62 protein-coding genes, 1 tRNA gene, 1 rRNA gene and 1 other RNA gene (2 of these 65 only partly in view) are annotated in these 57,052 nt (G+C 43.1%); 63 read left to right on the forward strand and 2 right to left on the reverse strand.

Annotation, left to right across the window (positions count from 1 at the left end; all coding sequences use genetic code 11):
• Positions 1-778 (forward strand): 16S ribosomal RNA (locus SALPA_RS30580) (it extends 288 nt beyond the left edge of the window).
• 131 nt (positions 779-909) lie between these two features.
• Positions 910-985: transfer RNA gene (locus SALPA_RS24220), tRNA-Ala, on the forward strand.
• 183 nt (positions 986-1,168) lie between these two features.
• Here SALPA_RS24220 and SALPA_RS24225 read toward each other — a convergent pair.
• Complete coding sequence (locus tag SALPA_RS24225; protein ID WP_145100097.1) at positions 1,169-2,161, reverse strand: beta-ketoacyl-ACP synthase III; 993 nt, start codon at positions 2,159-2,161, stop codon at positions 1,169-1,171.
• A 387-nt stretch (positions 2,162-2,548) separates the two neighbouring features.
• Between SALPA_RS24225 and SALPA_RS24230 the strand changes: the two genes are divergently transcribed.
• The 34 genes from SALPA_RS24230 to SALPA_RS24390 all read left to right on the forward strand — a co-directional run bounded on the left by SALPA_RS24230 (position 2,549) and on the right by SALPA_RS24390 (position 35,620).
• On the forward strand, positions 2,549-3,301 hold the full coding sequence (locus tag SALPA_RS24230) for a DUF364 domain-containing protein (RefSeq protein ID WP_222428109.1): 753 nt from the start codon (positions 2,549-2,551) through the stop codon (positions 3,299-3,301).
• 162 nt (positions 3,302-3,463) lie between these two features.
• A complete protein-coding gene (locus SALPA_RS24235) occupies positions 3,464-4,204 on the forward strand; it encodes a YebC/PmpR family DNA-binding transcriptional regulator (protein WP_145100102.1) in 741 nt (246 codons plus the stop codon).
• Positions 4,205-4,423: 219 nt separating this feature from the next.
• Positions 4,424-4,588 carry an aspartyl-phosphate phosphatase Spo0E family protein gene (locus tag SALPA_RS33340; RefSeq protein ID WP_145100104.1) on the forward strand — a complete coding sequence of 55 codons (165 nt, stop codon included), beginning with the start codon at positions 4,424-4,426 and terminating at the stop codon, positions 4,586-4,588.
• Positions 4,573-4,749, forward strand: a complete 177-nt coding sequence (locus SALPA_RS30585; protein ID WP_222428110.1) for a hypothetical protein — start codon at positions 4,573-4,575, stop codon at positions 4,747-4,749. Before SALPA_RS33340 ends, SALPA_RS30585 begins: the two co-directional genes overlap by 16 nt.
• A gap of 390 nt (positions 4,750-5,139) precedes the next feature.
• Entirely contained in the window at positions 5,140-6,411 is a 1,272-nt protein-coding gene (locus SALPA_RS24245; RefSeq protein ID WP_145100107.1) for a hypothetical protein, read from the forward strand.
• Positions 6,412-6,858: 447 nt separating this feature from the next.
• Positions 6,859-8,052 (forward strand): IS256 family transposase, encoded by a 1,194-nt coding sequence (locus tag SALPA_RS24250; protein WP_145088854.1) that lies wholly within the window; start codon positions 6,859-6,861, stop codon positions 8,050-8,052.
• 143 nt (positions 8,053-8,195) lie between these two features.
• On the forward strand, positions 8,196-9,005 hold the full coding sequence (locus SALPA_RS24255) for a hypothetical protein (RefSeq protein WP_145100110.1): 810 nt from the start codon (positions 8,196-8,198) through the stop codon (positions 9,003-9,005).
• Positions 9,006-9,106: 101 nt separating this feature from the next.
• A complete protein-coding gene (locus SALPA_RS24260; RefSeq protein ID WP_145100113.1) occupies positions 9,107-9,718 on the forward strand; it encodes a BofC C-terminal domain-containing protein in 612 nt (203 codons plus the stop codon).
• Between the two features lie 88 nt (positions 9,719-9,806).
• Complete coding sequence (gene ruvC, locus SALPA_RS24265; RefSeq protein ID WP_145100117.1) at positions 9,807-10,313, forward strand: crossover junction endodeoxyribonuclease RuvC; 507 nt, start codon at positions 9,807-9,809, stop codon at positions 10,311-10,313.
• Positions 10,297-10,920 carry a Holliday junction branch migration protein RuvA gene (ruvA, locus tag SALPA_RS24270; protein ID WP_145100120.1) on the forward strand — a complete coding sequence of 208 codons (624 nt, stop codon included), beginning with the start codon at positions 10,297-10,299 and terminating at the stop codon, positions 10,918-10,920. The genes ruvC and ruvA overlap by 17 nt, the downstream gene beginning before the upstream one ends.
• 18 nt (positions 10,921-10,938) lie before the next feature.
• Positions 10,939-11,961, forward strand: a complete 1,023-nt coding sequence (gene ruvB / locus SALPA_RS24275) for a Holliday junction branch migration DNA helicase RuvB (RefSeq protein WP_145100123.1) — start codon at positions 10,939-10,941, stop codon at positions 11,959-11,961.
• A 12-nt stretch (positions 11,962-11,973) separates the two neighbouring features.
• A complete protein-coding gene (locus SALPA_RS24280) occupies positions 11,974-12,528 on the forward strand; it encodes an epoxyqueuosine reductase QueH (protein ID WP_145100125.1) in 555 nt (184 codons plus the stop codon).
• Between the two features lie 35 nt (positions 12,529-12,563).
• Positions 12,564-12,752: a DUF2905 domain-containing protein gene (locus SALPA_RS24285; protein WP_255451452.1), complete on the forward strand. Its 189-nt coding sequence runs from the start codon at positions 12,564-12,566 to the stop codon at positions 12,750-12,752.
• A 39-nt stretch (positions 12,753-12,791) separates the two neighbouring features.
• Positions 12,792-14,099 carry a SpoIID/LytB domain-containing protein gene (locus SALPA_RS24290; protein ID WP_145100131.1) on the forward strand — a complete coding sequence of 436 codons (1,308 nt, stop codon included), beginning with the start codon at positions 12,792-12,794 and terminating at the stop codon, positions 14,097-14,099.
• Between the two features lie 22 nt (positions 14,100-14,121).
• Positions 14,122-15,141 carry a tRNA preQ1(34) S-adenosylmethionine ribosyltransferase-isomerase QueA gene (gene queA / locus SALPA_RS24295; RefSeq protein WP_145100134.1) on the forward strand — a complete coding sequence of 340 codons (1,020 nt, stop codon included), beginning with the start codon at positions 14,122-14,124 and terminating at the stop codon, positions 15,139-15,141.
• Positions 15,142-15,173: 32 nt separating this feature from the next.
• A complete protein-coding gene (gene tgt / locus SALPA_RS24300; RefSeq protein WP_145100137.1) occupies positions 15,174-16,283 on the forward strand; it encodes a tRNA guanosine(34) transglycosylase Tgt in 1,110 nt (369 codons plus the stop codon).
• 61 nt (positions 16,284-16,344) lie between these two features.
• Positions 16,345-16,641, forward strand: coding sequence for a preprotein translocase subunit YajC (yajC, locus tag SALPA_RS24305; protein WP_145100140.1), 297 nt, complete (start codon positions 16,345-16,347; stop codon positions 16,639-16,641).
• A 102-nt stretch (positions 16,642-16,743) separates the two neighbouring features.
• A complete protein-coding gene (locus tag SALPA_RS24310; protein WP_145100143.1) occupies positions 16,744-17,325 on the forward strand; it encodes a 5-formyltetrahydrofolate cyclo-ligase in 582 nt (193 codons plus the stop codon).
• 102 nt (positions 17,326-17,427) lie between these two features.
• Positions 17,428-18,111, forward strand: a complete 684-nt coding sequence (locus tag SALPA_RS24315; protein ID WP_145100146.1) for an HD domain-containing protein — start codon at positions 17,428-17,430, stop codon at positions 18,109-18,111.
• A gap of 52 nt (positions 18,112-18,163) precedes the next feature.
• Complete coding sequence (gene secD / locus SALPA_RS24320) at positions 18,164-19,369, forward strand: protein translocase subunit SecD (RefSeq protein WP_370516720.1); 1,206 nt, start codon at positions 18,164-18,166, stop codon at positions 19,367-19,369.
• A 13-nt stretch (positions 19,370-19,382) separates the two neighbouring features.
• Entirely contained in the window at positions 19,383-20,291 is a 909-nt protein-coding gene (gene secF / locus SALPA_RS24325) for a protein translocase subunit SecF (RefSeq protein WP_145100149.1), read from the forward strand.
• Between the two features lie 107 nt (positions 20,292-20,398).
• A complete protein-coding gene (locus tag SALPA_RS24330; RefSeq protein WP_145100152.1) occupies positions 20,399-21,427 on the forward strand; it encodes a hypothetical protein in 1,029 nt (342 codons plus the stop codon).
• Positions 21,428-21,524: 97 nt separating this feature from the next.
• Complete coding sequence (locus SALPA_RS24335; RefSeq protein ID WP_145100155.1) at positions 21,525-21,938, forward strand: DUF456 family protein; 414 nt, start codon at positions 21,525-21,527, stop codon at positions 21,936-21,938.
• 343 nt (positions 21,939-22,281) lie between these two features.
• Positions 22,282-24,333, forward strand: coding sequence for a single-stranded-DNA-specific exonuclease RecJ (gene recJ, locus SALPA_RS24340; protein ID WP_145100158.1), 2,052 nt, complete (start codon positions 22,282-22,284; stop codon positions 24,331-24,333).
• 35 nt (positions 24,334-24,368) lie between these two features.
• The gene (locus SALPA_RS24345) at positions 24,369-26,597 is read left to right on the forward strand and encodes a bifunctional (p)ppGpp synthetase/guanosine-3',5'-bis(diphosphate) 3'-pyrophosphohydrolase (RefSeq protein WP_145100161.1); all 2,229 of its coding nucleotides are present in this window, start codon (positions 24,369-24,371) and stop codon (positions 26,595-26,597) included.
• Positions 26,597-27,046 (forward strand): D-aminoacyl-tRNA deacylase, encoded by a 450-nt coding sequence (dtd, locus tag SALPA_RS24350; RefSeq protein WP_145100164.1) that lies wholly within the window; start codon positions 26,597-26,599, stop codon positions 27,044-27,046. Before SALPA_RS24345 ends, dtd begins: the two co-directional genes overlap by 1 nt.
• Positions 27,047-27,061: 15 nt before the next feature.
• On the forward strand, positions 27,062-27,682 hold the full coding sequence (locus SALPA_RS24355) for an MBL fold metallo-hydrolase (RefSeq protein ID WP_145100167.1): 621 nt from the start codon (positions 27,062-27,064) through the stop codon (positions 27,680-27,682).
• A gap of 13 nt (positions 27,683-27,695) precedes the next feature.
• Complete coding sequence (locus SALPA_RS24360) at positions 27,696-28,748, forward strand: AI-2E family transporter (RefSeq protein ID WP_145100170.1); 1,053 nt, start codon at positions 27,696-27,698, stop codon at positions 28,746-28,748.
• 5 nt (positions 28,749-28,753) lie between these two features.
• Positions 28,754-29,203, forward strand: coding sequence for a Fur family transcriptional regulator (locus SALPA_RS24365; RefSeq protein WP_145100173.1), 450 nt, complete (start codon positions 28,754-28,756; stop codon positions 29,201-29,203).
• Positions 29,163-30,782, forward strand: coding sequence for a coproporphyrinogen dehydrogenase HemZ (gene hemZ, locus SALPA_RS24370; RefSeq protein WP_255451332.1), 1,620 nt, complete (start codon positions 29,163-29,165; stop codon positions 30,780-30,782). The genes SALPA_RS24365 and hemZ overlap by 41 nt, the downstream gene beginning before the upstream one ends.
• A gap of 2 nt (positions 30,783-30,784) precedes the next feature.
• A complete protein-coding gene (gene hisS / locus SALPA_RS24375; RefSeq protein WP_145100176.1) occupies positions 30,785-32,050 on the forward strand; it encodes a histidine--tRNA ligase in 1,266 nt (421 codons plus the stop codon).
• Positions 32,050-33,900: an aspartate--tRNA ligase gene (aspS, locus tag SALPA_RS24380; RefSeq protein WP_145100179.1), complete on the forward strand. Its 1,851-nt coding sequence runs from the start codon at positions 32,050-32,052 to the stop codon at positions 33,898-33,900. The genes hisS and aspS overlap by 1 nt, the downstream gene beginning before the upstream one ends.
• 71 nt (positions 33,901-33,971) lie before the next feature.
• Positions 33,972-34,149: non-coding RNA, 6S RNA (ssrS, locus tag SALPA_RS24385), on the forward strand.
• A 151-nt stretch (positions 34,150-34,300) separates the two neighbouring features.
• A complete protein-coding gene (locus SALPA_RS24390) occupies positions 34,301-35,620 on the forward strand; it encodes a replication-associated recombination protein A (RefSeq protein WP_370516721.1) in 1,320 nt (439 codons plus the stop codon).
• Between the two features lie 69 nt (positions 35,621-35,689).
• On the opposite strand, the gene SALPA_RS24395 is transcribed toward SALPA_RS24390, so the two are convergent.
• A complete protein-coding gene (locus SALPA_RS24395; protein WP_145100181.1) occupies positions 35,690-36,307 on the reverse strand; it encodes an acetate uptake transporter family protein in 618 nt (205 codons plus the stop codon).
• Positions 36,308-36,522: 215 nt separating this feature from the next.
• Between SALPA_RS24395 and SALPA_RS24400 the strand changes: the two genes are divergently transcribed.
• The 27 genes from SALPA_RS24400 to spoIIIAE all read left to right on the forward strand — a co-directional run.
• Positions 36,523-36,963 (forward strand): Rrf2 family transcriptional regulator, encoded by a 441-nt coding sequence (locus tag SALPA_RS24400; protein ID WP_145100184.1) that lies wholly within the window; start codon positions 36,523-36,525, stop codon positions 36,961-36,963.
• Between the two features lies 1 nt (position 36,964).
• Positions 36,965-38,173 carry a cysteine desulfurase NifS gene (nifS, locus tag SALPA_RS24405; RefSeq protein ID WP_145100187.1) on the forward strand — a complete coding sequence of 403 codons (1,209 nt, stop codon included), beginning with the start codon at positions 36,965-36,967 and terminating at the stop codon, positions 38,171-38,173.
• Positions 38,174-38,198: 25 nt separating this feature from the next.
• On the forward strand, positions 38,199-38,570 hold the full coding sequence (gene nifU, locus SALPA_RS24410; RefSeq protein WP_145100190.1) for a Fe-S cluster assembly scaffold protein NifU: 372 nt from the start codon (positions 38,199-38,201) through the stop codon (positions 38,568-38,570).
• 7 nt (positions 38,571-38,577) lie between these two features.
• Complete coding sequence (mnmA, locus tag SALPA_RS24415) at positions 38,578-39,672, forward strand: tRNA 2-thiouridine(34) synthase MnmA (protein ID WP_145102236.1); 1,095 nt, start codon at positions 38,578-38,580, stop codon at positions 39,670-39,672.
• Between the two features lie 94 nt (positions 39,673-39,766).
• Positions 39,767-40,279 carry a PRC-barrel domain-containing protein gene (locus SALPA_RS24420; RefSeq protein WP_186451219.1) on the forward strand — a complete coding sequence of 171 codons (513 nt, stop codon included), beginning with the start codon at positions 39,767-39,769 and terminating at the stop codon, positions 40,277-40,279.
• A gap of 10 nt (positions 40,280-40,289) precedes the next feature.
• On the forward strand, positions 40,290-40,487 hold the full coding sequence (locus SALPA_RS24425; RefSeq protein WP_145100197.1) for a hypothetical protein: 198 nt from the start codon (positions 40,290-40,292) through the stop codon (positions 40,485-40,487).
• A gap of 1 nt (position 40,488) precedes the next feature.
• Positions 40,489-40,689 carry a hypothetical protein gene (locus SALPA_RS24430; RefSeq protein ID WP_144034004.1) on the forward strand — a complete coding sequence of 67 codons (201 nt, stop codon included), beginning with the start codon at positions 40,489-40,491 and terminating at the stop codon, positions 40,687-40,689.
• 57 nt (positions 40,690-40,746) lie between these two features.
• The gene (locus tag SALPA_RS24435; protein WP_145100200.1) at positions 40,747-41,772 is read left to right on the forward strand and encodes an AI-2E family transporter; all 1,026 of its coding nucleotides are present in this window, start codon (positions 40,747-40,749) and stop codon (positions 41,770-41,772) included.
• 93 nt (positions 41,773-41,865) lie between these two features.
• On the forward strand, positions 41,866-44,484 hold the full coding sequence (alaS, locus tag SALPA_RS24440; protein WP_145100202.1) for an alanine--tRNA ligase: 2,619 nt from the start codon (positions 41,866-41,868) through the stop codon (positions 44,482-44,484).
• 125 nt (positions 44,485-44,609) lie between these two features.
• The gene (locus SALPA_RS24445; protein ID WP_145100205.1) at positions 44,610-44,867 is read left to right on the forward strand and encodes an IreB family regulatory phosphoprotein; all 258 of its coding nucleotides are present in this window, start codon (positions 44,610-44,612) and stop codon (positions 44,865-44,867) included.
• A 1-nt stretch (position 44,868) separates the two neighbouring features.
• A complete protein-coding gene (locus tag SALPA_RS30590) occupies positions 44,869-45,036 on the forward strand; it encodes a hypothetical protein (RefSeq protein WP_222428111.1) in 168 nt (55 codons plus the stop codon).
• A gap of 15 nt (positions 45,037-45,051) precedes the next feature.
• Positions 45,052-45,471 (forward strand): Holliday junction resolvase RuvX, encoded by a 420-nt coding sequence (ruvX, locus tag SALPA_RS24455; protein ID WP_145100208.1) that lies wholly within the window; start codon positions 45,052-45,054, stop codon positions 45,469-45,471.
• 82 nt (positions 45,472-45,553) lie between these two features.
• Complete coding sequence (locus tag SALPA_RS24460) at positions 45,554-45,895, forward strand: DUF1292 domain-containing protein (RefSeq protein ID WP_145100211.1); 342 nt, start codon at positions 45,554-45,556, stop codon at positions 45,893-45,895.
• A gap of 114 nt (positions 45,896-46,009) precedes the next feature.
• A complete protein-coding gene (mltG, locus tag SALPA_RS24465) occupies positions 46,010-47,026 on the forward strand; it encodes an endolytic transglycosylase MltG (protein WP_145100213.1) in 1,017 nt (338 codons plus the stop codon).
• The gene (locus SALPA_RS24470; RefSeq protein ID WP_255451333.1) at positions 47,023-47,637 is read left to right on the forward strand and encodes an O-methyltransferase; all 615 of its coding nucleotides are present in this window, start codon (positions 47,023-47,025) and stop codon (positions 47,635-47,637) included. The genes mltG and SALPA_RS24470 overlap by 4 nt, the downstream gene beginning before the upstream one ends.
• Positions 47,634-48,887, forward strand: coding sequence for a U32 family peptidase (locus tag SALPA_RS24475; protein ID WP_370516722.1), 1,254 nt, complete (start codon positions 47,634-47,636; stop codon positions 48,885-48,887). Before SALPA_RS24470 ends, SALPA_RS24475 begins: the two co-directional genes overlap by 4 nt.
• Entirely contained in the window at positions 48,868-49,092 is a 225-nt protein-coding gene (locus tag SALPA_RS24480) for a DUF4911 domain-containing protein (RefSeq protein ID WP_145100216.1), read from the forward strand. Before SALPA_RS24475 ends, SALPA_RS24480 begins: the two co-directional genes overlap by 20 nt.
• Before the next feature lie 56 nt (positions 49,093-49,148).
• A complete protein-coding gene (locus SALPA_RS24485; protein WP_145100220.1) occupies positions 49,149-50,819 on the forward strand; it encodes a penicillin-binding protein 2 in 1,671 nt (556 codons plus the stop codon).
• Positions 50,820-50,966: 147 nt separating this feature from the next.
• Positions 50,967-51,425 carry a type II 3-dehydroquinate dehydratase gene (gene aroQ, locus SALPA_RS24490; protein ID WP_145100223.1) on the forward strand — a complete coding sequence of 153 codons (459 nt, stop codon included), beginning with the start codon at positions 50,967-50,969 and terminating at the stop codon, positions 51,423-51,425.
• Positions 51,422-52,489 (forward strand): Xaa-Pro peptidase family protein, encoded by a 1,068-nt coding sequence (locus SALPA_RS24495; protein WP_186451220.1) that lies wholly within the window; start codon positions 51,422-51,424, stop codon positions 52,487-52,489. The genes aroQ and SALPA_RS24495 overlap by 4 nt, the downstream gene beginning before the upstream one ends.
• Before the next feature lie 26 nt (positions 52,490-52,515).
• Entirely contained in the window at positions 52,516-53,073 is a 558-nt protein-coding gene (gene efp, locus SALPA_RS24500) for an elongation factor P (protein ID WP_021170048.1), read from the forward strand.
• A gap of 114 nt (positions 53,074-53,187) precedes the next feature.
• Positions 53,188-53,667: a CD1247 N-terminal domain-containing protein gene (locus tag SALPA_RS24505; RefSeq protein WP_145100226.1), complete on the forward strand. Its 480-nt coding sequence runs from the start codon at positions 53,188-53,190 to the stop codon at positions 53,665-53,667.
• A 204-nt stretch (positions 53,668-53,871) separates the two neighbouring features.
• Positions 53,872-54,876 carry a stage III sporulation protein AA gene (gene spoIIIAA, locus SALPA_RS24510; protein WP_145100229.1) on the forward strand — a complete coding sequence of 335 codons (1,005 nt, stop codon included), beginning with the start codon at positions 53,872-53,874 and terminating at the stop codon, positions 54,874-54,876.
• On the forward strand, positions 54,867-55,385 hold the full coding sequence (gene spoIIIAB / locus SALPA_RS24515) for a stage III sporulation protein SpoIIIAB (RefSeq protein ID WP_145100232.1): 519 nt from the start codon (positions 54,867-54,869) through the stop codon (positions 55,383-55,385). The genes spoIIIAA and spoIIIAB overlap by 10 nt, the downstream gene beginning before the upstream one ends.
• A 90-nt stretch (positions 55,386-55,475) precedes the next feature.
• Complete coding sequence (gene spoIIIAC / locus SALPA_RS24520; RefSeq protein WP_021170052.1) at positions 55,476-55,673, forward strand: stage III sporulation protein AC; 198 nt, start codon at positions 55,476-55,478, stop codon at positions 55,671-55,673.
• 14 nt (positions 55,674-55,687) lie between these two features.
• Complete coding sequence (gene spoIIIAD, locus SALPA_RS24525) at positions 55,688-56,074, forward strand: stage III sporulation protein AD (protein ID WP_021170053.1); 387 nt, start codon at positions 55,688-55,690, stop codon at positions 56,072-56,074.
• 12 nt (positions 56,075-56,086) lie between these two features.
• Positions 56,087-57,052: the 5' portion of a stage III sporulation protein AE gene (gene spoIIIAE / locus SALPA_RS24530; RefSeq protein WP_145100235.1), read on the forward strand. Its footprint extends 192 nt past the window's final position; only the first 966 of its 1,158 coding nucleotides appear in the window; its start codon is at positions 56,087-56,089; its stop codon lies off the right edge, out of view.

Below are 57,052 nucleotides of genomic sequence, written 5' to 3' on the forward strand. Positions count from 1 at the left end.
GGGGAGCGAACGGGATTAGATACCCCGGTAGTCCTGGCCGTAAACGATGGGTACTAGGTGTAGAGGGTATCGACCCCTTCTGTGCCGCAAGCAAACGCAATAAGTACCCCGCCTGGGGAGTACGGCCGCAAGGTTGAAACTCAAAGGAATTGACGGGGGCCCGCACAAGCGGTGGAGTATGTGGTTTAATTCGACGCAACGCGAAGAACCTTACCAGGACTTGACATTGAGTGAAAAGCTAAGAGATTAGTTCCTATCCTTCGGGATACACGAAAACAGGTGGTGCATGGCTGTCGTCAGCTCGTGTCGTGAGATGTTGGGTTAAGTCCCGCAACGAGCGCAACCCTTATCCTTTGTTGCCAGCGCGTAAAGGCGGGAACTCAAGGGAGACTGCCGCAGACAATGCGGAGGAAGGCGGGGATGACGTCAAGTCATCATGCCCCTTATGTCCTGGGCTACACACGTACTACAATGGGCTTAAACAAAGCGAAGCAAGCCCGCGAGGGTAAGCCAAACGCATAAACAAGCTCTCAGTTCGGATCGGAGGCTGCAACTCGCCTCCGTGAAGTCGGAATCGCTAGTAATCGCAGGTCAGCATACTGCGGTGAATACGTTCCCGGGCCTTGTACACACCGCCCGTCACACCACGAAAGTTGACAACACCCGAAGCCGGTGGGGTAACCAGCAATGGAACTAGCCGTCTAAGGTGGGGCCGATGATTGGGGTGAAGTCGTAACAAGGTAGCCGTATCGGAAGGTGCGGCTGGATCACCTCCTTTCTAGGGAGAACCGTTCGAGGTAACACTCGAACTACTTCCAGGTCGGTACATTTGGCAGATGAACACTCTTACATTGTTTGGTTTTGAGGGAATGCAAAAGAGAATATTACTTATTTTTGAAATAGTAATGTGGGGGTATAGCTCAGCTGGGAGAGCGCTTGGCTCGCATTCAAGAGGTCAGCGGTTCGATCCCGCTTATCTCCACCACAAAATAAAAGGGTTTGCAGAGATGCAAGCCCTTTTATTTTGCAATTATGAATTAGCTTATAAATATTTTTTTAAAAGCGTCAATGACTTTAAGACGGGAAACCCGCTATAGTCATTGACGCTTTTTATTTTCACACCATATAAGCGTTGTAGATAAGCTACCGTGTTATAGCTTCCGCTAATTTAAATACTCCACTTTATAACACTGCTTGCCCAAGTTAAGCCGGCCCCAAATCCGACGACTACGACAATATCATCTTTTTTGATAGTGCCACTTCTAAATGCTTCATCTAATCCTATCGGGATAGAAGCAGATGATGTATTAGCGTATTTAGCAACACTAACTGCCACTTTGTCCATAGAAACTCCAAGACGTTTTGCGGCCGATTCTATAATACGGATATTTGCTTGATGGGGGACAACATAGGAAATATCCGCAGGAGACAAGTTAGCGTTAGCTAGTGCTTTTAGTGCCGACGCACCCATAATTTTTACTGCAAACTTATAGACTTCAGGTCCATTCATTTGCAAGAAGTGCTGCCGATTAGTTACTGTTTCTGCTGAGGCTGGTATCCGGGAACCACCTGCTGGTACGTTAAGAAAACCAGCTCCAGATCCATCCGCACCTAGATCTACACCAAGAATGCCGTATCCAGGAGGAGTTTTTGCTACCACGGCAGCACCCGCTCCGTCGCCAAATAAAACACAAGTATTACGATCAGTCCAGTCGAGTATTTTGGAGAGGTTTTCGGCACCGATTACTAATATCTTTTCATATAAACCGGATTTAATAAATTGACTCGCAGTAACTAAGCCATAAACAAAACCGGAGCAAGCGGCCGATAAATCAAAAGCGGCGGCTTTGGTAGCTTTTAGATTAGCTTGTACAAGGCAAGCAACTGATGGAAACAACATATCCGGTGTTATGGTAGCGACAATGATTAAATCAAGCTCATCAGCAGAGATACCAGCATTATCCAACGCCCGCTTGGCGGCTTCTGTGGCTAAATCAGATGTAGCTTGGCCTTCTAAAGTAATTCTTCTTTCTCTAATTCCTGTACGTTCAATAATCCATTTATCAGATGTATCAACTTTTTGCTCTAATTCTTGATTTGTCATAATTCTGGTAGGTACATATGAGCCAGTCCCTATAATACCAACACTTATTTCATTCAATATAGTGTCCTCCTAAATATTTTTAACCATAATAAGATTATACTACTTATTACTATGATCAGGCAATAAAATATAAATAACAAAACTTAGGAACAAGGGATAGAACTCTCACCTACAGTTATAGAGGCGGAAGTCTTAATTCGAAATATTCTTCCCAGATAGCAGGATTCTCCTTTTCGCTGCAGAATTTACTATTCAAGTAAAACATAATATAACGCTATTGAATAGTAAATTACTTTTCGTATTGTTAGTTAACGTTCGTTTCTCGCCCGTTAAGTGAAACCAATTGAGTAGAATGTGCCTGAATATAAATTTGTTCCCTAATCAGTTTGCCTGTTTTATCAGCCTTTATCCATATTGTACTAACATAAAGGAGGAGAAACTATATTGTTGACTGTACAAAAACGTCTGATCGATTTCCTATTGCCTCATGTGGAACACGTAACAATTAGCGATGTACGCATCGGACTGGGGTACACAGCCATAAAGATTAGCAGTGGTCATGGAGGGGTGGCATGGACCCCGAATTCGTTGGCACCCTCCTGTACCTATTTTGAAAGCGCCGGAACCCTTATCGGGCGTCCGGTAAAAGAATTACTTACAATGCTCGGCAACGAGGTGTCCGACTTGACGCGGGCGGTCGGTCTAGCAACGGCAAATGCTGTGCTTGCCTCGCTGCCGTCCCCCCCGACCTTGAAGGAAGAAGTCATCTCATCGCTTCATATTACTCACACTGACCGGGTAGCAATGGTTGGATATTTCGGTCCGGTAATAGCTCAATTGCGCAAGACCGGATGTCAGCTTGACATTCTGGAACTGAATGATAAACACAGCGACACGCTTCCCCCTGAAAAAGCTGGCGACGCCCTGCTCGCTTGTACCGTAGCCATCATTACCGGTACGACGCTTATCAATGGAACCTTCGACGGCCTGATTGCCGGACTGGGAGAGCCTCGTGCGGCCGTGGTGCTAGGCCCTTCTTCACCCCTGTGTGGCAACGTCTTCCAGGATACAAAAATCACCCACGTCGCTGGATCACGGGTACGCGATACTGATGCCATACTACGCATTGTTTCGGAAGGCGGCGGCACTATGCTTATGAAGCGGTATCTGGATTTCGAGACAGTGTTAACCAGATAAAACGTCTAGGTAGCTCTACCAAATAGCCGAACCTGCAAGGTAGTTCACTTTGCAGGTTTTTACTATTACTATTTCTGAGTTAATTTTCAAATTGCTCTTTGCCAATTACTTTCTATTATGTTACAATATTGGCGATTGACTTAGCTGAGAGGAGTATTTTACATGTCAGGACATTCAAAATGGGCGAATATCAAGCATAAAAAAGGTAAGGTAGATGCCATACGCGGCAAAGTTACTACCAAAGTCAGTCGCGAGATTACTATTGCAGTAAGAATGGGCGGCTCTGATCCATCCGGGAATATGCGTTTAAAATTGGCATTGCAAAAAGCCAGAGAAAATAATATACCTAAAGAGAATATCCAGCGGGCTATTCAAAAAGGCGCAGGCGCGATTGATGGTAATAGTTATGAAGAAATAAATTACGAAGGATATGGACCTGGCGGGGTTGCTATTATGGTTGAGGCCATGACCGACAATCGTAACCGGACTGCTGCTGATGTACGGCATTTGTTTTCAAAATATGGTGGTAATCTGGGAGAAACCGGCTGTGTTTCCTGGATGTTTAAGCAAAAAGGGCTATTTGTTGTTGAACAAGATGGACTTGACGAAGAAGAACTCATGCTTATGACACTTGATTCTGGTGCAGAAGATTTTGAAGCAACTGAAGGTGAGTTTGAAATAACCAGCCAACCAGATGCTTTTGAACAGGTTCAGGAAGCATTAGAGAAAAACAATATAAAAACTGTGGTTTCCCGGATTACGATGGTACCGGAGACTACCACCAGCCTGGAGGGCGATGAGTCAGTAAAAATGATGAAGCTCATTGAAGCCTTGGAAGATCTCGATGATATTCAGGAAGTTTACACCAACTTCGACATGCCTGAAGAAGACGAAGAAGAGTAAGCAATTCAAGAATTTGCAGGCATTTGAAAATTACGTACAAGTAAAACGATGTATCAACTTAATTTAGGCATAAGAAATACCGTCAGGCTTAGTGCCTGGCGGTTTCTTTATTATATATTTTGGTTGAAAATAGTTCTTCTCGGAAGGAAATTTACAATATTATGTCGAATATGCAAAATATAGATAATAGCTCTTTGAAAAGTTTAGGAGGGGAATGTATTGAACAGAAGGTTAGTATCAATTTGTAAAAGGATTGAAAAACTACGCTCTAAAATGCATGACAATGCCCTTGTTTTGGGGGTATCCCATCCGAAAGTACTTAAAGCAAGTCAACTGCTAGATATGCAAATTAATTTATATATGAAATTGTGCAAGAGTATATAAAGAGCCAAAAGGCTCTTTTTGTTTTTATTGATGTCCCAGTTAAACAAAGGAAAAGTGATGAGGAGTTAGCCCAAGAAGTTAAGGGACTATTGAATGGGCAACCGATTGGAATTTTGCAAAGTTTGGATATTGAGCAACGTAACGAAATTGTGCCCCCATAAGGTGGTAACCCCCCCGGCCTTTGCCGGAAAAAGCGTTCCGTAGGAGAAAAGCCGGGCGGTATTCCGTTAAAAAATCCGTACTGTTTGAGCGTAGCGAGTTTACGGATTTTAGGAATATCGTCCGACTTTTCAGCTTTTGAGGCTTAGGGCCTAGACCTTTTGTTACTTTGGGGCAATGCCAAAAGTAAAACCCCTCACCTTGTATTCCATTAACTCAACGTAAGATAAAGGACCTTGATAGCGGTTTTTCTTATAGAAGCTGTGCAGGTTAGAAAAACATTGTTTGGGAAAACTAAGAAAAACAGCATCACATTAAAAGGTATGCTGCTTTACTTTTACAACTATTTTTTCCATGTTATAATAAGATAAATGTCTGTGGGAGGTAATGTAATGAGTGAAAGTAAATATGCAATAGAAGAAATATTTAGACCTACCTCATTTCCACAGTATACATATATTGATCGGGAAATTTCAACTGATGATACCTATGAATTAAGACTAAAGAAGGCGCTTAGAAGCCCTGGACGATTGATATCCATTACTGGATCGTCGAAATCCGGTAAAACGGTTTTATGTCATAAAGTCATTGAAAAAAACAGCATTATTGATTTGAGTGGAGCGCAAATTCAATCGCAGGCGGATTTTTGGAATCAAATTGCTGAAAAAATCCGTTTGCCGCTAGAAGTACAGGTTACGCAGACGGTAGCAAATAAAGTGAGTATAAATGCTAGAACCGGCGCATCAGGTAAGGTGCCTTTTGTGGCATCAGCTGATATAAGCGGTCAGGCTGGTTATGATCACTCTACAGGGCAAAATATTGCTGAAAAAGAAATTCGCAGTAATACGGCCATTGTGGAATACTTAATTGCCAATCATAAGGTCTTGGTTTTGGATGATTTTCATTATCTTGCCAATGACCTGCAAATGTATATTGCACGCATCTTAAAGACTGAGTTGTTCAACGGTTTGAAAGCTATTATTATTTCACTGCCACACAGAGCCGATGATGCAATTCGCCATAATCCGGATTTGATTGGCAGAACATCTTTTATTGAAATTGCGCCGTGGTCAATGGGGGAGTTGACCGAAATTGGTCGCAAGGGTTTCGCTTTATTAAGATATGAAATTGATGAACAAGACTTAAATCTATTGGCACAAGAAAGCATAGCATCACCGCAGCTCATGCAGGAAAACTGTTTTAATTTAGCAGATCGAATAGCGGTTGTCGAAACCAATGCTGTAACTACTGAATTAGTTCATAAAGCATTTCATGATACTGTGATTAATTATTCTCATTATGATGCTATTTTGCAGAAAGTTCTTTGTGGACCGGCACAAGGCCGGGAGAAAAGGATGCAATATACCTTTAAGGATAAAACCCAGGCGGACATCTATCATCTGTTTTTAAAAGGTATCAGTATTGACCCTCCTGTACTATCCATGCATATGGATGATATTAAAGCAAGGTTTGCAACAATTATTGATGAATCTGAAAAATTACCTACATCATTGGTGACTTCCAATACGATAATGCATGTGGAAAGAATTATGCATGAAACGGCGCCTAAACTAGACTCGATAGAATGGCGTGAACAAGTGTTATATATATTAGACCCGTTTTTGCTGTTCTATTTACGGTGGAATAACAGTTTGAGTTTTTGACAGCATACTAACTAACGATAGCAAAATTCAACTCGAAATCAAGTGTCCTGCCAAAGAGAATATGAAAAAAGGTGTATCAAGAGGTTATAGCTCTTTGGTATGCCTTATTATTTTGAGTTTATTTTTGACCTCTAACGTGTGTTTTTGTAAGAGCGGGTAAAATGGGTTAGTCACAACCGACAAGGTTAATTACATACATGGCAGGGGTATGTTTTCCCTGTCCAAAGCCTCTTTTCTTCCGGGATGGGTAGTGGTGTAGTTTTAAACGTTCTTTTGCTACAGAATTAATGTTATAAAAGAAGGGCAAATGACGTGTAAACATATTATGGAGGGATAAGGTACAATAAGTTTCGCAAATTGAAATACGGCTAAAAAAGAGGACAAGTTTGCAGTTCCCCGGTAAAATGAAGTCACCACACACCATTTACCGAAAGGGGAAGAGCAAACATGTCCAAAGAAATTATACAGTTGAATGAAGAAATCATCAAGGTAGAACTGAAGGAACTGGTGCGTAGCAGCGTGGAGGAAACGCTCAATAACTTGCTGGATCAGGAAGCCAAAGACCTAACCCAGGCGGCCCGATATGAGCGTACTGAAACCCGTCAAGGTTACCGCTCCGGTCACTACGACAGGCGGTTGACTACTACCTCCGGCGATGTCACGCTGAAAGTTCCCAAGCTCAAGGGCATTCCTTTTGAAACCGCCATTATCGAACGCTATCGCCGGCGGGAAAGTTCCGTAGAAGAAGCGCTCATCGAAATGTATCTAGCTGGCGTATCCGTCCGGCGAGTGGAAGACATCACCGAGGCTCTGTGGGGCAGCAAGGTATCGCCGTCCACCATCAGTGAGTTGAATAAGAAGGCCTATGTCCACATTGAAGAGTGGCGCAGTCGGCCGCTGCAAAGTGGTAAGTATCCCTATGTTTACGTCGACGGCATTTACTTACGCCGCAACTGGGGCGGTGAATATGAGAATGTGAGCGTATTGGTGGCGATTGCCGTCAACGAAGACGGCTACCGTGAAGTGCTGGGAGCGGCCGAAGGCATGAAAGAAGACAAAGTCAGTTGGCTGGAATTCTTCAAATGGCTGAAAAGCCGCGGTTTAACAGGCGTCCAACTGATCATTGGTGATAAATGCCAAGGGATGCTGGCAGCGGCAAATGAGGTCTTCCCCCAGGCCAAATACCAGCGCTGCACTGTTCACTTTTACCGCAATGTCTTTTCAGTTGTTCCCCGCTCCAAGGTCAAAACGGTTGCGAAAATGCTCAAAGCGATTCATGCGCAGGAAAGCAAGTCCGCTGCCCGGGAAAAGGCGGCACAGGTAGCAAAAAGCTTGCGCGACATGAAACTCAAAGAAGCGGCGGCCAAAATCGAGGAAAGCATCGAGGAAACGCTTGCTTATGCCGACTTTCCCGGCGAGCACTGGACAAGAATCCGGACTAACAATGTGATTGAGAGACTCAACCGGGAGATCAGGCGGCGAACCAGGGTCGTGGGTGCTTTCCCGGATGGGCAGTCCGCTCTGATGCTGGTCTGCGCCCGCCTTCGCCACGTTGCTGGAACCCAGTGGGGCAGTAAAAAGTATATGAATATGAAACATCTAGAAAATACCGACCCTGAGTCGGATTTTAGTGATGACTGATTTTACTACCTAGGACTGCAAACCTTTTTGCGAAACTTTCTTGACACTACCTATGGAGGAATAATGCGGTTGAATAGAGAATGGTAAATAATGGTGTGATAAATATTCAAAGAATACAGGAGTGAAAAATGGAGGGAATTTATATGAAAAAAATTTTATTAAAGGTATTGACTGGGGTTATACTTATGACTTTTTTACTTTTCTGTCATATCGCAAATGTTGATGCAGCGCGATATACTAAAACTTTAAATGAGGATACAAGAATGACGCCGCCTGGAGTTATAGTGGCAACGTGGTCTGAAATACCTAAGTTTAAGAAAGGAACCGTTGTTATGCTTAACGAGTATGGTGAGGTTTTTGAAGGCATATTAGCTGAAAATGTTAAATTGCCATATGAAACTGGTACTTCCCAGGATTCTATCAAGACAGCCTATACGCCTCTTCCGATGTATTTTTACTCTTATACAACTGAGCCAAACTACAGGGTTCTTCCATTTAAGGGTGGCACAAAAGTTACATTCAATGATAAGGGTGAAGTAATTAAGGGTATAATAAGTAGTTCTACTGAAAGAATTGACCTAAATCAAACAAACCATATACTAGTATCTGATGGCGAAGTAAGTTTTCATAAAAATGGGATGTTAGCAACGTGTACGTTAGCCAGTGCTTCCTATCTGCGGCCTGTCGGGTGGCAACAAATTTTAATTGAAAACTATACAGATAACTCGGCCTGTTCCGGGTTTGTTGAATTTAAGTCCAAAAAACCAATTGTGCTAAATGAGAAAGGCGAAGTAGTCAAGGGCACATTAAACAAAGATACCAAGCTGCTATCACCAGTAGTCAGTTTTCGGTCACCAGACGGTATTAAGGTATATGAAGCTGGTACTGAGGTAGAATTTGATGATCAAGGCGTTGTCGTAAAAGCTTTGAAAGCAACAACTGCTGTTAACTAGTATTGTTTTGGATAGTAACAGTAAATAGATAAACAGCACGAATAAAATTTGTATTATTTGGAAAACATAGTGACAACACTAGAGAAAGGTGTGTTGTCACTATGTTTTCGAAACTTATTGCTAAATTGTCTTCACTGCATCAGGTAAAAGTCTGTAATAAATCCATATTTACGAAGCCTGTACTTATTTGTGGACTAATTCTATTACTGTCTGGTATCGGTTATTCTTTGCTGGCAGACCCGAACGTAAAACTGCCGCTTCCACATCAAGGCAGTGAGGTTGCTAAACAAGATAGCAAGATTAAGATTTCCGCAGATACCGATTTGGTACAAAAAATCAGCTATAGCAAGTGCAAAGACCAGGAGGTATTCCGGACTAAACCACCTGATAATTTAGTTGGGCTTACTTTTAATCAGGTACAGCAGATCTATTCAGGTTGGAGTATTGAAAAATTTGATACCAAAGAAGTAGAAATGACATTAACGGTGGATAGCTTATGCCGCGAGCACTCTAATAATATGTTTATTGGTATCAAGAACGACTATGTCACTGTATTCTATGGCGTACCTGGTCCTAAAGCCATTGTAAAAGAAGTAACCAACATACCTGTGAGCGGTTTAATGCCCCAGGATGTACAAGAGTTACATCAAGGGTTGATTGTGCAGTCGAAAGAGGAATTATTGCGAACACTAGAGGGAATGCAGGCACGGTAAGGAGAGGGCAACCTCTCTTTTTGCTTTGTGTAACAGGAATATATGGTAAAGTTGTCGAAAGTAATAGGGAGTAAAAAGGGGGCATCAGATGATTGTATTAGGAATCGACCCTGGCACAGCAATATGCGGTTATGGTTTGGTCGAAGCACAAGGAAGCAGATTAAAGCCCATTATATATGGGGTTATTGAGACAACTCCCGACATGGAGGCTGCCATGCGGCTTAGAAAAGTACATCAGGAAATTGATGGTTTGATTAAGCAGTATCAGCCAGATAGTATGGGTGTTGAAATGTTGTTTATGAATAAAAATGTTCGTACTGTCATGGCTGTGGGGCAAGCCAGAGGGGTAATACTACTGGCGGCAGCTCAAAATGAACTTAGCATTGATGAATTTACACCGTTACAGGTTAAACAGGCGGTAACCGGGTATGGTAAAGCAACTAAAGAACAAGTTATTTATATGACCCAACGATTATTAAGCCTGCCGAAGAAACCGCATCCCGATGATGCCGCCGATGCGTTAGCTATCGCTATTGCAACAATACATTGCGGAAGGTCAAACAGAATGAGGGTAACAAATGATAGGCTATGTTAAAGGCGTAGTTACACATCTATTTGTCGATTATTGTTTTGTGGATGTTCAGGGAATCGGCTATCGGATATTTATACCTAACTCTACCAGGCAAAAACTGGCAATTGGTCAAACAGCCACCTTGTTTACCTATCTGAATGTACGTGAGGATGCACTTACGCTGCACGGTTTTTATACGCAGGAAGAATATGATCTTTTTCTAAGTCTTATTTCGGTATCAGGGATTGGCCCCAAAGTAGCGGCTGGCATTTTGTCTACCATCACACCCCAAAATTTCTGCTCGGCAATTAGTGCCAATAATGCAGCTATCTTGACAAAACTACCAGGTATTGGCAAAAAGACGGCGGAAAGAATTATTCTTGAGCTAAAAGATAAAGTGGGAATCAGTACAGAATTGGATGCAAGTGTTTCAGGCCAGATGGCAGCAGACGTTACTTTGTCGGGAGATATCCGGCAAGAGGCTATCCAGGCGCTAATTGCATTAGGGTATAACCATGCCGAGATAACGCCAGTCATTAAGAAAATTTATCAACAAGAAGGTACAGCTCATACAGAAATATCATTAGAACAGTTAATTAGACTTACGCTAAAGGAGTTTGGCCGGAGGTAATTGGGAGGTAACTAACTGGTGGAAGAACGTATTGTGGAACCAGATGAACAGGATGTTGATTCCTGGCAATATAGTCTGCGGCCGCGCCGTCTTGCTCAATATATTGGACAAGATCAAGTAAAAAATAATCTTTCTATATTTATTCAGGCAGCAATGGCCAGAGAGGAAGCGCTGGATCATGTCTTATTATATGGCCCGCCCGGATTGGGTAAAACTACATTAGCCGGTATTGTTGCCAATGAGCTTGGCGCTAATTTTCGGATTACATCAGGTCCGGCTATTGAGCGGCCAGGTGATTTGGCCTCACTCCTGACTAATTTGGGTGAAAAAGACGTGCTGTTTATTGATGAAATTCACCGTTTGTCGCGCGCAGTAGAGGAAGTTTTGTATTCGGCAATGGAAGACTATGCCCTTGATATTATCATCGGCAAAGGCCCGTCTGCCCGTTCTATTCGGCTTGATTTACCCAAGTTCACGCTGATAGGGGCAACAACCAAGGCCGGTGCCTTAGCCGCACCGCTTAGAGATCGCTTTGGAGTTATTTGCCGTCTGGAATATTACGAAACAGAGCATTTGGAATGTATTGTAAACCGGGCTGCTGAAATTTTGCAAGTAGACATTGAACCCCGCGGTGCACTGGAAATTGCCAAGCGTTCACGGGGAACGCCACGTATTGCTAACCGGCTTTTAAAGCGGGTACGGGATTTTGCTCAGGTAACAGCCGATGGGATAATTACAGATACTATCGCTGATAAAGCTCTTGATCTGTTAGAAGTAGACAAACGCGGACTGGATAAAACTGACCGGAGTATGCTCACGGCGATTATTAAAAAGTTTAACGGCGGACCTGTGGGGCTGGATACATTGGCTGCATCGATCAGTGAAGAGACCGAAACAATTGAAGATGTATATGAACCCTTTCTATTACAAATGGGATTTATCTCCAGAACGCCGCGCGGGCGGGTAGCTACCCAGGCAGCCTATGCCCATCTCAATATTTCTTACGAAGATAAAGCCAGCTCTCAAGAAAAATTATGGTAGGTGACTTAAATTATGCGTATGCTGCTGCATGTCTGTTGCGGCCCGTGTTCTGTATTTCCCCTGAAACACCTGCAAGAACAGTATCCGGAGTACGAGATTACCGGCTATTTTTATAATCCAAACATCCACCCGTACAAGGAGTTTTGCAAACGTCTGGATACTCTCAAAACGTTTGCGGATAAAATTGGTCTTACCAGACTAATCATTGATGAAAGTTATACCCTTGAAGAATTTTTGCGGCAAGCATTGAATGCCCCAGGTGGGCGCTGTACTCACTGCTATGACTTGCGAATGAACCAAACAGCACGCTATGCCAAAGAACAGGGCTTTGACTGTTTTAGTACCACACTATTAGTTAGCCCTTACCAGCAGCATGATTTGATAAGGGCAGCTGCTGATAAAGCTGCTGTTGCCGAGAACGTCCGGTTTTGCTATATAGACTTCCGTCCAGGCTGGCAGGAAGGCGTCAAGATAAGCAGAGAGCTGGAAATGTACCGGCAGCCTTATTGCGGGTGTGTTTTTAGCGAGCGAGACCGTTATTACAAACCAAGAAAGGGGCAAGGTTAATGCCCGGAGGATTCGATTCCTTAGGTAAAACCCTGATGCTGTTTGGCCTCATTCTGTTGGTTGCCGGAGCCATATTTCATTTTGGGGGTAAATTCTTAAATCTGGGGCGATTGCCGGGGGATATACATCTGGAACAGGGAAACTTCAGTTTTCATTTTCCTATTGTTACATCAATTATTCTAAGTATTATTCTAACAATAATCCTGAATCTGTTATCAAGATAAGACAGACTTCCTTTCTGTCTGGAAAATAGCGCCGGAGGTATGCGATTGAATAGACATATGGTAAAATGGTTAATGGTAATTGCCTTTTTCATTTTTCCCTTATCTGGATATGCCCATTCAGGCAATAGCGCCGTGCCGGTTTTTGGACCTAACCTGCGGGTGGGGATTTTAACTAACCAGCACAGCCTTGAAGTTTCCGCTGATGCTAAATTTGCTATTGTTAGTACCGGCACCGCTAAAGTACTGGGGGATTTTGCTGCCCAGGAACCTGTAACAATTGCTGTACGCGAAAGTGGTTTTACCGTTAATGGCAGGCCTGTAGAGGCTACTGGCTTGGCTGTTGTTATGAACAAAGCGCATTCCACAGTTTACAGTGAACAATATCTATATGCCAATAAACGGCGGTATCGGGGTGACCTTAGTATTCAGCGCACCATCGGCAAGCCAGGTATGACAGTGATAAATACTCTGCCAGTTGAACAGTATCTATATGGGGTCATTAAAAATGAAATTTCTCCGGAATGGCCAATGGAAGCAGTTAAAGCTCAGGCGGTAGCAGCACGTACTTATGCGCTGGCTAACAGCAATAAGCATACAGCTGATGGTTTTGAACTGTGTGCTACTACTGATTGCCAAGTATACGGCGGGCGGGAAAGTGAAGCGCCCAAAGCAATCAAAGCAGTCGATGCAACACGGGGACTGGTGCTTACCTATAAAGGTAAACTAATTTCTGCCTATTTTCACAGCAGTTCAGGTGGTTACACTGAAAATAGCGAAAATGTTTGGTCAGCGAAGCAGCCGTATCTTCGCGGTGTAGCTGATTTCGATCAAAACAGCCCTTATTATACATGGGAAGAGAAGCTGACGCTGGCTGAACTAGATCAGGCTATTAGTAAGGCTGGTTACAACATTGGTTATCTACAAGCGGTTGAATTATCACCACTTTCCAGCCCGCCGGTGGCAAGCTTTGACCGCGGGGTGTCAGGACGGGTAAAAAGCGTATACTTCAAGGGAACTACCGGGAATATCCAGCTAACAGGCACACAACTAAGAAACATGCTAAATTTAAAAAGTACCTTGTTTGATATTACTATAAGTAAAGAGCACCCCCAGCCTGCTATGTCAGTTTATGCCAGTAAGGATAGAAAAAAAAGTCACACTCAGCTTGCCGCTGGTAAGCCAACTGATTTTGTTGTTATTACCGGCTTTGGCTGGGGACATGGTTTAGGGCTTTCGCAATGGGGAGCAAAAGCCATGGCAGAAAAGGCTCCACCGGGAAACACGGAATATTTCAAGGATATCTTGAAACACTACTACCAAGATGTAGAAATAAAAAAAGCCTACTGATAGGCCATAATGAGGGAGTACCATGCTGGTTTCTGATTTTGATTATTATTTACCTGAAGAATTAATAGCACAACAGCCGGTAGAACCGCGCGATCAGTCACGGCTGCTCGTGCTTGACCGGGAAACTGGATGCATTGAGCATAATGAGTTTCATAATCTGCTGCACTATTTAAAACCAGGGGATACCCTGGTTTTTAATGATACCCGAGTAATACCTGCAAGGCTATTTGGAACTAAGCAGGAAACTGGCGGTAAAGTGGAAGTTTTTTTGTTAAGCCGTACAACTAATGATGATTGGGAAGTACTTGTTAAGCCAGGTAAAAAAGCTAAGCCGGGAACTGTGATTGAGTTTAGCGACAACCTACGCTGTGAAGTTCTGCAAAGTACGGATTTTGGCGGCAGAGTAGTACGCTTTCAGTATCAGGGTATTTTTGAAGAAATTCTTGATTCGCTGGGTGAGACACCCTTACCGCCTTATATCAAAACTAAGTTAACAGACAAGGAACGCTATCAGACGGTGTATGCCCGGGAACGTGGCTCAGCCGCAGCCCCTACTGCAGGGCTGCACTTTACGCGTCAGCTCATGGACAGCTGTAAAAGCATGGGTGTTAATCTGACTTTTGTTACTCTTCATGTCGGGCTGGGGACCTTTCGGCCTGTAGCGGTAGATACCATAACAGATCATGTCATGCATCGCGAGTATTATTCAGTGCCTGAAGAGACCGCTGCCCTTGTCAATAAAACACTGGCAGCCGGCAACCGGGTTATTGCAGTAGGGACTACCGCAGTGCGAACCTTAGAGACAGCAGGTACTAGCGGGCAATTGGAAGCTAAAAGTGGCTGGACACAGATATTTATCTATCCTGGCTATGAATTCAAAATTGTTAAAGCACTGATTACCAATTTTCATCTTCCTAAATCCACCCTGTTAATGCTGGTTAGTGCTTTGGCTGGCAGAGAACATATTTTTAACGCTTACCAGGAAGCCGTAGATAAGCGCTACCGGTTTTTCAGTTTTGGCGATGCCATGTTTATCCGCTAGGTATATTTTTATTAATACGAGAGGTGTAGCTATTGGCCATTACATACGAACTTATTAAACAATGCTCAAAAACTGGAGCGCGGGTGGGGCGGTTATATACGCCTCATGGTGTATTTGATACACCTATTTTTATGCCAGTAGGCACGCAGGCCACCGTTAAGGCCATGTCGCCTGATGAGCTTAAAGACATGGGAGCAGGTATAATCCTCAGTAATACGTATCACTTGTACTTGCGTCCAGGTCATGATTTAGTGGCAGAAGCAGGCGGGCTGCATAAATTTATGCAGTGGGATCGCGGTATCTTAACAGATAGCGGTGGTTTTCAGGTATTTAGTCTGGGACCTCTTCGCAAGATAACTGAAGAGGGAGTTACATTTCGTTCACATATTGATGGTTCTAAGCATTTTTTATCACCAGAAAAAGCCACTGAAGTGCAAATGGCATTAGGTGCTGACATCATCATGGCTTTTGACGAGTGTGTGCCGTATCCGGCAGACCATGAATATGCCCGCCAATCAACACAGCGAACTACCCGTTGGGCTGAACGCTGTAAAAAAGCCCATACCCGTAAGGATCAGGCTCTGTTTGGTATTGTTCAGGGCGGGATGTATAAAGACCTCAGAACGATGAGTGCCCAGGATCTTATTGCTTTGGACTTTTCCGGTTACGCTATTGGCGGCCTCAGCGTAGGTGAACCAAAGCCGCTTATGTATGAGATGCTTGATCATACAGTACCCTTATTGCCAGCAAATAAACCACGTTATCTGATGGGCGTTGGCACACCGGATTGCTTGCTGGAAGGTGTCATGTACGGTATTGATATGTTTGACTGTGTCTTCCCGACAAGAGTAGCGCGTAATGGCACCGTAATGACCAATCGTGGTCGTCTTGTTATCAAAAACGCCGAATTTTCCCGTGATTTTCGTCCTATTGATCCGGAATGCGGCTGTTATACCTGCCGGAATTTCTCCCGCGCTTATATCCGGCATTTGCTTAAAACAGAAGAAATCTTCGGCTTGCGCCTGACAACTACCCATAATTTATATTTCTTATTAAACTTTATGAAAGAGATGCGCAAAGCCATTCTTGATGACCGCTTTTTAGCTTTCAGAGAAGAGTTTTGGGCCCATTATCGCAAATAATAAGAGGATTTATGATAAACGTGTGGAATATAATGTAACAGAAACAGGAGGTGATAAATATATGCCAGCACTTTCACCCGAAATAATGCAAGCCATTCAGGCTTCTTGGCCAATAGTATTAATGGGCGTAATCTTCTATTTTTTACTATATCGTCCGCAGAAAAAAGAACAGCAACGCCGTAAAGAACTTTTGGAGAGTCTCAAAAAGGGAGAACGCATTGTTACTATTGGTGGCTTGTATGGTACGATTACAGCATTGCATGAAAAAACGGTTACTATTAAAATTGCCGATAAAGTTGAAGTCGATATAGCCCGTACTGCTGTAAGCCATAATCAAAATCAGCAGAAACCTGAATAACTTTTCAAAGATAACCATAGCTACCGCCTATACCCCGTTGAGGTACAGGCGGCTTCTGCCGTCATTGATTAAAAGCGAGTATTTATAGGGAGGGAAACGATTATGGAGCCTAATAAAAATGCCAAACAGGAATTGCGTAAAAATATTTTAGCTGTTAGACGGGGAATGAGTCCGGAGGAAGTGGCTGCCGGCAGCGCCAGGCTTGCCGAACATTTATGTTCTTGGCCCATATATCAAGCCGCTAAAACGATTATGCTTTATCTGGCAATGCCTGATGAACCTCATTTGGACAAGGTTATTTCCCATGCACTAAGTGCCGGTAAAACCATCTGTGTGCCGCATATGCGGGAAACACGGGGATTAATGGATGCTGCTATTATTGCTAATCTTGACGATCTGGTGGTAGGGAAGTTCAAGCTCTTAACGCCCAATCCAGCAACCTTAAAACTCTTGGACCCCAGCGAACTGGATCTCATTATCGTTCCCGGAGTAGCTTTCGACAAAGACGGACGGCGCTTAGGGATGGGTGCTGGTTATTATGACCGGTTTTTACTGCAAGCAAATAAGGCTGAACTTATCGGCGCGGCTTGGGCTGCACAAATACTTGAAAAAATACCGACTGACGACCATGACCGGCCGGTAAATTATTTAATTACTGAAGATGGCATATTTACACGCAGGTAAGGGAAAATGTAAGTAGTTACATTTGCCTTTACGCTGTCACTTAGAAATAGTGCTACGAATTTGACAGTAAAGGCTAACTTTTGATAACTGGAGGTTTAGTCAATGTCAGTAGCTTCTATTGAGCAGCCGCTCACCCTGGCGCAGGTAAAGGCAGATCACGAAATAACTGTTTACCTTACCCGTAGTACCAAATATCTTAGTCGCCTTGGTTTTACCGAACATGGTCTCAGACATGCTGGAATTGTTTCGGCCTTAGCCTATAAGGTTTTACAGGAACTATCTTACCCAACACGGGATTGTGAGCTTGCGGCGATAGCCGGCTATCTGCATGATATCGCCAATATGATTAATAGGTACACGCACGGTGTTTCAGGTGCAATAATGGTATTTTCCATCCTGACCCGGATGGGGATGCCCCCGGAAGAAGTGGCGCTGGTGATATCTGCTATTGGTAACCATGAGGAAGAACGAGGTAATGCAGTTAATCATGTAGCAGCAGCACTCATCCTGGCAGATAAATCGGATGTACACCGCTCACGGGTTACTAATCGCGACTTTGCCAAATTTGAAATCCATGACAGGGTGAATTATGCTGCCGAGAGCAGCAAGCTCTTGGTTGACAAGGCGTCTCGTAAGATAACGCTTGCTGTTCGTATTGATACGACAATTTGTCCTGTCATGGAGTACTTTGAAATATTTTTACTGCGTATGGTCATGTGCCGGCGGGCAGCCGAATTTTTAGATTGCCAATTTAAGTTAGTAATTAATGATTATGACTTGCTGTAGTTAGAGTCATAGTCTGTAAAAATTGTAGTATGCAAGATTGGGGGATAAATTCTTGAGGTGGGAAAATTTCACCAAATTTTTGGTGGTTATAGTTGCAATTCTCGCTGTTGCCGGCTTTTACATGAAGCCTCTGGCTTTATCAATTAAACAAGGCCTTGATTTACAGGGAGGAACACATGTTGTTTTAGAAGCTTCTGATACCGCTGATTCTAAAGTTGATGATGATGCCATGAAGCGGGTAGTTAGTATCCTTGAACGTCGTATTAATGAACTTGGACTTACCGAACCAATTGTTCAACGTCAGGGAGATCGCCGGGTTATTGTTGAGCTTCCTGGTGTAAAAGATCCGGAAAAAGCCATTGAAATGCTTGGTAGAACAGCATTAATGGAATTTCAGGATGAGAGTGGTAATGTGGTGCTAACCGGTAATGATTTGAAAGACGCCAGAGCGCAAAGCGATCAAGGCGGTCAAAAATTAGTAGCCATCGAATTTACCTCTGAAGGTACCAAAAAGTTTGCTGATTTGACTGCCAGAAGTGTTGGCAAACATATTGCCATACTTTTAGACAAACAAATGTTAACAAATCCGGTAGTCAATGAACCTATTCCTGGCGGTAAAGCGGTCATTTCCGGTAACCGTTCCATGGAAGAAGCTGAGCGACTGGCAATTCTCCTTAGATCAGGTGCCTTGCCGGTCAAACTTGATGTCTTGGAAACGAGAACTGTTGGTCCGTCCTTAGGCGAAGATTCTAAAGCAAAGAGTATGCATGCATTTCTCATAGGCATTACTTGCGTTGTTACCTTTATGCTGCTTTTCTATCGGCTTTCGGGCTTTGTGGCCAATGTCTCGTTAATTTTGTATGTAATGTTGCTGTTATTTGGTTTAAAAATGCTTAATGCGACGTTAACCTTGCCAGGTATTGCCGGGATAATCCTATCTATTGGTATGGCCGTTGATGCCAACGTGCTTATCTTCGAACGGTTTAAAGAAGAAGTCCGCAGCGGAAAGACGCTGCGAACTGCTATGGACGCCGGATTTAGCCGTGCATTTGCCACCATCGTAGATACAAATGCGACTCATGTCATTGCAGCTGCAGTACTGTTTTTTCTAGGTACAGGACCTATTAAAGGCTTTGCAGTCACTTTGGGGTTAGGGATAATTTTAAGTTTGTTTACCGCCGTTACAGCTACCAGATTTATATTAAAAACGCTCATTCATGCCAATATAATTAAAAATAGCAAGTTTTTTGGGGTTTAGGGGGGAAAAGGACATGAAATTCGATGTTGTCGGTAAACGTAAATGGTGGTTTATACTCTCGGCGCTCATCTTAATCCCCGGCCTGATCTCTATGATGACTCAAGGTTTTAATCTAGGCATTGATTTTACCGGGGGCACTTTGCTTGACCTTAAATTTGCTCGCCCGGTCACAGTTGCGGAGGTTCGCGACGTACTCAAGGATTATCAATTAGAAGGCAGTACCATTCAGTTGGCTTTGACCGGTCAGGAAGATAGGTCACCTAACGTATTCATACGTACCCACGTGCTCAATGAAGATGAACGACGGGCGGTACTTACAGGTTTTGAGACCAAGCTGGGTGCGTTTGAATTGCTCAGGGTTGAAAAGGTTGGAGCCATTATTGGTTCAGAGCTTACCCAACAGGCGTTTTTTGCGCTCTTAATCTCTTGGGCGCTCATAGTTGCCTATCTAACCTATCGCTTTGAGTTTAAATTTGCTGTTTCTGGGATTGCAGCACTACTTCACGATGTTTTGATTGTGATGGGTTTGTTTTCAATTCTGCAAAAGGAGATTGACGCTTCCTTTGTTGCTGCTATTTTGACAATTGTCGGTTACTCGATTAACGATTCAATTGTTATTTTTGACCGTATTCGTGAAAACCTGAAAACGTATAAAAAAGCAGATGGTCTTGAAGCACTTGTCAATCGCAGCATCTGGCAAACCATGACCCGCTCGATTTATACCGTGTCTACGGTGCTGTTTGCAACAGGATCGATCTATCTGTTTGGCGGAGAGACTACGAAGAACTTCTCGCTGGCGCTTTTGATTGGTTTTACCAGCGGTGCCTACTCTGCGATATTTAATTCCAGTCAGATCTGGGTTTCCTGGAAGCTATATGCAGACCGGCGACGTCTTGAGATCAAAACAAACGGTGCTAAGTAATAGCGAACGATTACATCGAGCCTATGGCAGTGATTTCACTGCCATAGGCTTTTTTGCACCATTGCAGCCTTGCAGCATATCATATAAGCAGGCAGGGGGCGATATATATGGGAGTTATCCTACCGGCATTATCGTTGGCACTTGTTCATATCGCTGGCGATAACGTAGCTGTTGTTCCAGCCATGGCTTCGCTAATCGGCCAAGGTATTTATTCTACCGTATTTTTTGCTTATATGATATTCGGCTCGATAGTAGCCGGCACGTCAGCCTGGATAGGCGCAAAAAGCGGACACGAATTAACAGCAGTGGTCAGGCGGCTATTAGGGTTACGCGGCAAAATACTGCTGGCGCTGGCCTTATTGGCTGTATCACTGCCAGCAAGTGCATTAACCGGCGGCTATTTTGCCGGACAATTGCTAGAGCACCTAACAGGTCTCCCCTATATATTGACTGTTCCTTTCTGCATAATGGCATGTTGTTTGCTGGCTGCCGATTATGGCCGGGAACTGCTGATAATTTCTAACTATGTAGCACTCTTACTCATCCCGGCAATAGGTGTAATGGTGTTTATGCTGCCTGATACTTTCACAACAATATCCTTTACTAACTTGCTGTCACTTGACTATAGCAACTGGCCACTGGTACTAGCTCTTATTGGCTATAATGCCGGTGGCATGCGTTCGATACTGGTGGTAGAAGCGGGAACTTATTTTGCCCACAAAAATTATGCAGGCATTTATTTAGCCGTATTAGCAAAATTTTTTGAGGGGCTTTTTACTTTGCTGCTGGCACATATAGCCTTACTGGGCGAAGGGTATGGAGTTATGTCTTTGTCGATTGTTGCCAATCAGGTTTTTGGATCATGGCTGGCAGCTGGGTTTAATAGTATATTGGTATGTATATTACTCAACACAATGGTTCCAGCCATGCTGGTCAATGCTAAACAACTCAGTATCATCACAAGACTGCATTTTAGCTCAGCGCTAGCCTTAGCAGGCCTATTAGTATGGTGCGGCAGCTTTATCAGCTTAGAATTAATTCTCATGATTATGAGTGCAACAGGTTTACTGATGATTGGTTTCATTGGCTGGATAGCTTACTTTTTACATAAACAAGGAGATAACAAGTTACAATAACAGTAACAGCAGTACTATTCGGGCGAAACGGGGTAATTGCCTTTTGTGGGTCGAATTTTTAGTAACATTCATTATGATAGCAGGTCTTTTTTGTACAATGTCAGTAAAGCTCTCGGGGACGCTGATCATCCTGCTGGGGGCTGTTATTTATGGTTTATCAACTGATTTCGTGACTTTTACTCCAGAAACAATTAAGTTATTAATGCTGCTTTCCCTACTAAGCGAGCTAGGCGGAAGAATATTACGAATCTATTTGACAAAGAACTTACCGGTTTCACGCGATTTTAGCATCAATAGTACAGTGTGTCATTTTGGCGGTATACTGGCAAGCGATGCCCTGTTCGGATCTGTTCTCGGGTTTTTACTATGGGAATTAGTTGCCGGTAAAACACTTATGCCACATAGTGATACATTGTCCCAAGTACTGCTCCGGCTGATCGGCGTGGCTGCTATTAGGTTTGTTTGTGGAATTACTATGATCGTCGTCATACATCTGTACCTATTTCGATAATGGATAATTAAAATTTGACCGGTATTACGCCTGGTTATACGTTCCTACAGAAAGCATAGAACTTTCTTAAAGCAGAATTAAGTGCAGCATTGGCTTCCGCTGTCGCCAAAGGCTCAGCGCAAGCCGTGTTTTTTTTTACAACCCGCGAATATTAAAGGAATATTGAACTTTTTGCGAGAATAGTAATCCAATATATATTTTTTATGGGTGTGATCATAATGATGCAGGGAACCCAAACAGAAACTTAGAAAAACTAAGAAAAATTCAGCTAAAGTTGCAAAATTTTACACTGTATACTACAATTGTTTCTAGTACATTGTTATGGAGGTCTATAAACGTTATTATGGCTAAGCTAAAAAAAAAGTGGAAATTGTTTCCCGCTAAGCATCAATTGGCAAACGAGCTCAGCCAGAAACTTAACATATCTGAGTATATTGCGCAGGCGCTGATAAACCGTGGCATTACTAATGAACAGGCAGCCGATGAATTCTTATACGCTGGTGCTGAACATTTTGCCGATCCGTATGCATTAAAAGGTATGAGCACTGCTGTTAAGAGAATTATTCAAGCTGTTGAAATACAAGAAAAGATTACCATCTATGGTGATTATGATGTAGATGGAATTACCGCTTGTGCTATTCTTTATAAGACGTTAACCAGACTTGGTGCTAATGTGGAGTTTTATATCCCTGACAGGCAAAGTGAGGGGTATGGGCTTAATCCAGCGGCGTTACATAACCTAATAAATACTGGGACAAAAGTAATCATTACCGTTGACTGTGGCATTAGTGCCAGTAAGGAGATTGCGGCTATCGGCGATCAGCTTGCTGTTATTATAACCGATCACCATCAACCGCCAGCTGACCTCCCTGTTGCTTTGGCCATAATTAATCCCAAACAACCGGGATGTTTATATCCGGAAAAAAATTTGGCTGGTGTTGGTGTAGCCTTCAAGTTATGTCAGGGATTATGGCAACATGTTTACGGAATTGAAACCAAATTTTTTGATTATCTTGATATTGTAGCTATCGGTACAGTTGCTGATATTGTACCGCTTACCGGAGAAAACCGTGTTCTGGTGAAACTAGGTCTAAAACAGCTGCAAACTACTGATAATTTAGGGATAAAAGCTTTGCTTGAGGTATGCGGCTTACGCGGCAAGGTTATTGATAGCGGCAGTATCGGTTTTGTCATTGCGCCGCGTCTTAACGCTGTAGGACGTGTTAGTCAGGCTGCTGCCGGAGTGGAACTGCTAATTACTAATGATGCTAATTATGCCCACGAACTGGCAAATTTGCTTGATGGGGAAAATTTAGCCCGCCAAAATATAGAAAAGAGCATTTTGGCAAAAGCGGAAGAACAGCTTGAAACGGTAGATGTAGATGCAGCCAAGGTGCTGGTACTAGCTGGTGAAGAATGGCATTCTGGCGTAATTGGCATCGTAGCTTCCCGGTTAGTTGACAAATATTATAAACCGGTAATTATGATTAGTATCCATGAGGGAGTAGGCAAGGGCTCTTGTCGCAGTATATCCGCGTTTGACATGTATACAGCATTAACTGCTTGTTCTGATCTATTAACTCAGTTTGGGGGGCATCGCCAGGCAGCAGGATTGTCCATACCGCTACCAAACATACCCTTGTTGCGGGAACGGCTAAATTCTTTGGCAGCCGAAACACTATCCACAGCCGATTATGTACCTGTTCTTACCATTGATTCTATATTGCCCCTGGAAGAGATCAGTGCTCCGTTTCTTGAACAATTGGCTAGTCTTGAACCTTATGGATTTGGTAATCCCAGCCCGGTATTTGCTTGTCATAACATTGAGATGAGAGAAAAACGTCTCATAGGACAGCAAAGCCGCCATTTGAAACTCAAATTGAAAAATGCTGCAGTTAAGGATGTGGTTGCCTGGAATATGGCCGAACTGTCACCAATCCTTACCTGTGATAAAGCCATAGATTTGGTATTTGTCCCCAAGTACAATGAGTGGCAGGGACAAAAAAACTTACAATTGATTGCTCATGATGTACGCCAGTCGCCAGATAGCCGGACACAAGCCGAGCTAAATAGAATTGCCCCTGACCGTACCTGTATTGCGCAGGTATATTTAACTTTAAAAGAATATAATAAATTAGGACAATATAATTTTTCTTTGCAAACTATCGTAAATAAGATTTCGAGCAACTATAATGTGGTTTTATCAGAGCATGTTCTTACTATGGCGCTAACTATTTTAGCGGAATTACATTTGCTGACAAAAGAACCACAAGAGCAAGACACTTTTACTATTCAACTTACTCCATCACCACTTAAAAAGCTTGACCTAACAAACTCTCCTGCTTTTCAGGAAAGTATAAAAATGCGTGAAGAGTACTTGAGTCAGTATAGTTAACTATTTAATAGCAGCACTAGTGTAAGAGGTGAGTCATGAGCGACAACGATATCCAGGTTACAAACAGGAATAAACCAAATATAGAACATATAATAGCCAAAATTAAAACTTACCAGCCTGACGCGCCGGTACAATTGGTTACTAAAGCTTATCAACTTGCTTATAGTGCTCATGATGGTCAACGTAGAGTATCAGGAGAAGCATATATCTGTCATCCTATCGGAGTTGCTACTATACTGGCTGATTTACAAATCGATGCTGTCACAATTAGTGCCAGTTTGCTTCATGACGTAGTAGAGGATACGACAGTTACCTTAGAACAATTGGAAAAAGATTTTGGTAGCGAAATTGCTATGCTTGTCGATGGAGTCACTAAATTAAATCGAATTGAGTACAAATCTAAAGAAGAGCAACAGTTAGAGAACTATCGTAAGATGTTCCTGGCTATGGCTAAAGATATTCGAGTTGTATTAATAAAGCTTGCGGATAGACTGCATAACATGCGAACTCTAAAATATATGGCTCCACATAAACAAGCGGAAATATCCCGTGAAACATTGGAAATATTTGCGCCACTGGCGCACCGCTTAGGTATTTCCAATGTAAAGTGGGAATTAGAGGATCTGTCTTTCCGATTCTTAGAACCAGAAAAATACTATCGGCTTGTGGAACAGGTAAAACAAAAACGTAAAGAACGTGAGCAGATTATTACAGACGCCATCGCGCTGATGGAGGAACGTCTTGCTTCTGTTGGCATAACCGCTGAAATCCAGGGGCGGCCCAAACACTTTTACAGTATCTATAAAAAGATGAAAAAAAACCACAAGCAGGATGTCAGTGAAATATATGATTTGTCAGCCATCCGCATTATTGTCGATTCATTAAAAGACTGTTACGGAGCGTTAGGTACTGTTCACACCTTATGGAAGCCTTTACCCGGCAGGTTTAAGGATTATATTGCTATGCCAAAATCTAATGGCTATCAATCACTGCATACTACGGTTATTGGACAATCCGGCCAGCCACTAGAGATTCAAATTCGGACGCTCGATATGCACCGGATTTCTGAATATGGTATTGCTGCTCACTGGCGTTATAAGGAAGGCAGTAAAGCTGCCCACAAAGATACAGACCAGAAATTGGCTTGGCTTAGGCAGCTTTTAGAATGGCATCGCGATTTGCGGGATCCACGCGAATTTATTGAGACGGTAAAAATGGATGTTTTTGCCGATGAAGTGTTTGTTTTTACACCCCGCGGTGATGTTATTGATTTACCTGCCGGATCAATTCCGATTGATTTTGCCTATCGTATCCACACCGATGTAGGCCATCGCTGTGTCGGTGCTAAAGTTAACGGTAAACTTGTGCCATTGGAATATAAGCTTACTAATGGTGATATTGTTGAAATCATTACCGCCAAGCAAGGTAATGGACCGAGTCGTGACTGGCTGAATATAATTGGATCATCGGAAACAAGAAATAAAATTCGCCAATGGTTTAAGAAAGAAAAACGGGAGGAGAATATAGCTAAAGGCCGGGAGATGATCGAACGCGAGAGTAAAAAGCTCGGCTATGAATGGCGTGATCTTGTAAAAGGTGATCGCCTAAATGAGATTGCCAAAAAATTAAGTATTTCAAGCGAAGATGACCTCTTTGAAGGCTTGGGGTATGGCGGAGTTACCCTACACGGAGTAATAGCCAAGCTGATTGAATTATATAAAAAGGAATTAAAAAATTCGACGACGCCTGATGTTTCGGCTATGCTGGCTGAACTTAAACCTAAACGCCTCAAGAACAAAGTCAGCCATGGCATCTTAGTTAAAGGTGAAGCAGGACTCATGGTCAGATTGGCACGTTGCTGTAATCCATTGCCTGGTGATATTATTGTAGGTTATATTACCAGAGGCCGGGGGGTATCCGTACACCGTGCGGATTGCCTCAATATCCTGAACAATCCGGAAGAATATGAACGTATGATTGAAGTCAACTGGGATGTTCCCGGTGATACGCTTTATCGGGTATCTATTGAGATCACCGGCATGGATCGCCATAACCTGCTCTCTGACGTTATGATGGTGGCGGCAGATGCCAAAATTAATGTCGGTTCTCTAAATGCCCGGGTGCATAAAAATAAAACTGCCACCATTAATATGGATATTGATATTGGCAACCTAAGCCAGTTGGAGCACATTATAAATAAAATGCGTCGGATTCCCGATGTTTATAATGTGCATCGCACTACTCAAGCCTTAGGAGGAGTTTAATGAGGGCTGTTGTTCAATTAACCGATTGTGCCAGTGTAACGGTAGCTGAGCACGAAATTGCTGCCATTGGGACAGGCTTAACTGTTTTCTTAGGGATAGGTCCGGAGGATACAGAAGCAGATGTCAATTACCTTGCGGAAAAAATTGTAAATCTACGGATTTTTCCGGATAATGCGGGAAAAATGAATCTATCTCTTAAAGATATAAGTGGGGAATTGCTGGTAGTTTCTCAGTTTACTTTATACGGCGATTGCCGTAAAGGACGCCGCCCTAGTTTTGATGCTGCCGCTCCGCCCCAAACTGCAGTTGTACTTTATGAAACCTTTGTGCAATTGTGCCGTAACATGGGGATAACGGTAGCCTGCGGACAGTTTCAGGCTGAAATGATCGTGCGTTTGACTAATCATGGACCAGTAACAATGCTGCTGGATAGTAAGCGGCTGTTTTAATAGGAGAGTGATGATGTGAAAATAATTCAATTAGGTGTAGGGCAGCTTGGGACTAACTGTTACATAGTATACTGTGAGCAAACCTTACAAGCCGGTGTAATCGATCCTGGCGGAAGTGCAGAAGCTATCCTTGCTGAAATTAACAGGGCCAGGCTTACTGTTGATTATATTATCAATACCCATGGCCACGCTGATCATATTGCTGCTAATGATGCTATTCAACAGGCAACTGGTGCCAAAGTCCTAATTCATCATGAAGATGCCGATATGTTAACAAATCCGCAGCTTAACCTATCTATATATATTGGTGGCAGCTTTAGCTGCCGGCCGGCTGATCGCTTGCTCAAGGCTGGCGACACAATTTCGATTGGCAATATTGAATTTAAAACCTTACATACGCCAGGACATACTCCCGGCGGAATATGTCTTTTGACTGATAAGGTGCTGCTTGCAGGTGATACCTTGTTTGCGGAGTCAATTGGCCGGAGTGATTTTCCAGGCGGTTCTCACAGTCAACTCATCAACAGTATTAAAAGTCAATTGATGAATCTTGCGGATACAGTTAGAGTATTGCCAGGTCATGGGCCGGAAACCAGCATTGGCTGGGAACGCAGTCATAACCCTTTTATTCAGTAAGGGGATTGCTGCGATGCTTAAATCACCTGCAGTGGTAATAAAAATTATTATTTTGCTAGTAGGCTGCTATATTTTTAGCCAAATAACACCTATTTTTTTTCCCCTCATTCTAGCGATTATAGTGACCTTTGTGCTTAATCCTTTTGTTAATGCCGTAGTTGCCATCCCCTTGGGGACAAAGCAGGTTCATTTACCCCGTGGAATTGCCATCTTGTTAGTATTTCTCCTGACAGGCCTCCTGCTGACTCTGGTAACAACCTTTGTTTTGTTTCCGTTTATCAATGAATTTAACAAGTTTGTTGGCGATTTGCCAAGACTTGTGACCAAAATCCAAAGCTTGATTATGCTGATACAACAACAGGCAGATTTGGCACAAATACCTGATAATTTCCGCCAGATTATTGAGAATGGACTGGGAGGAGCAGCCTCCTATGCTGTAAGTTTGGTCCGTAATGCCTTTAATACGGTATTTTCTTTTGCAACACAAGTCATAGAACTGGTAATTGTCCCTGTTCTTGCGTACTATTTCCTAAAAGACTGGCGAAGTCTTAAGGAAGGTGTCGTTACTCTATTTCCTCGCTCCATACAACAACGAGTTGTTAGTATAATCGAGGAAATGGCGGCTGTTGTAAGTAACTATATCAGAGGACAAGTTGTTATCAGTGTTATAATTGGTCTGTTGGTATTTAGCGGGATGTACTTTCTGAAAGTGGACTATCCCTTAGTTTTAGGGCTTTTGGCCACGCTGACAGAAACCATTCCGATCATTGGTCCCATCATTGGCTCTATTCCAGCCTTATTACTGGCTTCTTTGGTATCACCGGTGCTGGCAATTAAAGTAGCTGCTTTTTATTTAATCATTCATCAAATTGAAAACAACATCATTGTGCCTCATATTATGGGGCATACTATAGATTTGCACCCTTCGCTAATAATTATCAGCCTGTTAATTGGCGGCCAATTCTATGGTATTACAGGCATGATTTTAGCCGTACCGGTTGCAGCGCTCCTGAAAGTGCTGCTTCGCCACCTTTGGTATATTGATGATGATAAAAAAGACAGGTGAAATGTATGAATTTTGACTTATCTAGCTTACGTCAGAAGTTTAAAGACCGCGATTATAAGCTTACACCACAACGCCAATTTATTTTACAGGTGTTTATCGATAATCGCGATAAACACTTAAGTGCTGAAGACGTTCACAACATTGTGCGTCAGCAGGCAAATGATATTGGTTTGGCCACCGTATATCGGACTCTTGAATTATTAAGTGAACTTGAGATCCTGCAAAAAATAGATTTTGGTGATGGGCGCAGCCGCTATGAAATTAATGAAACCAACAGACCCCATCATCATCACCATCTTATTTGTCTTACCTGTGGCAGGGTAATTGAATTTGCGGATGATTTAATGGAAGACCTGGAAAATATCATCGCCCAAAACAGCAATTTTAGCATCGTAGATCATCAAGTAAAGTTTTATGGATATTGTCAGGAATGCCGGAAGAAATGTGATGATTAAGGATTTTTTGATTACTGCTGCCACTGGCACTAATGTTGATGTTTTAGCCGCAATACGGGATATTATGGCACTATTTGATGTTACTGCGGCAGGCATTTGGCAGGAAGAAGCCCCTTTGAGTCAACTGCGGTCTGATAGTTTGTTAGTAAAATGTGCTGTTACATCTGATGAGTATACAATAGAGGTCAAAGTAACCATCAGCTGTTATAATTCCAACGCCGTACTGAATCAGCTAACAGAATATGAGCGTCGTCCGCTGCCACAGGAAAGTATGAAAAATAAAGATGGGGAAGACATAACAGGACTTATAAAACGACTGGTACGCCTTACTGTATTGAAGCTGATGCGGCAGATAACTGGCCATAACCCCGGACCGTGGGGGATACTGCGCGGTGTTCGTCCGACCAAAATTGTTCATCGATTATTAGATCAGGGGCTTAGTCATTCTGAAATTGTTGCCAAGCTGATAAAAGAATATGCGGCAACACCGGTGAAAGCTGATCTTGTTACCGGCATAGCCGTTCATCAGCGTCCGTTTATTGCTACCCCTGATAAACCTGCAGGAGGAAAAAAGGTAAGTATCTATGTAGGCATACCTTATTGTCCATCCCGTTGTTTGTATTGCTCATTCCCAGCTTACGTGCTGCCAGACCGGCGCGAACAACTTGAGATCTTTCTGCGGGCAATCACTAAAGACATTGAGAGCACCGCGAGCTTACTGGCAAAATTTAATTTGTCAGTAGAGAATATATATGTGGGTGGCGGAACGCCTACCAGTCTGGATGGAGCCGATTTGTCCACCCTTTTATCCTTGGTAAGACAAGAGCTTTGTGGGTCGCAAACAAGGGAATTTACCGTTGAGGCCGGTCGGCCTGACAGTATTAACGATGAAAAAATTGATGCTTTACGGCAATATGGCATAAACAGAGTTAGTATAAATCCACAAACAATGCAAGATAAAACGTTAAAACAGATTGGACGGCGGCACACTGTTCAGGATATAATAGACGTATTCGCTAAAATTCGTCATGCAGGAATACCGATAGTAAACATGGATGTCATTGCCGGACTGCCAGGAGAGACCCAAGCTGACATGGAAGATACGATGCGGCAAATTGCGCTGCTTAATCCGGAAAATATTACTGTCCACACCTTGGCGTTAAAACGTGGTTCGATTCTCAAAGAATCACTAAGTTCTGGTACGATGACAGGACAGGCATTGCCTAATGAGGAAATTACTCAGGCAATGCTTAAGACTGCTGCAGAGTATACTGCCAATATGAATATGCATCCTTATTATTTATACCGTCAAAAGTATATGACAGGCAATCTGGAAAACATTGGCTATGCCAAACCGGATACCGATTGTCTGTATAATATGCAAATTATGGAGGAAAGACAGACTATCATCGGCATTGGGCCAGCAGCTGGTACAAAGGCGGTAAACCCCAGTAATTGGCGCTTGCAAAGTTCCTATAACGCCAAAGATGTTGGTTCCTACATAAAAAATTTAGATATATATCTGAGCGAAAGACATACCTTGCTCTCAAGATTGTATGGCGACCATGAGGAGGATTAACTATGCTGACAACCGGCCCCCGGGGGACCAAAGATATATTGCCTGACAGCAGTGGACACTGGCAGTATGTTGAAAAAATAATACGTGAAGTATGCCATAATTTTGCTTATCAGGAAATTCGCACTCCCGTCTTTGAACATACTGAACTTTTTCTGCGCGGTATCGGGGATACCACCGATATTGTTGAAAAAGAAATGTATACCTTTACTGATCGAGCTAAACGCAGTATTACTTTGCGGCCTGAAAATACGGCGTCTGCTGTTCGATCGTATCTTGAGAACAAGCTCTATAGCGGACCTCAACCAACGAAGCTATTTTATATTGGCCCGATGTTTCGATATGACCGGCCGCAAGCCGGTCGCTACCGTCAATTCCATCAGTTTGGCATTGAAGCGATTGGCGCTGAGGGGCCGGCTATTGATGCTGAAGTCATTAGCTTAGCGGTAGCATTCCTCAATAAGTTGGGATTAAGTGATTTAAAATTACTGATTAACTCTGTCGGCTGCCCGCAGTGCCGTCCGGTGTATCGAGCTAAATTACAGGAATTTTTCCAGGATAAACGTGCTCATTTATGTTCAGATTGCCAGTCACGCTATGACCGTAATCCTATGCGTATCCTGGACTGTAAAAATGAAACCTGTGCCAAGTATTCCCAAGGCGCTCCTCATATGCTTGATTGCCTGTGTGAGGAATGCGGCAGTCACTTTGCCGGCTTACAAGAATTACTGACAGCAGCTGGAATTTCTTTTGTGATAAATCCCCGTTTAGTGCGGGGGCTTGATTATTATACAAAAACTGCTTTTGAAATTCAGTATTCACCCTTAGGGGCACAAAGTGCAGTGTGCGGCGGCGGACGTTATGACGGTCTCATTGCCGAATGCGGCGGACAACCAACACCAGGTATCGGCTTTGCTATCGGTATTGAGCGAGTGCTGTTAGCTTTGGAAAAACAGGCATTACTGCCGTCAATAAATACCGCCATTGATGTTTTTGTTGCCCCTTTGGGAACGGAGGCCCGGGCTGTGGCCTTTCAGTTGCTAACAGAGCTTCGCTACGCAGGTATTGCTGCCGATATGGATTTTATGAACCGCAGCTTGAAAGCGCAGATGAAATATGCTAACAAATATCCCGCTAAATTTGTGGCGCTTATTGGCGAAGATGAATTAGCAGCGCAGAAAGTAATGGTAAAAAATATGGATACAGGCAGTCAGGAACTAATCGCCAGGACTGCACTGGTACCGATGATTTTAGAGGAGATGGAGAAGTAATGGCACAAATAGAGACAGTTGATCATGAAGTTACTAGTAAACTTGATACCATGCAGGGTTTGAAACGTACCCATGCTTGCAATGCTCTGAATCAGGATCATACCGGACAGGAAGTTACCCTGTGCGGGTGGGTTTCAAGACGGCGTGATCATGGTGGGCTTATTTTTATTGATTTGCGTGACCGTTCCGGTATTGTTCAGGTGGTATTTTCACCTGATGTTAATATAGACGCCTTTAGTAAGGCTGAGGCTGTTCGGAATGAATATGTACTCGCAGTACGCGGCATTGTAAAGGTTCGTTCTGAAAGCACAATTAATCCTAATATGGCTACAGGTACGATTGAAGTTTTTGGCAATGAGTTAAGAATATTAAATTCAGCGAAAACACCACCTTTTTATATCCAAGACAACATTGATGTTGATGAAATTTTGCGATTGAAATATCGTTATCTTGATTTACGGCGTCCGGAAATGCAGCAGGACCTTATGCTTAGACACCGGGTAACCAAATCAATGCGGGACTTTTTAGACAAGCACTGTTTTGTTGAAGTAGAAACGCCAATACTTACTAAAAGTTCGCCGGAAGGCGCTAGAGACTATCTCGTTCCTAGCCGGGTAAATCCAGGCAAGTTTTATGCTCTGCCCCAATCGCCGCAAATTTATAAGCAACTATTAATGGTTGGCGGCCTGGAGCGTTATTTCCAAATTGCCCGTTGTTTCCGTGATGAGGACCTCCGTGCTGACCGTCAGCCTGAGTTTACTCAGCTTGATATTGAAATGTCCTTTATTGATCGGGAGGATATCTTATCCCTCACAGAAGAAATGATTGCTTATATCTTTAAAGAGAGTATTGGAGCAGAGGTGCTCACACCGATTGTTCGTTTAAGCTATGACGAGGCTATGGCCCGCTACGGTTCTGATAAGCCGGATCTTCGTTTCGGTATGGAACTAATTGACTTATCAGGTGTTTTTACGGATTCTGGGTTCAAAGTATTTGATACCGTATTAGCTAATGGTGGTCAGGTTAAAGCCATTAATGTCAAGGGCTACGCCAATGCCCCGCGTCGTGAACTTGATGGTTTAGTCAATTTTGTTGCTACCTATGGTGCTAAGGGCCTTGCCTGGATATGCTATACTGACGAGGGTCTAAAATCGCCGATCACTAAATTCTTCAGCCAAGACACGATTGATAAAATGACAGTTGCCACGCAAGCTGAATCTGGTGACTTGATCTTGTTTGTCGCCGATAAACCTAAAGTTGTAGCCGCTGCATTAGGACAGCTCCGTTTAGAAATGGGTCGTCGTCTTAACTTAATCGACCCCGATAAACTCTCCTTCTTGTGGGTTATTGATTTCCCAATGTTTGAATATGATGAAGAGGACAAGCGCTGGGTAGCTATGCATCATCCGTTTACCTCACCACGCGATGAAGACGTAGAATTCTTAGGCAATGATGCCGGCAAGATTAAAGCCAAAGCCTATGACCTGGTACTTAACGGCATTGAACTGGGTGGTGGCAGTCTTCGTATTTATAATCGCAGCATTCAAGAAAAGGTATTTACAGCGATTGGCTTAAGTCCAGAAGAGGCTGTAGATAAATTTGGCTACCTGCTGGAAGCTTTTGAGTATGGTACTCCACCTCATGGCGGCATTGCTTTTGGGTTAGATCGTTTGGTTATGCTAATGGCAAAACGGGCTTCCATCCGCGATGTTATTGCCTTCCCCAAAACACAAAGTGCTTCCGACATGATGATGCAAGCGCCGTCAGAAGTTGGTTCGAAACAGCTTAAAGAGTTGTATATCAAGTCTGCTGTTGTTGCCAAAAATAAGATCACTCCGGCAGTGGAATAATATCCCAATATTGAAACTATTGCAATTGCGTGATTTATTTGATACTATAAAAGCGTGCTAAGAAATGCACTCATACCCTGCTGTGTGCGTGGAATGTCGATGTTTTGAGCCAACACTTTTACTGCGGGAGCCTGTCTCTGGTTATGGCGTGTATGCCCTGGTTTTAGGGGACACACAAAATAAGCAGGCGAGCACCCACCTGCCGAGGGCAGGTTCAAAACAGAGACGATACGGCATAGTGGGGAATGAGTGTTTTTATTTACAGCATAGACCATCATTTTTGGTGTATAGCCGGAAGTGATGGCCTATTTATGTTTAATTTATTGTTCATCAAGGAGTTTTTCATTTTTTCATAGAATACTAGTAAGAGAACATATGCAGTGAATAAAAGGGTGATAGTGTGGACTTATTTTTACAGAGCTTATTTGAACCCCAATTGAAGGATAATAGACCATTAGCCGTTCGAATGCGGCCAAGAACACTTGACGAATACAAAGGTCAGGAAGATATTTTGGGCCCGGGGAAATTTTTACGGAGAATGATAGAAGCTGACAACATACCGTCAATTATTCTGTATGGTCCACCAGGAACGGGAAAAACAACCTTAGCTCACATTGTTGCCCAAACAACAGGCAGCCATTTTGAAAAACTGAATGCGGTAGCTGCCGGTACGGCAGACATTCGGAAGGTGGTCGAAAGTGCCCAAGAGCGCCTGCGAACGCAGCAGCGTCGAACCATTTTATTTGTCGACGAAATTCATAGATTCAATAAGGGACAGCAAGATGTTTTACTGCCCTATGTTGAAAACGGCACTGTCATCTTAATTGGGGCGACCACCGAAAACCCCTATTTTGAGGTAAATTCTCCGCTGCTTTCGCGAATGCGGGTAGTACGGTTAAAGTGCCTGGGTGAACAGGAAATTATCGGTATTTTGCAACAGACGCTAACTGACAAAGAACGCGGCCTGGGGCAAGAGGAGATTACCTGCAGCAAAGATAGCCTGCTTAAGATTACAGCAATTGCCGGTGGGGATGCCCGAACCGCTATTAATATTCTTGAACAAGCGTCAGCAATGCTTGAATCCGGGAAACCAAAAGAAATAACTGCCGAGATCATCGAAGCAGTTGCCGGAGAAAAGCTGCAGGCTTATGACAAAAAAGGTGACAATCACTATGACGTAGTATCGGCTTTTATCAAAAGTATGCGTGGCTCTGACCCTAATGCCGCCTTACATTATCTGGCGCGAATGCTGGAAGCAGGCGAGGATGTCAAATTTATTGCCCGCCGACTAGTCATTTGTGCTGCAGAAGATATTGGCAATGCCGACCCGCAAGCGCTGGTAGTAGCCATGGCGGCAGCTCAGGCTGTCCAATTCATCGGTATGCCGGAAGGCAGGATTCCCTTAGCGCAGGCTGTAACTTACTTAGCCTGCGCCCCCAAAAGCAATGCGGCATATGTAGCTGTTGACAAAGCGATTGAGGATGTTCGCCAGATAGATTATGGCAGTATCCCGTTGCACCTTCGTGATGCTCATTATGCCGGCGCTCGTAAGCTTGACAGCGGTAAAGGTTATCTGTATCCTCACAATTATGAAGATGGTTTTGTTGAGCAACAGTATCTGCCTGACAAATTACGCGATCGCGATTACTATCAACCCAAAGCTCATGGCTTTGAAGCTAGTTTTGCTGAGCGGCTCAAGCAACTTAAACAAAAAAGGTAAGCAGTGAATAAATGAATGCCCCCGCAACTGCGGGGGCATTCATTTATGTAAGTAAAATTTCAAGTAAAATTATTTAAAAATACCAAAAGGCTTACCAGTGGGCAAAAATTGTTTGCCGAAATGTGTATTCAGGGTAGCAGCGGCACTGCCATAAAAGCTAACAATTGCAATAGAGAATTCAGCCCAAGCGGCGATCGTGTGCCAGATATGCCCTAAACCAAAGGCATCTGCCGCCAAACCGAGAAATAAAAAATCGATCAGGAAAAAAATAATAAAAAGAACTTTATGCGTTTCCATAGCCCCAATAGTCATAAAGACAGTAAAAATGAAATACCCTATAAATGCAATTCCAAGTTGTGCACCATTAACATCAGCGGCTAATGCTGCGCCAAAAACCCCCATTTTAATCAACCAGCTAGTGGCTATCCCCAGCCAAAACAGACCATACGCGGCAAAAGCTGTTGCGCCAAACGTATTATTGTGTTTAAAATCATTGAAGCTGGCAATTAATTGCGCAATAGCACCTAAAAATACAGCCCAGGGAATGACAAAAGCAAGGCCGGTAGTCCAACCAAGTTTTTGCGACGAAGCCACCAGAGTAACCATTGCTAACCCAAACAGACCTAAGCCACCTGGATCAGCGGTAACGATTTTTACCGATTGTGTGTTGCCATTAGTATTGCTCATATAAGACCTCCTATGATTTAATATATAAAAAATACCACAGGGTACAATATACTGTCAATCATATAAAGAATCGATTATTCTCCGGGATTATGATATATAATATAGGAAATAATTAGAACATTATCCTTTGACAACGGTTTTAATTTCTGCTATATTTTATTTAAATAAAACCTATCATAATAGTCGGAAAAGGGAAGCCGGAGTGGGAGGATGTTGTGAAACTGTCAACGAAGGGTCGATATGGTGTTGCGGCGATGTATGATTTGGCACTCCATTACGGGCAAGGTGCCATTTCACTGAAAAGTGTCGCCCGGCGTCAGGAAATATCTGAACATTATCTTGAACAGTTAATGGGTACACTAAGAAAGGCAGGCTACGTAAAAAGCGTACGTGGTGCCCAAGGCGGTTATGCATTGACTAAAGAACCGGCGCAAATTTCGGTTGGTGACATTATCCGGGTTATGGAAGGTCCGATTGCCCCAGTAGACTGTTTATTGGCTGATGATGCCAGCAGAACTTTTTGTTCACGGGTTGATATCTGTGTGACCCGTGATGTCTGGGCTAAGGTAAGAGATAGTATCACTGCTGTATTGGATTCAATTACTCTTGCTGATTTATGCAAGGAAGATAAAGAAAAGCGACAAGGAGATGAGTAGCATGAAACGTATTTATTTTGATCATTCGGCTACTACCCCGGTTGACCGGGAAGTTGCCGAACTGATGCTGGAGTATATGACTGACAAATTCGGTAATCCGTCCAGCGTCCACGCTTTTGGCCGGGAAACCCGCAAAGCAGTGGAAGAAGCCCGGGAAAAAGTAGCAGCTCTGATTAATGCCACTCCTAATGAAATATTCTTTACTAGTGGTGGTACTGAAGGTGACAACCTGGCACTTAAAGGTGTGGCGTTTGCTAATCGTAAGAAAGGCAATCATATTATAACAACAGCCATTGAACATCATGCTATTTTGCATACTTGTGAATATCTTGAGAAACATGGTTTTACAGTTACATATCTGCCAGTTGACGAAAATGCTATGATACGTATGGAAGACTTAAAAAATGCGATAACAGACCAAACAATACTTATTAGCGTTATGTTCGCTAATAATGAAGTAGGAACCATCCAGCCGATAAAAGAAATTGGACAACTTGCCAAGGAAAAGGGAATTTATTTCCACACTGATGCAGTACAGGCTGTTGGCAGCTACCCTATTGATGTTAAAGAATTAAATATAGATTTGCTTTCCATGTCAGGACATAAATTCTACGCCAGCAAAGGCGTTGGTGCCTTATATATCCGTCGTGGTGTAAAAATCGAGGAAATTCAGCACGGCGGCGGTCATGAACGCAATTTACGGGCAGGTACTGAAAATGTACCGGGAATCGTTGGTCTGGGAAAAGCTGCAGAAATTGCCAAGCGGGATATGGAAAAAAAGACTGCTTATATCAAAGGCTTGCGCGATAAAGTAATAGCTACCATCCTGGAAAAGATTCCGCATGTCAAACTTAATGGTCATCCGGATTTGAGATTACCAGGTAATGTTAACTTTAGTTTTCTCTACATTGAAGGCGAATCATTACTCTTGAATCTTGATATGAAGGGAATTGCCGCTTCGAGCGGTTCTGCCTGCACCTCAGGATCACTTGATCCCTCTCATGTACTTTTAGCTATGGGGTTAGTCCATGAGGTAGCGCACGGTTCGCTGCGGGTTACACTGGGACGCGGCAATACCGAAGAAGATATTAATTACTTTTTGGAAATCCTACCGGAGATTGTAGAAAAGCTGCGTAGTATGTCACCTTTATATGGTAGTGCAGCTGAGTGCAAGCCTTCCAATCCATGCTCAAGCTGTCATCACCATTAATTTAGCACAAGAGGAGAGAATAACTATGTACAATGATAAAGTTATGGATCATTTCTCCAATCCCCGTAATGTCGGCGAAATAAAAGAGGCCGATGGTGTTGGTGAAGTAGGTAATGCCAAATGCGGCGATATTATGCGAATTTATCTGCAAGTAGAAAATGATATAATTACCGACGTAAAGTTTAAAACCTTTGGCTGTGGCGCTGCCATTGCAACCAGCAGTATGGTAACTGAGATGGTTAAGGGTAAACACTTAGATGAAGCCCTGGAAATCTCCAACCAGGCAGTCGCTGAAGCCTTAGGTGGCTTACCGCCACAAAAAATGCACTGTTCTAATCTGGCAGCCGATGCGTTGCATGAAGCGATTAAAGACTATATTGCTAAAAAAGGAAAGTGATTCATTAATGGCTGATAAGCCCAGAGTGCTTGTGGCCATGAGCGGAGGGGTGGACAGTTCTTTAACTGCCGCCCTTCTTGTTCATCAAGGCTATGATGTAATTGGCGCAACGATGCAAATATGGGAAAAAGATCAGGAAAATAATGACCCTGACAGTAGAGGCTGCTGTTCACTATCAGCTGTTGATGATGCCCGGCGGGTTGCTAATAAAATAGGAATCCCCTATTATGTGCTTAATTTCCGGGACATGTTCCAGGATACAGTGGTTAATTATTTCATGGCAGAATATTCAGCAGGCAGGACACCTAATCCATGCATTGCCTGCAATCGCTATGTTAAATTCGAGGGTCTGCTAAGCAAAGCGCTGGCACTGGGGGCCCAATATGTGGCTACTGGTCACTATGCGCAGATTATGTATGCCAAAGACCGCCAGCGCTATATTCTGCGTAAGGGGATTGATCTCACTAAAGACCAGTCCTATGCTTTATACCACCTGAATCAACATACTCTCAGTCATTTTTTGATGCCGCTGGGAAAATTTGCGAAAACTGAAACCAGAAAAATGGCCAGAGAGTTAGGTTTATCGGTTGCTGATAAACCTGACAGTCAGGAGATCTGTTTTGTACCTAATGATGATTATAAAGCTTTTTTAAAAAAACGTATTCCTGAATCACTGAAACCGGGAAATATTGTAGATCTGACTGGCAGCATTCTAGGTAAACATCAGGGAGTCCAGCTTTATACGGTTGGGCAGCGCAAAGGTCTTGGTTTAGCAGTTGGTAAACCCTTATACGTTATCGCACTTGATGCCGAACGTAATGAAGTGGTTGTCGGCTCAGACCAGGATGTTTTTGCCTCAGAGCTTATTGCCGGTGACCTCAATTTTATTACAATTGATACACTGGAAGAGCCGCTTGCCGTAGAAGCTAAAATTCGCTATAGTGGATCTCCCGCCCAGGCTATGGTAACCCCACTTGGTAATGGTCAGGTTCAGGTAAAATTTGCCACACCGCAGCGGGCCATTACACCGGGACAATCTGTTGTATTTTACCATGATGATATTGTTGTCGGCGGGGGAATTATAACAAAGACGGTAAAGTAACTGCGCCATAAATTTTTATATAGGACAATACTTGCTATAAATAATTACTTTTTTGGCCATACTAATACTACAATCTGTTATGGAGGCCTACTTGATGCAAAAACTGCGTAATTTATTTGGCCTGCCGGTGCTAATTACCGGAACTGGTGTGCAGATTGGTGAGGTAAAAGAAGTACTTCTTGACTTAGAGCAGGCTGCTGTTCGTGGTATTGTTCTTGCTGGTGCTAATTGGTTTACTAAGGATCAAGGCGTTGTGTTTGAAGATGTATTTAGGATTGGCAGAGATGCCTTAATGCTTCGGGCCACATATGCTGTACAAGAGCTAACACCGGCTATGATGCCGGGAACTGTTTATTATCTGTGTGATTTGCTGGACAAGCAAATTTATACTGATGCAGGGTTAAGCTTTGGCATATTGGTGGACGCTCTTTATGATAGTACTACCGGTGAGATAAAGGCTTATGAGATTTCTGACGGTCTTATTACGGATTTGTTATATGGCCGCAAAATTATGCCGCTGCCGCAAGCACAAGTTGTTGGTCAGGATCGCTTAATCATTCCCGATGCGATGACCAATCTTCTTATACCTGAATCGAATAAGGTGTGAGGTGTAGTTTATGACAACTTGTCCTATATGCGGGCAACGGGATATAGGTAAAGTCGGTGCCGACCAGTACTACTGCGGGGATTGTTGTGTAGAGTTTATGATACGAAATCAGGATTTGAAAATCTATAATGTTGAGGCTGATGGTACGTTAACTCTATATGATGCTACGGCGCAGGGTACTGTTAATTTAGAGGTACAAAAGGGGTGATATGATGCGCAACAGGTTTTGGCAAGGATTGTTTTTTGGTGGACTTGTAGGAACAGCATTAGGCGCTATCATAGTTCCCAGGGCTAAACCACAAAAAAAGCCGCTGTTTGAATGTAGTGCTGATGCAGTTGCTGATACCACCCGTGATTTAATGCGGGATGCACGCCGGGCGCGTAAACGGTTGATGAAAAAGCTGGATTAGTGTCCGGAAATAGGGGGGCCAGTGTGGTCTCCTTTTTCTTATTGATAAGGAGAACATATGCAGTTTACGAAACAACATTTCAGACTTACTATTATTTTATTATTTGCGTTTATAACTTTATATTTTCTCTGGCTTGTGCGCAGCGGCTTGTACCCATTCATTATCGCTTTACTACTGGCCTATTTGCTCAACCCTGCAGTATGTTACCTTGAGAAAAAAGGCTTGTCAAGAGCGTTAGCTATCCTGCTGTTATATGTAATTTTATTTTCGGTTATTATTCTTGGTGGAACTCGTCTTCTGCCGATTTTGATAAGAGATTTAGAAAGCTTTGGCAAGGAATTACCGCATATTCTGGGAAAAAGTGAAGAATTATTTTATCTCATTCAGAGCCACTACCAAAATTCAGTTTTGCCTTACTCGATCCGAATAGCTATTGATAATTCAATAATATCTTTACAACAGGAAGGGCAGTCCTTTGCCAGTGACTTAGCCAACAGCATCCTGGGGCTTATTACCTATTTCATTGGCTTTGCCATTACACCAATACTGGCCTTTTATTTCTTGCATGACTGGCAAGCCATCAAAGAAGGCTTGCTGTTATTGGTGCCATGCCGCTTACGACAGGAGTTTACTTTAGCACTTAAAGATATTGATAAAGTATTAAATGGTGTAATTAGAGGGCAGCTTACGGTTGCCATAATTGTCGGTGTTTTGGTTAGTGTCGGTTTATACTTTTTTAATGTCCCGTTTGCCTTACTGATTGGCATTACTGCCGGTTTACTTGATGTCATTCCCTATTTTGGCGCATTTATTGGCGCCGCGCCGGCTATAACCCTGGCACTTTTGGAGTCACCGCTGCTTGCGGGGAAAGTTGCGTTACTGTTTTTCGTAATTCACCAATTGGAAGGAAGCGTAATTGGTCCCAAAATTCTCGGAGAAAGCGTGGGATTGCATCCGCTGAGTGTCATTTTCTGTTTATTTGCCGGCGGCGAGTTATTTGGAGTTGTGGGCATGCTGCTAGGTGTACCGGTTGCGGCAGTGGGAAAAGTAGTGCTGCAACACAGTATTAAGCTTTTATTATAGTTCTCTTCACACCAAATATTGACACTAAATCTTAAATTGTAGTATAATTCCACCAGAATAATGGATTACTTTTATACATTGGAGCTGATTAATTTGAAACAATTGACCGGAAACGAATTAAGAAAACTGTTTCTGGATTTTTTTGCTGGTAAAGATCACTTAATTCAACCAAGTTCTTCGCTTATTCCTGAAAACGACCCGACTTTGCTGCTTATTGGCGCTGGTATGGCTCCGTTTAAACCTTTTTTTACCGGTAAAATGAAACCGCCCCACCCGCGTATTACTACCAGTCAAAAATGTGTTCGCACTGGTGATATTGAGAATGTCGGCCGGACGGCACGCCATCATACTTTTTTTGAAATGCTGGGCAACTTTTCCTTTGGCGATTATTTCAAAAAAGAAGCGATTGCCTGGGCTTGGGAATTTTTGACCGAATATCTGGAGTTGCCGAAGGATAAACTCTGGATTACTATTTATACAAATGATGACGAAGCTTTTGATATCTGGCATAACGATATAAAAGTTCCAGCTGACCGGATTATTAGAATGGAAGAAAACTTCTGGGAAATTGGTCCCGGCCCCTGCGGCCCCTGCTCAGAAATACATATTGATTTAGGAGAAGAACGTGGTTGTGGTAAGCCGGATTGTGCCGTAGGCTGTAACTGTGACCGGTATTTAGAGATTTGGAACTTGGTATTCACTCAATTCGACCGGGACGAGGCTGGAAATTATACTCCGCTGGCCAAGAAAAATATTGATACTGGTGCCGGCCTTGAACGTATTGCTTCTGTGCTGCAAAACAAACCTTCTAATTTTGAAACTGATTTATTGTACCCCATCATTGACTATGCTGCTAAAGTAGCTGGTGTTACCTATGGCCAGTCAGCCAAAAATGACGTTTCGTTAAAGGTAATTGCCGATCATGGCCGCAGTATGACGATTATGATTGGCGATGGCGTGTTACCCTCCAACGAGGGACGTGGTTATGTTTTACGCCGGATTCTCCGGCGGGCTGTCAGACATGGCCGCTTACTGGGAATTGAAAAACCGTTTTTAACTGACATTGTTGATATTGCTGCCACTATTTTTGCGCAGGCTTATCCTGATATCACTGATAAAAAAGACTACATAAAAAAAGTAATCCAATTAGAAGAAGAACGCTTCCATACTACCTTGGTACAAGGAATTGAATTGTTAAACAAGCATGTTCAAGAACTTGCCCAGGCAGGTCAAACAGTGCTTGATGGTTCTATGGCTTTTAAACTTTATGATACCTTTGGCTTTCCCTGGGAGCTTACTGAAGAAATATTAAGTGAACATACTATGACCTTTGATAAACATGGGTTTGAGCAGGCTATGGCCGAGCAGCGCGAGCGGGCCCGTGCCGCCCGCCAGGACAGTGAGGAAAGTGTGGCCTTACCTGATTTATCCGGTTTGGTAACAGAAACCTTAAGCTGTAATCCGGAAGCAGAAAGTGCTAAGGTCGTTTTGATCTTGAAAGACGGTAAAGTAGTTAAAGATGCCTTTGACGGAGACGAGGTTGCTGTAATTTTAGATGTTACACCATTTCATGCTGAAGGCGGTGGCCAAGTAGGTGATACTGGTAGCATTGCCAGTGCCCTTGGTAAAATTGAAGTCAATACTACCCGCAAATTGCCAGATGGAACCATCTATCATATTGGCCATATTAGCGAGGGAGCTTTGAAAACTGGCGAAGATGTACAATTGTCTGTTGATATAAGCAGACGTCGTCATATTGCCCGTAACCATACGGCTACTCATTTATTACAGGCTGCCTTAAAACAGGTTTTAGGCGGACATGTTAATCAAGCAGGATCTTCTGTTGATAGCAATAGACTGCGGTTTGACTTTACCCACTTTGCGCCTGTTACTGCCGAGCAGTTGGCTGAGGTTGAGCAAATGGTAAATGAGGTTATTTTAGGTAATACTACCTTAGCCATTATTGAGACAACGCAAGCTGTCGCCAAAGAAATGGGAGCAATGGCTCTCTTTGGTGAAAAATATGGCGAACGGGTACGGGTAGTTATCGTAGATGGCTTTAGTAAAGAACTTTGTGGTGGTACTCATGTTGGTTCAACTGCTGAGATTGGTCTGTTTAAAATTGTCAGTGAAGCAGGTATCGGTGCTGGTATGCGCCGAATTGAGGCTGTTACCGGCTATGGTGCCCATGAGTATTTAAAACTGCAAAATGAACTTATTAAAGAAGCGGCTGGTGCGCTAAAGACTCGGCCTGAGGAAATTGTCACTCGAATTGATACGCTCAACGGACGCATCCGGGAACTGGAAAAAGAAGTTGGTACCTTAACTACCAAGCTCGCTAAAAATGAGGTACAGGATCTCTTAGCTGCTGCGAACACCATTAACGGCGTTCAGGTAGTGATGGGCCAGGTAGTTGCTGCCGATATGGAGAACCTGCGAGCAACTGGCGATATGGTACGTGACCGTTTGCAATCCGGAGTTGTGGTACTAGGCGCTATTAGTGGTGACAAAGTCAACTTTGTTGCTATGGCTACCGCTGATTGCGTCGCCAAAGGCATTCATGCCGGTAAGATTATTAAAGAAACTGCTACGGTAGCCGGCGGCGGCGGCGGCGGTCGCCCCGATATGGCACAAGCTGGTGGCAAACAGCCGGAAAAATTGTCCGAAGCTCTCAAAATGGCTGAGCAAATCATTAAATCACAAATTAAATAATGCATTTTACAGGCAGGCTTTGGGCCTGCCTGTAAAAATTTATCATAATCTAACAGGAAAATATACTGACAGGTAGAATATATAGATCTATACTTTGTCGATAATATAAGGGAGGAGGAGGCTTCATGACCAATATATCACAAGAAACAATGATGTTTAAGGTAAATAATGATGAGACTAACGCGGCTGAAGTAATCCTGACAACTGTTTACCAATCCTTAAAGGAAAAAGGCTATAATCCAATAAATCAACTGGTAGGCTACCTTTTATCCGGAGATCCGACCTATATAACCAGCTATAATAATGCCCGGGGACTGATTCGCAAGTTAGAGCGTGATGAGATTATTGAGGAATTGGTACGTGCCTATCTAAAAGACAAATAAGATGGATTATCATGCAGTTGGAAAAACAGGCCTTTTTGTATCGAGACTATGTTTTGGCGGACTTACTATTGGTCCCTTGCAGTCAAACCGGCCGTTGGCCGAAAGTGCTGGCGTTATTCGGGCAGCACTTGACGCAGGGGTCAATTTTATTTATAGTATTTTTTTGTGATAATGGGGAGGATAAATGCGCATACTAGCACTTGATGTCGGGGACAAAACTATTGGGATAGCGGTTTGCGATGAGCTTAAGCTAACAGCACAAGGGGTCGAAGTCATTCGAAGAACATCGCCAGCTAAGGATTTCACTAGGCTCAATGAACTGATAACCATGTATCAGGCCGGGCTTGTTGTTATTGGGTTACCCAAAAATATGAACGGCACGATTGGCCCAAGAGGCGAACTTGTGAAGGAATTTGCCAACAAATTGATACAGACTATCCCCAATGTTGAGATTACATTTTGGGATGAGCGTTTGTCTACTGTTGCAGCGCAAAAATCGCTGATAGCAGCTGATGTCAGCCGGGCCAAACGACGTCAGGTTATTGACAAAATGGCTGCTGTCTTCATTTTACAAGGCTATCTTGACAGTTTGCCACGAGGCTAGTTGACTTTCCAGAGAGTCCCTTGACAGGATATGCTTTCTAAGATAAAATTATGTTGCGTATGTGTAAAAAGAGGTGAAAAACATGACTGAAAATGAAAACGATGAACTTATGGAGTTTGATGAGCCGGTAGTCGTCATGACTGATGAAGAAGGCAATGAATACTACTATCGCGAAGACATGATCGTTCCTGTTGGTGACAAGCGCTTCGCTATACTGGTACCGTTTGATGTTGATGAAGAGGATTGCGACGGCAGCTGCCACGATGCTAGCTGTGACTGTGGCTGCGGTGAAGAAACTGACGTATTTATTGCCCGTATCGACGTTGACGAAAGCGGCGAAGAAATTTACGTAGACCCTACTGATGAAGAATTTGAAGAAGTTCGTAAAGCCTACGAAGAGTTGATTGACGAAGAGGAAGAGTAAAAGAAGCCGCCAGGCTTCTTTTTTTTCCAGATGGAAAAGCAGCCTTATTTGTCTCATAAGACATTATCGATTATAATAGTACTAGTTTAGCAGAATGCGAAAAGGGGATAGTGAATGTTACTACTAAATATTTCGGTTTCCAGGAAAATTGTAATTGGAATCTTGGCAGCCACTATTCTCAGCTTTGGCGCGCTACTAGTTGGTTGGACACTGACTGAGCCGGTTAGCAGCAAAGGAGAACCCATACTTGTAAGTATCAAAACAGGTACTCCTGCTAAAGTTATAGCCGAAGATTTAGAAAAACAAAATTTGATAAAAAATGCTGTTGTATTCCGGGTTGCAGCTAAGCTGCAGGGACTGGAGAATTCACTGCAGGCTGGAGAATATTCCATTAGTCCGGCCATGCCTGTGCGGCAAATGCTTACTATGATGTCTCAGGGACAAACTGCTTATCAACAATTTACAGTTCCTGAAGGATATACAGTTGACCAAATTGCTGAACTGCTGGCCGAAAAGAAATTGGCAAATCCTGAAAAATTTAAAGCATTAGCTAAAAACTTTGCCCCTTTTTCCTATATGGCAGCTAATCCTAATACCAAATACAGTGTGGAAGGATTTCTGTTTCCTGACACCTACCGTTTAGCCAGGGGTACTTCTGAAGAAGAGCTGCTGACGATGATGGTCAAACAATTTGATGCTAAAATGACTCCTGATAGTAGGCAGCGGGCGGCAGAACTCGGACTTTCTATCCGTGAGGTTATCATTATGGCTTCCCTTGTGGAAAAAGAAGCCAAACTCAATGAAGAACAACCAGTCATTGCAGGAGTTTTTGCCAATAGGATAAAGCAAAACATGCCTTTGCAGTCATGTGCCACAATTCAATATATTCTTGGTTATCCTAAGGCTGAACTTACCATTCAGGACACTGAAATCGCCTCACCCTATAATACCTATCAAATCATGGGCTTGCCACCAGGGCCTATTGCCAATCCTGGGACTGCTGCTATCAAAGCCGTGCTTTCAGCTGATAAAACCGATTATTTATATTTTGTAGCCGATAAACAAGGCAAGCACCATTTTAGCAATTCCTATGCAGAACATTTACTGGCAATCAATCAGGTGCAGTTATGAGGGATAACTTTATTACACTGTTAGCTGAAATGGAAGCGTATGCTATTACCCATAATGTGCCAGTCATCACCCGGGAAAGCGGTCAGTTGTTGCAAACGGTAACCGCCACTGCTGCTCCTAAGTCTGTCCTGGAGATAGGTACAGCAATTGGTTATTCAACATTACTCCTGGCTGCCAGCATCGCCCCTGGGGGGAAAATAACGACACTGGAGCAAGATGCAGACCGGATACTGGTTGCCCGGCAATTCCTGGCGCAAGCAGGTGTTCTTGATCAAATAGAACTTATTGCCGGCAATGCCGGCGAAGTTGTGTCCGGACTAACTGGCAGTTTTGATTTAGTATTTATTGACGCTGCGAAAGGTCAATATCTTGATTATTTGTATAAAGTTATGGATAAACTTTCTCCAGGAGCTATTGTCATTGCTGATAATGTCTTATTTAGAGGCTGGGTGCTTGGTAACCAAGCAACACCCCGGCGTTTCCGGACAATTGTTAAACGTCTACAGGCTTATCTTGATTTTGTTACTAATGATGCGCGGTTTGATACGGTAATTCACCAGACTGGCGATGGTATGGCCGTATCGCGTTACCAGGGAGAGGCGAATAAATGATAACTAAACCAGAGCTTCTGGCTCCGGCCGGAAACTTGGAAAAACTTAAAATGGCACTTATTTATGGTGCCGATGCTGTGTATATGGGCGGAAAGGCGTTTGGTTTACGAGCTTTTGGTGATAATTTTGATGATGCTGAACTTGAGCAGGGGATTGATTTTGCTCATAGTCTTGGTAAAAAAGCATATATAACCATTAATATATTTCCCCATAATGATGATTTGCCTGATTTGCCTGAGTATATTACGCGTCTTGCCAAGATAGGTGCTGATGCAATCCTGGTTTCTGACTTGGGTGTATTTCGCATTGCCCGGCAAGTAGCACCATCGCTGCCTATTCATATTAGTACCCAGGCCAATAGCACCAATTGGTCCACTGCCCAATTTTGGCAAGAACTAGGTGCAACGCGGGTAGTGTTAGCACGAGAGCTTTCACTTACTGATATAAAGCTTATCAGGCAAAAGGTTGCCATTGAACTCGAAGCCTTTGTTCATGGGGCAATGTGTATGTCTTATTCAGGGCGCTGTCTAATAAGTAACTATCTAACCGGACGGGATGCCAATCGGGGAGAATGTGCCCAGCCTTGCCGTTGGAAGTATCATCTCATGGAAGAAAGCCGTCCGGGAGTATACTTGCCAGTAGCGGAAGATGAGCGGGGTACATACATATTTAATTCCAAAGATTTATGTCTCATCAACCATATACCTGAACTTATGGATAGTGGTTTACATAGTTTTAAAATAGAAGGCCGCATGAAAAGTGTTCACTATGTTGCTACTGTTATCAAGGTTTATCGAGAGGCGATTGACAGCTATGCCAGTTCGTCAGCACCCTTTACTGTCAAACAGGAATGGCTTGATGAACTGCAAAAAGTATCGCACCGGGAATACACAACTGGTTTTACTTTTAATAAGCCAACAGAGCAAGATCAAATTTATACTTCTTCCAGCTATATTCAAACACATAATTTTATCGGCCTTGTTAAGGAATATAATCCGTCGACCGGTATGGCAGCAGTAGAGCAGCGCAATAATATGAAGGTTGGCGAAAAAATTGAAATTATGCAGCCTGGCAGGAGCAACTTTGTACAAACAATTAGCCAAATGTTTGATTCCGAAGGCAACTTGATCAGTGTAGCGCCTCATCCACAGCAAATTGTGACTATGCCAATGTCGCAACCGGTGGTGCCCTATGCTATGCTCAGGCGGCCGCAGGGCAGGAGCGATGAACATGACAACGGCAATAGATAAACCGATTTATATCCAGGTTGAACCCAAATATGTTAATTATGTAAATCGAATTATGGAAGGCTATGAATATTTAGGAGTCGTCAGTACTCTGGATCGGCATGAAGGAATCTTGCAAATCCGGGCAACACCTGATACAGCTGACGAAGTTCGGGACATATTAGCCCATATCCCGATTGAAATCCGTTATGTTGAACGCTCTGAATAACCGGCTGCCTTTGTAAGCCATACTATACCTATCTAACAACAATAGAAGGTGGCAGTATGGCTTATTCCAGTACACGTATATTTCGACTGGTTTTATTTTTTTTGGTCATGTCCAGCCTGTTGGTAATGCGATTATTTTATCTCCAGATTATCCAGGGGCAACAATTGGCATTAGAGGGACTTAATATTCGTGTTCAAGGATTACCAGTCGAGGTTGCCAGGGGTGAAATCCTGGACTGTAATCGTCTACCACTAACCAATACGGCTCAACAATATAGTCTTGTTGTTTTTCCTGGACAAGTTGAATATACCCCGCTGCAATTATTGCGCAAACTTAATGCTAGTGTAAGCTTGCCAAGCGAACAGCTTGAATATTTCTTACAGGGTATACAGACCAGTGAATACCCCTTTAGACTAGCTAAAGATATTAGCAGTGATACTGCAAAAAAAATTAATGATCTGCATATCCCAGGTATTATAGCAATCGCAGAAAAAAACCGCTATGGACAGGGAATGCTTGCCTCCCATATACTCGGCTACATTAATTCAGCTGACAACAAGGGAGTAAGCGGGATTGAAGGCATGTATGACGATCTGCTGCGCGGTAATCAGCCTGAATATGTTGCTGCTATTGTTGACGCAAGTCAGCAAATCATCCCCGGTCTGGGCTATAAGCGGCTAAAGCTTTCGGCTAGTAATGACGAAACGAATATCGTATTAACGATTGACAAACAGATTCAGCAAAAGGTCGAAAATTGTATGGATCGCACAATTGTCAAGGGGGCCGTAGTCGTTATGCGTCCAAGTACTGGTGAAATACTTGCTATGGCCTCCAGGCCGGGATTTGATGCCAATAATCTTAGCCATTATTTGGAGCAAAGCAGTGCGCCTTTGTTAAACCGTGCCATTTCGGCCTATCAGCCTGGTTCTGTGTTTAAGTTAGTAGTAGCTGCTGCCGCACTTGAAAATAAAACAGTAAAAATGAATGATGTGTTTTTTGACGCCGGCTATATTGACGTCAATAATGTTCGTTTTCAAGGCTGGGATTATGGTGAGGCGCCCAAAGGGTACCTTACCATCACAGAAGCCATGGCTCATTCCAGCAACCCGGTGTTTATCGAAGTTGCCTTGAAATTAGGAGCTGAAAAGCTCATTGATATGGCGGCAAAGTTTGGGTATGGTTCCAGGACAAATCTTGGATTTTTAGGTGAGAGTGAAGGTAACTTACCGGTTGCCGATCAATTATACCCGGGTGATCTGGCTAATTTGGCTATCGGTCAGGGTTTTTGTGAAGCTACGCCAGTGCAGGTAGCTCAGACAGTAGCCACAATCGTAAACGATGGCCTTAAGGTTGAACCATATATTGTCAGTCTCCTTACAACACCAGATGGAACTATTGTTAAGAAGTTTCAATCACATCCTGGTATACGGGTAATATCCAGGCAAACAGCTGAAAGATTACGCAACATGATGATGGCTGTTACACAATATGGCACAGGCCAGGCTGCTTATGTGGAGGTCTTTGGTTCAGCAGGTAAGACTGGTTCGGCTGAAACAGGACGCACAAGTACTAACGGGAAAGGTATAAATCATGCTTGGTTTGCTGGTTTTACGCCGCTTGAGCATCCTAAGTATGTCATTGTCGTTTTTGTGGAGGAAGGCATGTCTGGCAGTAATGTTGCCGCCCCTATCTTTCGTGACATAGCAACCGATATTCTTAAAAACTAGTTAACCAAACCTCTTGCCTATGAAATAGTTTTTCTGTAGTCAAAATACAAAATATATGCTAAAATGTTAAAGTTAGTACACAAGGATATTTTTTGCTGCTAGCAACAAGTACCCGCAGGAATTAAGTAAACGCTGGAGATGAATGGAATGGAAGCTTTAAAAAAACGAGTTTTGGTTCTCCACGGGCCTAACCTGAATTTGCTTGGCAAGCGTGAGCCGGAAGTATATGGTACGACTACGCTTGAGAATATTAACGCTATGTTAACAGGACGGGCAGGAGAGCTGGGTTTGGAACTCGTCTTTATTCAAAGTAACTATGAAGGTAAACTGATTGACGCTATCCAGCAAGCCCCGGGCAACTATGCCTGTATTATAATTAATCCGGCTGCCTTTACGCATTACAGTATTGCGGTGCGTGACGCGTTGGCAGCCGTAAATGTGCCGGCAATTGAGGTGCATTTATCCAATATTTACCGTAGAGAGGAATTTCGTCATCATTCAGTAATTTCACCGGTAGCCATTGGACAAATAGCCGGCTTTGGGGCAAATAGTTATTTACTGGCATTAGAGGCGGCTGCGAATCTGATTAAGAGTACAAAGCTATGATCCAGCAGCGTTTAACTGGTTTGCGTAAGCTTATGACCACACACAGCCTTGATGCTATTATCGTAACCAAACCGGAAAACCGGCGATATTTTAGTGGTTTTACCGGTTCATCCGGATTACTTTTAATTGATAAACAAAGGCAGCTGTTATTTACTGACTTTAGATATATTGAGCAAGCTAATAAGCAATCACCAGAGTATCAAATTGTTCGTCATGGAGCAGATATGTTTGCTATCCTGGCAGATACAGCTAAAAAACTAGGAATTGCCCGTATTGGTTTTGAAAGTGACTTTATAACCTGGGACACTTATCATAAGCAGGCTGCGCAGCTGACTATGGCGGAATTGCAACCTGTCCAATTAGATGCTTTGCGAGAGATTAAAGATCAGTCTGAGCTTACACTCTTACAGCAGGCTGTCGCAATTGCCGATGCAGCCTTTAATCATGCAGTAACGATCATTAGACCTGGAATAACTGAACTGGAAATTGCACTGGACCTTGAGTACCAAATGCGCAAGCTTGGTTCAGAGAAACCAGCCTTTGATACTATCGTAGCCTCCGGTTATCGCAGTGCTTTACCGCATGGTCAGGCTTCTGATAAAATCATTGAGGCAGGGGATTTTATTACAATGGATTTCGGTGCCGTATATCAGGGCTATCATTCTGACATGACGCGAACCGTGGTGGCAGGGAAGGCTAGTGATAAGCAGCAGGAAATATATAATATTGTAGAGGCTGCTCAGTTGGCAGGCATTGAAGCTGTAGCAGCTGGTAAAACAGGTAAAGAAATTGATCAGGCTGCCAGACAAATAATCTCCGAAGCGGGCTATGGCGAATACTTTGGTCACAGTCTAGGTCATGGAGTTGGGCTTGCTATCCATGAAGAGCCCCGGTTATCGCCTGCAAATGACAGTAAACTGGCGGCAGGCATGGTAGTATCTGTTGAACCGGGAATTTATCTTCCCGACTGGGGTGGCGTACGTATCGAAGATTTGGTTGTGGTTTCTGCTGCCGGCTGCACAGTTCTTACTGCCAGCAGCAAGAGCTTATTAGAAATAGAGTAATTGACCGAACATGGGGAGGCATATTAATGATTTCAGTTAATGATTTTCGTACAGGGGTAACAGTTGAGATTGATAATGATGTGTGGAGCGTAGTTGACTTCCAACATGTAAAACCAGGTAAAGGTGCTGCTTTTGTTAGAGCCAAACTGAAAAATGGCCGTACCGGAGCTGTCGTTGAACGCACCTTCAACGCTGGTGAAAAATTACCCAAAGCGCATGTTGATCGCCGCGAAATGCAGTATCTCTATATGAGTGACGGCATGTACAATTTGATGGATAATGAGAATTATGAACAGATTGAATTGTCAGCTGAGCAAATGGGTGATGCTACCAAATTCTTAAAAGAAAATATGAATATTGCTGTAATGTTTTTCCAGGGCACCGTTATCGGTATTGATTTGCCAATGTCGGTTGAGCTGACAGTTGTTGAAACTGATCCTGGTGTCAGGGGTGATACTGCTACTGGCGGTAATAAACCAGCTAAATTAGAGACTGGGCATATTGTGCGTGTACCGCTCTTTATCAACATCGGCGAGGTGCTGAGAATTGATACCCGCACCGGTGACTATATTGAGCGCGCCTAGTGAATAAAACTTAGATCAAAGAAACCTCCGAAAGTTATGTTTTAATAAGCATTGGATATACTACAAATAGTGTCTAATGCTTAGAACAGAACATAGCTAAAGGGGGTTTTTTTTATGAGAAATCTTAAGGAGAAAGTGGCCTATTTACATGGATTAACACAAGGTCTTAATGTCAGCGACAATTCCTCTGAGGGCAAACTTTTAATCAATATTATTGATGTACTTGATTCTTTTGCTGATGAGGTCCAAAGTGTCAATGTAGCACAAGTAGACCTTGAGGATTATGTGGAGTCAATTGACGAAGATTTAACCGACCTGGAAGAGCAGATTTATGAAGACTTTGATAGCGCTACAGACGATGCTTTTGACGACGACGGCTGTGAAGATGTTTTTGATGATGATATGGTGGAAGTAACTTGTCCGGACTGTCATGAACTAGTTACCTTTGAGTCTGATATCCTGGACGATGATGATGACATTGAGGTAACTTGCCCTTACTGCGGCGGTACAGTCTACGATAACACCCTGGATATTGTTGCCACCGACAGCCTCCAGGCTGAGCAATCTAACCATATTATGCATCCTGGTATTTGAAAAACCTTCTAACCGATAGCATTGATTATCACGGAAAAACCCCAGCGTTATTTATTAGAAAAATTAATTCTCTTTACTGACTTGGCACAGCAGCCAAGTCTTTCTTTTTGTCATAAATTATTTTTGAAAAACATATCTATGTAAAGAAAAGATAATGGAGATAAATACAATTGCCCGAAAAATTAACTAAGGAATGATAAACGAATGACAAATACACAAGATATCTTAACTCAACATATTTATCCGCTTCTGCCGCCCCACCTGTCGAAAATACTGATGGCAGTACCTGTCAGCTTGCTGGCTAAAGTAACTGAAATCCGCATTAGAGCAAATCAGCCGTTACTATTAGTATTAGGTAACCATGACGTTATGATAGATGTCTTTGGACAGGCAACCAGCCAATCTCAGGCTTACTATTGCACCATTCAAGATTTGCTTAAGACCTTTCAGCTGCTATGTAAAAACTCCGTATATGCTTTTGAGCCGGAATTAAGGCAAGGATACCTGACCATCAAGGGCGGTCACCGGGTTGGTTTGGCAGGACAGGCAACGGCTTTTAATGGAACGGTTAAAACACTTACCCATATTAGTTCACTCAATATTCGTTTAGCCAGAGCTATACCTGGCTGCGCTGATATTATTTTGCCTTTTGTCATTGATAGTGTTAGCCGAAGAATATATAATATCTTACTTATTTCGCCGCCACGCTGTGGCAAAACAACAATCTTGCGGGATTTAATTCGTCAGTTGAGCACTGGTAAAGCGACGTTAGGCATTGTGGGCGTACAAATTGGTCTTGTTGATGAACGATCAGAAATTGCTGCCTGCGAAAATGGTATTCCCAGTATCGACCTGGGTCCCCGGGTTGATGTGCTGGATGCTTGTCCTAAGGCGAGCGGATTATTAATGCTTATCCGCTCAATGGCGCCGGAAGTAATAGCAACAGACGAATTGGGCCGGGCAGAGGATGCTGCTGCAGTGCGGGAAGCGATTCATGCCGGCGTAAGTGTGCTGGCCACTGTTCATAGCCGGACAATAAACGAACTGCGTGAACGTCCCTATATTGGTGAATTGGTACAACAAAGAATGTTTGATCGCTATGTTATCTTGAGCAACCGTTTAGGACCGGGAACAATTGAAGAAATAGTTGATTCCCGTTTGGAAAAGATAGTATATGTTTGTTCAAATGAGGTGAGAGAATGTGGCTAAAGATTTTGGGCAGTCTGTTGATTGTTGTCGCCGGCACAGCTATGGGCTTTAGTGTCGCGGCACGCTATGCTGAGCGTCCGCGCCAAATCCGGCAGCTAATCAGTTGTTTGTCGGCCTTAAAATCGCACATTAATTATGCAGCAATACCGTTGCCGGAAGCTTTGTCGCAATGTACCTCAGGTATTGCCGGGCCAGTAGCGGACTTTTTTCACACGATGTCATTACTGCTACTCAATAATGGTTGGTTAACACCGCAGGCTGCTATGGATCAGGCTCTAATCGAAGCAAAACAGCTTGTTTTAAATCAGCCCGAACGGGAAATTCTTGCAGTATTTAGCGCTAATCTTGGCAGTATGGACCGCGAGGAACAGCATAAGTCGCTGGAATTGGTCCAGGAGCAATTATCCAGGATTCAATATGAAGCGGAAAAGCTTTGTGAGCAGAACGTCAAGATGTATCGATATTTAGGGCTCTGCAGCAGCTTAGCAATAGTCATAATTTTAGTGTAACGATATATTCCGCAGTAACGAAGTGTACAGGCGCAAAAAATCTTTAATGCGTTGTATATAGCATTTGTCTGGCATAGGAGGGAAATGGAAATGGGAATTGATGTATTGTTTAAAATTGCTGGGGTAGGTATCTTAATTTCTGTTTTTCATACAGCGTTAAAGCAAGCCGGCAAAGAAGATATGGCTCACTTATGCACGCTTGCCGGTTTTGCGCTAGTGTTATTATGGGTTGTACAATTGTTGGGGCGATTGTTTACCACGGTACAGGATGTATTTAAGCTGTTCTAAGGGGTGTAAGCACCATGGAAATCATCCAGATTATCGGGTTGGGACTTGTTGTTACCTTGTTGATTTTAATTATTAAACAACAACGCCCCGAACTGGCTGTACAGCTCGGGCTTACACTATCAGCGATTATTTTTTTAATGGTACTAAGTAAGCTGAGTGTTGTGCTTGATTTATTTCGTGATTTAGCAGAAAAGGCCAATATCAGTCAGATGTACCTGAATACTATTCTTAAAATCATCGGTATCGCTTATGTAACTGAATTTGGCGCTCAAGTCTGTCGTGATGCTGGTGAAGGTGCAGTTGCCGGCAAAATTGAGTTTGCTGGTAAAATTCTTGTAATGGTCCTGGCAGTACCGATCATTGCATTAGTATTAGATACCATCGTAAGACTCATTCCTTAAGGTGGAATGCGCATGAAAAAAGGTATACTCGCGCTTTTGTTTATCTTATGCAGTAATATTGCCTGGGCGGCACCTGATGTCACCCCGGAATTGCCTATTGAGCTGCTGGATGGTTCATCAGTTAATAATATTAACCATTTTATTCAGGAAATTAATAAGGAACTGAATGAAGATATCCCCATTTTAACTGCAGCAACAATTAAAGATATTGCTACCAAAGGTCTGGATTTTAACTGGCAGACAATGAGTACTACCATTCTCTCTTGTTTGTTTAAAGAATTGGCAACAAATATTCATCTTATGGGCAAGTTGTTATTTTTAGCGGTACTATGCGCACTGTTACAAAATCTGCAAAATTCATTTGAGCAATCGTCAATCTCGTTATTAGCGTATAGTGTGTGTTTTATTTTTTTATGTGTAATTTCCCTGGGTGCTTTTTATAACGGGCTAACACTTGCGCGGGAAACGGTCGGTACTATGGTCGGATTTATGGAGGCGCTGCTGCCGCTTTTATTATCCTTGTTAGCTGGGGTTGGAGCATTAACCTCGGCGGCGCTTTTAACCCCGCTTATGCTGCTGGTTGTTAGTGTAATAAGTGTCATTGTGAAAGATGTTGTTTTGCCGTTACTATTCTTAACCGCTGTTTTAGAGTGTGTAAACTATCTTTCCGGCACATATCGGCTCAGTAATTTGACCGGAGTACTAAAACAGGCCGGAATGATGATTCTCGGCTTCGTGTTGGTAGTATTTATTGGCATCGTTAGTATTCAGGGTGTTGCCGGCAGTATCGCTGATGGTTTGACTTTACGGACAGCCAAATATGCTACAGCAACCTTTATACCGGTTGTCGGCAAAATGTTTGCTGATACCGTTGAACTGGTTATGGGAGCATCGCTGATACTAAAAAATGCTGTGGGTATCTTTGGTGTGGTAGCTATTGCTTTACTGTGTGCACTACCACTTATTAAGCTTTTTTCG

Origin of the sequence: Sporomusa sp. KB1, assembly GCF_007830295.1 — a bacterium.
In the GTDB taxonomy this organism is placed as follows: Bacteria; Bacillota; Negativicutes; order Sporomusales; family Sporomusaceae; genus Sporomusa.

What these genes read in the sequence shown, in the direction of transcription:
- SALPA_RS24360 (WP_145100170.1), top strand. Translation starts at nt 27,696, where the DNA reads ATGCTTAAATCACCTGCAGTGGTAATAAAAATTATTATTTTGCTAGTA.
- SALPA_RS24445 (WP_145100205.1), top strand. Translation starts at nt 44,610, where the DNA reads ATGACCAATATATCACAAGAAACAATGATGTTTAAGGTAAATAATGAT.
- SALPA_RS24290 (WP_145100131.1), top strand. Translation starts at nt 12,792, where the DNA reads ATGCGATTGAATAGACATATGGTAAAATGGTTAATGGTAATTGCCTTT.
- SALPA_RS24315 (WP_145100146.1), top strand. Translation starts at nt 17,428, where the DNA reads ATGTCAGTAGCTTCTATTGAGCAGCCGCTCACCCTGGCGCAGGTAAAG.
- SALPA_RS24475 (WP_370516722.1), top strand. Translation starts at nt 47,634, where the DNA reads ATGATAACTAAACCAGAGCTTCTGGCTCCGGCCGGAAACTTGGAAAAA.
- SALPA_RS24485 (WP_145100220.1), top strand. Translation starts at nt 49,149, where the DNA reads ATGGCTTATTCCAGTACACGTATATTTCGACTGGTTTTATTTTTTTTG.
- SALPA_RS24285 (WP_255451452.1), top strand. Translation starts at nt 12,564, where the DNA reads ATGCTGTTTGGCCTCATTCTGTTGGTTGCCGGAGCCATATTTCATTTT.
- mnmA (WP_145102236.1), top strand. Translation starts at nt 38,578, where the DNA reads ATGGCTGATAAGCCCAGAGTGCTTGTGGCCATGAGCGGAGGGGTGGAC.
- ruvA (WP_145100120.1), top strand. Translation starts at nt 10,297, where the DNA reads ATGATAGGCTATGTTAAAGGCGTAGTTACACATCTATTTGTCGATTAT.
- queA (WP_145100134.1), top strand. Translation starts at nt 14,122, where the DNA reads ATGCTGGTTTCTGATTTTGATTATTATTTACCTGAAGAATTAATAGCA.
- SALPA_RS24235 (WP_145100102.1), top strand. Translation starts at nt 3,464, where the DNA reads ATGTCAGGACATTCAAAATGGGCGAATATCAAGCATAAAAAAGGTAAG.
- SALPA_RS24495 (WP_186451220.1), top strand. Translation starts at nt 51,422, where the DNA reads ATGATCCAGCAGCGTTTAACTGGTTTGCGTAAGCTTATGACCACACAC.
- SALPA_RS24280 (WP_145100125.1), top strand. Translation starts at nt 11,974, where the DNA reads ATGCGTATGCTGCTGCATGTCTGTTGCGGCCCGTGTTCTGTATTTCCC.
- SALPA_RS24505 (WP_145100226.1), top strand. Translation starts at nt 53,188, where the DNA reads ATGAGAAATCTTAAGGAGAAAGTGGCCTATTTACATGGATTAACACAA.
- dtd (WP_145100164.1), top strand. Translation starts at nt 26,597, where the DNA reads ATGAGGGCTGTTGTTCAATTAACCGATTGTGCCAGTGTAACGGTAGCT.
- recJ (WP_145100158.1), top strand. Translation starts at nt 22,282, where the DNA reads ATGGCTAAGCTAAAAAAAAAGTGGAAATTGTTTCCCGCTAAGCATCAA.
- SALPA_RS24255 (WP_145100110.1), top strand. Translation starts at nt 8,196, where the DNA reads ATGAAAAAAATTTTATTAAAGGTATTGACTGGGGTTATACTTATGACT.
- SALPA_RS24260 (WP_145100113.1), top strand. Translation starts at nt 9,107, where the DNA reads ATGTTTTCGAAACTTATTGCTAAATTGTCTTCACTGCATCAGGTAAAA.
- SALPA_RS24470 (WP_255451333.1), top strand. Translation starts at nt 47,023, where the DNA reads ATGAGGGATAACTTTATTACACTGTTAGCTGAAATGGAAGCGTATGCT.
- aspS (WP_145100179.1), top strand. Translation starts at nt 32,050, where the DNA reads ATGGCACAAATAGAGACAGTTGATCATGAAGTTACTAGTAAACTTGAT.
- SALPA_RS24435 (WP_145100200.1), top strand. Translation starts at nt 40,747, where the DNA reads ATGCAGTTTACGAAACAACATTTCAGACTTACTATTATTTTATTATTT.
- spoIIIAB (WP_145100232.1), top strand. Translation starts at nt 54,867, where the DNA reads ATGTGGCTAAAGATTTTGGGCAGTCTGTTGATTGTTGTCGCCGGCACA.
- spoIIIAA (WP_145100229.1), top strand. Translation starts at nt 53,872, where the DNA reads ATGACAAATACACAAGATATCTTAACTCAACATATTTATCCGCTTCTG.
- SALPA_RS24335 (WP_145100155.1), top strand. Translation starts at nt 21,525, where the DNA reads ATGTCAGTAAAGCTCTCGGGGACGCTGATCATCCTGCTGGGGGCTGTT.
- efp (WP_021170048.1), top strand. Translation starts at nt 52,516, where the DNA reads ATGATTTCAGTTAATGATTTTCGTACAGGGGTAACAGTTGAGATTGAT.
- SALPA_RS24420 (WP_186451219.1), top strand. Translation starts at nt 39,767, where the DNA reads ATGCAAAAACTGCGTAATTTATTTGGCCTGCCGGTGCTAATTACCGGA.
- yajC (WP_145100140.1), top strand. Translation starts at nt 16,345, where the DNA reads ATGCCAGCACTTTCACCCGAAATAATGCAAGCCATTCAGGCTTCTTGG.
- SALPA_RS24395 (WP_145100181.1), bottom strand. Translation starts at nt 36,307, where the DNA reads ATGAGCAATACTAATGGCAACACACAATCGGTAAAAATCGTTACCGCT.
- SALPA_RS30590 (WP_222428111.1), top strand. Translation starts at nt 44,869, where the DNA reads ATGGATTATCATGCAGTTGGAAAAACAGGCCTTTTTGTATCGAGACTA.
- SALPA_RS24365 (WP_145100173.1), top strand. Translation starts at nt 28,754, where the DNA reads ATGAATTTTGACTTATCTAGCTTACGTCAGAAGTTTAAAGACCGCGAT.
- SALPA_RS24345 (WP_145100161.1), top strand. Translation starts at nt 24,369, where the DNA reads ATGAGCGACAACGATATCCAGGTTACAAACAGGAATAAACCAAATATA.
- ruvX (WP_145100208.1), top strand. Translation starts at nt 45,052, where the DNA reads ATGCGCATACTAGCACTTGATGTCGGGGACAAAACTATTGGGATAGCG.
- hisS (WP_145100176.1), top strand. Translation starts at nt 30,785, where the DNA reads ATGCTGACAACCGGCCCCCGGGGGACCAAAGATATATTGCCTGACAGC.
- hemZ (WP_255451332.1), top strand. Translation starts at nt 29,163, where the DNA reads ATGGATATTGTCAGGAATGCCGGAAGAAATGTGATGATTAAGGATTTT.
- SALPA_RS24430 (WP_144034004.1), top strand. Translation starts at nt 40,489, where the DNA reads ATGATGCGCAACAGGTTTTGGCAAGGATTGTTTTTTGGTGGACTTGTA.
- SALPA_RS24330 (WP_145100152.1), top strand. Translation starts at nt 20,399, where the DNA reads ATGGGAGTTATCCTACCGGCATTATCGTTGGCACTTGTTCATATCGCT.
- SALPA_RS24245 (WP_145100107.1), top strand. Translation starts at nt 5,140, where the DNA reads ATGAGTGAAAGTAAATATGCAATAGAAGAAATATTTAGACCTACCTCA.
- secF (WP_145100149.1), top strand. Translation starts at nt 19,383, where the DNA reads ATGAAATTCGATGTTGTCGGTAAACGTAAATGGTGGTTTATACTCTCG.
- SALPA_RS24425 (WP_145100197.1), top strand. Translation starts at nt 40,290, where the DNA reads ATGACAACTTGTCCTATATGCGGGCAACGGGATATAGGTAAAGTCGGT.
- ruvC (WP_145100117.1), top strand. Translation starts at nt 9,807, where the DNA reads ATGATTGTATTAGGAATCGACCCTGGCACAGCAATATGCGGTTATGGT.
- spoIIIAD (WP_021170053.1), top strand. Translation starts at nt 55,688, where the DNA reads ATGGAAATCATCCAGATTATCGGGTTGGGACTTGTTGTTACCTTGTTG.
- SALPA_RS24480 (WP_145100216.1), top strand. Translation starts at nt 48,868, where the DNA reads ATGACAACGGCAATAGATAAACCGATTTATATCCAGGTTGAACCCAAA.
- mltG (WP_145100213.1), top strand. Translation starts at nt 46,010, where the DNA reads ATGTTACTACTAAATATTTCGGTTTCCAGGAAAATTGTAATTGGAATC.
- spoIIIAC (WP_021170052.1), top strand. Translation starts at nt 55,476, where the DNA reads ATGGGAATTGATGTATTGTTTAAAATTGCTGGGGTAGGTATCTTAATT.
- aroQ (WP_145100223.1), top strand. Translation starts at nt 50,967, where the DNA reads ATGGAAGCTTTAAAAAAACGAGTTTTGGTTCTCCACGGGCCTAACCTG.
- SALPA_RS24460 (WP_145100211.1), top strand. Translation starts at nt 45,554, where the DNA reads ATGACTGAAAATGAAAACGATGAACTTATGGAGTTTGATGAGCCGGTA.
- SALPA_RS24310 (WP_145100143.1), top strand. Translation starts at nt 16,744, where the DNA reads ATGGAGCCTAATAAAAATGCCAAACAGGAATTGCGTAAAAATATTTTA.
- SALPA_RS24250 (WP_145088854.1), top strand. Translation starts at nt 6,859, where the DNA reads ATGTCCAAAGAAATTATACAGTTGAATGAAGAAATCATCAAGGTAGAA.
- nifS (WP_145100187.1), top strand. Translation starts at nt 36,965, where the DNA reads ATGAAACGTATTTATTTTGATCATTCGGCTACTACCCCGGTTGACCGG.
- nifU (WP_145100190.1), top strand. Translation starts at nt 38,199, where the DNA reads ATGTACAATGATAAAGTTATGGATCATTTCTCCAATCCCCGTAATGTC.